The following is a 43015-nucleotide window of genomic DNA, read 5'->3' as shown; positions in this document are numbered from 1 at the left end:
TCCCAACTAGCCAGTAGTTTGAATCATATTTTAATCGAAAGGGGAATCCCTTTCGATTCCATCAAAATGTGAGTTGCTCTAATGGCGGCTGCACTCAGAGGAGCCGATACGATCCAGGCCTCTTGCATTAAAAGCCAATGATTTTTCGTAAAATTTATATAGAACCTGCTGAAATAATTACATTATTCATCACCCATGACCCCATGAGCTTTCACCGGAAACTGCAATATGGAGAAAAATCGCGGCATCATATTCCGGCTTACGCCCGCAATGAGCGCCAAGACGATTACCATGATGCGAGCGTTGATGATTTGAACTTCGGCTGACCTTTAATATTGAATCCTGATTTGCATGGATTTGTTCTGTGTCCCCATCTGGAAGGCTGCATCGTCAAAGCTTGGCGCACCGAAAGTAATGGATGGATTGTTTGAGAACCCCACCCCCTCCTTTGGCTTGCCAAACAGCCCATAAGAGAGCGTATTTTCATTATTTTCCGCATGAAAGACGGCAACGGCATAAGTGCCCGGCGCCACATTATCAAAATGGCACTTGGCGCCGCCGCCCTGAATTGTTGCATTATCGGTTGCAACCTGTTGGCCGGGCTTACCAAAACTCTGCCTGGAGTTGAACAGGCCACAACGAACAACACCCTTGTCATTGCGAAGATTGGTGATGTTGAGATCAAGGCTTGCAGCCATTGCCGCCGATGAAAACAGAACCGTGCTGATGGAAATAACAGCCAGTTTTGTGCGTGAATTGCGCATCATATTCTCCGCCAATAGTCACCTGATGTGTAATGTCACACTTTGTCTGCATAAATTTCAGATTCGGGAACGACCGGCGCTGGAACCTCTCCACCCCGCCCGGCCCGCATGCGCGAGGAAAACATCCGCCCCTTTGCCTCCATCACGGGAGCAAACCGGCGAAAACCAGACTTGTCCGGCATATTGACATAGACGGCCTCCATCTCCCCTTTGCGAAAATAGGCCTCATGCCAGAAACCGGTCCCTTTGGGATCGCGCAGAAACTTCTGCCACCATTCGCGATGCGGTTCGCTGCGTGAAAAACGCTCAAGACTTTCGAAATCACGCCAATATTGCCGCATGCCGATATGAAGCGGGAAAAGTGAGAAGATGATCATCTCATGCGCCAACAGACCATCGGGCTTGGTATCGACAGCCATGTTAATCTTCTTGCCAAAGCCCAACAATGTTGCAAGCCCCGAAAGAATATTCACGCGCATGCCGAGATAGACCACCACCAGATCCGGGTAGTCAGAAAGATCAACTGTCTGACGACTTAATTTCCTGTCCCCCATCATGATTTATCTCTTTTAAGAGTTGATATTAAAGATAATTTATTGATATCGAAATTGAGTCAGCAATCATCGGAATTACATTCCCTGCCTGATGCCTGCACGAGATCCCTGTAACATTACCTCCAATCATAATACATGCCGAATAGTTCTGAAAAGTCGTGTTGCAGGCAGCAGATCAGCAAATTTGAAAAGCGCTCATCAGCACGCAATGAGATCGCGCATTGACGCTACGGCAGAACGATATGCTTTTGGCAGACAAGGCTGGCAATGAGGTAATCCACGCCAAGCAAGCAAATACACAACACTAAAGCCAAGGCAAACCCGCAATGATGCCAGCACGGCTCTCCCGCCAAGCGGAATATCGTGGAGCAGTTCTTCAACCGCATCAGATATTTCCGCGACATCGCACCATACGACGAACATCCCACAAACCACCTCTCACCGACAAACTCACCGTAGCACGCATCAGCTGCCAGAATTCACAATGAGTCTAAGGCTTTATCCCGGCGTTTTCCTCAATATGAGTGGGCTCAATCCTGAAGAACTTGGTGGTGTGAATTTCATGGATTCTGGAGAAATAGGTCCAGCTATTGATTTTATGGCGCACCCGACAGGATTCGAACCTGTGACCTCTGCCTTCGGAGGGATTATTGCTAGCTCCGACGTTCATACGAAGGAGCACGCTATGTCACGCTATCTTACTGAAATTAAAAAAGAATTTGAATTTTCACGCCGTCGTGCCTATCCTCCCATTCGCCACGATTTTCGCCCTGCTGCTTACGCGGTGCTTACGCGAGATAGTGGGTTTGTGACGGAGGAAATCCATGGCTAAGCTGACGAAACGGGTTGTGGACGCCGCTGAAAGCCGTCCCAGTGATTACGTGATCTGGGATGACGAACTACCCGGTTTCGGGCTTCGTGTCTTCGCCTCAGGCAAGCGCAGCTATGTGATCCAGTACCGACAGGGGGGGCGCTCGCGTCGATTTACGATCGGTTTGCATGGTATCTGGACGCCGGAACGTGCCCGCCAAGAAGCCAAAACCCAGCTCGGCAGGGTCGCCCAGGGTGAGGACCCAGCCGAGGAAAAACAGATCGATCACAAGTCACTCTCGATCAAGGAGCTGTGCGATCTTTATCTGGCCGACCTGCAAGCCGGCCTCATTCTTGGGAAAGGCGGACGGCCGAAGAAGCCAGGCACCATCGTGTCGGATGTCGGGAGGATTAATCGACACATCGTGCCGCTCCTCGGCACGCGTCGCGTCAAGGACCTGACCAAAGCGGATATTACCAAGGCTATGAAAGACATTATGGCTGGAAAGACGCGTCTGGTTGCCAAGACAAAGAAGCTGCGCGGCAAGTCAATCGTGAAGGGTGGCGTCGGCACAGCCACCCGGACCATCGGGCTGTTTGGCGGCATCCTGACCTATGCCGTGGAAGCCGGCATCATCGACGTCAATCCAGCGCATGGGGTACGGCGGCCGAAGGACAATATCCGAGCCCGGCGTCTGAGCGAGGCCGAATATCGCATCCTCGGAGAGATGCTAAAGGCCGCCGCCGAAAATGAAACCTATCGCATGACCGCGGAGATCATCCGTCAGATCGCTCTCACCGGATGCCGCCGAACCGAAATGGTCACCTTGGAGTGGGAGGAAGCAGATACTGATTCCAGTTGTCTTCGATTGAAAGACAGTAAGGAAGGGCGCTCTATCCGGCCGATTGGCCTACCAGTAGTCGAATATCTGGAAAACCGTCGTAGGGAGGCGGATGGCGCTTATGTGTTTCCCGGCCGCGATGGCGACGCCGCGTTCGGCAGCTTCCCCAATCACTGGCGAAAAATCTTCGCGGACTCGCCGCTGGCGGACATTACCCCCCACGTCCTCCGCCACAGCTTCGCTAGTGTGGCCAACGACCTTGGATTTACGGAAATTACCATCGCGGCCCTCGTGGGCCACGCGAAAGGATCAGTCACTAGCAATTACATTCATACGCTCGATACTGCCCTCATCATGGCGGCCGATACTATTGCCGGCTACATCCAGGGGCTTCTAGACGGAATCGAGTTTAAGCAGACCGCCTATGCGCTTGACCGCGACTCTCGCAAAGCGGCCCTGGCGCGCTTCCTACAGAAGGCGGCAGGTAATGACGACCGCCCAATGGAGGAGGCTCAGCCGGTCGCTGCATGATCATGACCGCCCGCGCGTTGAGCCAAGCATACAAACAAAAAGCGGATGCCTCCGGTAGATTTTAGCGGAGGCGTCCACGCCCGTCGACGAACATCGCTTGCGTCAGACCGAGTCATCGCAGGCGCCGACGCTCAACCTGCCTTGCGGCCGATAAACAGGCCTTAGCGAACATCAGAACCGCAACGCATCCTCCCGATCTGGAGAATAGAGCCGCCGGCGTCCTCCCCTAGCAAACGGGGAGCAGAAAGGCGGGGTGGCGCCGCCGACACGGGTGGTCGCCCGTAGCTCCACCTCACATCGTCGCGCTGTTCGACCGAGGCATAAAACGCATCCATATCGACATGGATGATCTTGCGGATTTTTTCGTCCGCTTCGCCGGTGTCACTCTGATGCCCGCTCACGCCCGCCATCGTCCGCGGTCACATCGCCAGTGCCCTGGGCCGCTCGACGAGCGTCAACCGTTCGGCCGGCAACGGGCGCTGTAGAGCCTTCGCATCCTGCCAGTCGGCGTTCAGCCATGTCTCGACCTCTTCCGAGCTGGTGAGGATGACTGGCATCGCCTTGGGGTGGATCGGCTTCACAATGTCGTTCGCATCGGTTGTCAGGAATGCGAACAGATCATGTGTGCCGGGGCGCGGTGTCCGGTTCGATCCACGAACGCCGTCCCACCGCGTCCAGATGCCGGCGAAGAAGAACAGCGGCTCGCTATCGTCCAGAGCGAACCAGTAGAGCGGCTTGCGCTTCGTCACCGGATCAGGCGTCTGCCCATATTCCGAGAAGGCCGTCGCCGGGACCACGCATCGATGCTCGATCCCCAGCCATTGCCGCCAATGTCCGATCCATGTCTTGCGGACATTGGTGACGCCGGTATCAGGCGCGTCAGGTGATTTCAGGTGCTCGGCCGGTGTCGGCATGCCCCACGTCAGGGAGGCCAGTTCCCGGCTGCCGTCGCGGTTGCGCACAACTGGCGCCGGACGATCAGGATAGACATCGATCGACGGCTCAAGATTGCCAAGGCTGTCATGCGTTGCGGCCACGAAATCCCGGATCGCCTGCTGGTTCGTCGTCAGATTGTAGAGGTTACACAAGCCAGATCCTCCGGTTTTACTGTGCGCCTACAATAAAGGCTTCGGGAGAGCCTGTCGTTCACATCTTCCCGGACTCAGATTGACTCTCCGCTGCAATGAGAACAAATAAGGAACATAACAGCGAGAATCCCCAGTGACAACCCTCGGAGCACCGCCCGCGCATGAGTACGCGCCCCGTCAACCCGGCCTTTTTGGCGCTGCGTGAGCGTATCGCGCAGCTGGAGGGGAATGGTGCGCGCACGCGGGAGGTGCTGCCCTTCGGCGTTCCGCCGCTGGATCGTAAACTACCAGGCGGCGGACTGGCGCTCGGATGCCTGCATGAGGTTGCGGGCGGCGGGAATGGCGCCGTCGACGGGGCGGCCGCCGCCTGTTTCGTGGCCGGGATCGCGGCCCGCACATCGGGCAAGGTTCTATGGTGCGTGGCGCAGCAGGATTTGTTCGCACCGGGACTGGAACAGGCTGGCCTGTCCCCCGATCGCGTCATCCATGTCGAGGCCGGAGACGACAAATCTGTTCTGGCCTGCATGGAGGAAGGATTGCGGCATGGCGGTCTCGGCGCGGTTGTGGCCGATATCGCCCGGCTGCCGATGACCGCCTCACGGCGGCTGCATCTGGCCGCCAAGGAGAGCGGGACCATAGGCATCGCGCTGCGGCGCTGGCGACGGCAGCCCGAAGCCAGCGATTTCGGGCAGCCCACTGCAGCGATGACGCGGTGGCGGGTCTCGGTGCTGCCGTCGCGGCCCTTGCCGGTTCCGGGCGTCGGACGCGCGCGCTGGCTCATCGAACTGATCCGCGCCCGCGCCGGGGAATCCCTCGATATAGAACTGGAGGCGTGCGATGGCTCGGGTCATCTCGGTCTTCCTGCCGACATGGCCGGTGGACCGGCTTCGGCGGAAGATCGGCGACACAGCACCGCCGGTTGAGGCGCCACTGGTTCTTGTCGGGCGCGACCGCAACCGGCGCATCGTCACGGCGGCGGATTCTGCGGCCCAGGCGCTTGGTCTGCGGGTCGGCATGCCCGTCGCCAAGGCGCAGGCGCTCGTGCCCGGTCTCGTCATCCAACCGGCCGACCCCAAGGCCGACGCGGAGAGCCTGGAACGTCTCGCCCTCTGGATCTTGCAGCGCTTCAGTCCGATTGTCGCGGTCGATCCGCCGGAGGGCATCGTCATCGACTCCACCGGCGCCGACCATCTCCACGGCGGCGAAGCCGCCATGCTGGATGCGCTTATCGGGCGCCTGACCCTTTCGGGTGTCGCAGCCCGTGCCGCCATCGCCGATAGCTGGGGCGCGGCCCATGCGCTGGCGCGCTACCGGGCCGATCCGGTTCTGATCGGAGAAACCGGCAACGCAGAGGCCCTGCTTTCGCCATTGCCCCTTGAAGCGCTGCGCCTCCCGGCTTCGATCTGCGCCGGCCTGCGCGATCTCGGCTTTGCCGCGATCTCCGATCTGATGGCCCAGCCGCGCGCACCGCTCACCCGCAGGTTCGGTCCTGAACTCTGCCGCCGGCTCGATCAGGCGCTCGGCGGCGTCGCTGAGCTGATCACACCGCTGCGTCCCGAGGATATGATCGAAGCCCGTCGCAGCTTTGCTGAACCCATCGGGGCGGCCGAAACGATCGCGCGCTATATCGGCAAGCTCGTCGCCTCCCTCTGCGATACGCTGGAGCAGCGTGGGCTCGGGGCGCGGCGCCTCGATCTGCTCTGTCACCGGGTCGACAACCGCATCGAGACGGTGCGCATCGGGCTTGCCCGTCCAGTGCGCGAGCCAAAACGCCTGACCCGGCTGCTTTGCGACAAGATCGAAACCATCGATCCCGGCCTCGGCATCGAGATCATGTCGCTCGCAGCCACCCTTGTCGAACCGCTGAAAGCGCGGCAGGCGACGACATCGCTGATCGATACGCCCGAACCCGATCTTTCCGGGCTGATCGACGTCCTGGCGAACCGCGTCGGCGCGCGGGCGATCTATCGCTTCGCTCCCGTCGCCAGCGACGTCCCAGAACGATCCGTCTGCCGTATTCCCGCACTTGCGGCGGATACCGGCGCGGGCTGGCCGGATCACTGGCCCCGGCCGTCGCGACTGCTGATGCGGCCTGAGCCGATCGAAACCATGGCGCTTCTGCCCGATCATCCGCCGAACTGGATTTCCTGGCGCGGCGTGCGGCGACGGGTGCGCCGGGCCGATGGACCCGAACGGGTCTTCGGTGAATGGTGGAAGCGTGACGCCGAACTGGCAGCAGTGCGCGATTACTTCCGCATCGAGGACGACGCCGGCGAACGCTTCTGGGTCTTTCGCGCCGGCGATGGCGAGGATGCCGCCACAGGCTCGCATCGCTGGTTCATGCACGGAATCTTTGGATGACGGACGCTCCGGGGAACGGGCCGCGCTATGCCGAATTGCAGGTGACGTCGCAGTTTTCCTTCCTGCGCGGCGCCTCCTCGGCCGACGAGCTGTTCGCGGCCGCCGCCCTCATGGGGATCGAGGCGCTCGCCGTGGTGGACCGCAATTCGGTCGCCGGGATCGTCCGCGCCCATGAGGCCGCCAGAGCCACCGGCGTCCGGCTGATCGTCGGCTGCCGCCTCGACCTGGCCTCCGGGCTGTCGGTGCTCGTCTATCCCACCGATCGGGATGCATGGTCGCGTCTGTGCCGTCTCCTGACCCTCGGCAAGGGCCGCGCCGGAAAAGGGGGATGCCATCTGGAATGGGTCGATCTGGTCGCCTATGGCGAGGGGATGATCGCGGTCCTGGTGCCCGATCTGGCCGATGAGGTCTGCGCCCTGCGGCTGCGACGATTGCGCGAGGCGTTCGGGGATCGCGCCTATCTGGCGCTCACGCTGCGCCGCCGTCCCAACGATCAGATGCGGCTCTGGGAGCTGTCGATGCTGGCGCAGCAGGCGCGGGTGCCGACCGTCGTGACCAATGACGTCCTGTTCCATGAGCCAGGCCGCCGCATGTTGCAGGACGTTGTGACGGCGATCCGCCACAACACCACCATTGACGCCCTGGGCCATCGGCGGGAACGCCATGCCGACCGCTATCTGAAACCGCCCGCCGAGATGCACCGCCTGTTCGCGCGCTGGCCGGACGCGCTCGCGCGGACGCTGGAGATCGCACAGCGCTGCACCTTCAGCCTCGACGAGCTGCGATATCAATATCCGGAGGAACGCGACGATCCGGCCCTGACACCGCAGCAAACGCTGGAGCGCCTGACCTGGGAGGGCGCGGCCAGCCGCTATCCCGAAGGCGTGCCTGACGAAGTGAATGCGGCGCTGCGCCACGAACTGACCCTGATCGGCAAGCTCGACTACGCGCCGTATTTTTTGACCGTTAACAGCATCGTCCGCTTTGCCCGTTCAAAAGGAATCCTCTGTCAGGGGCGCGGGTCGGCTGCAAACTCTGCCGTCTGCTATGTTCTCGGCATCACCGCCATCGACCCCGGCCGCAACGATCTGCTTTTCGAGCGCTTCGTCAGCGAGGAACGCAGGGAGCCGCCCGACATCGATGTCGACTTCGAGCATGAACGCCGCGAAGAGGTCATCCAGTGGGTCTATGAGCATTATGGGCGGGACCATGCCGCGCTGACGGCCACTGTCATCCGCTATCGCTCCAAGGGTGCGCTGCGCGATGTCGGCAAGGCCCTGGGCCTTCCCGAGGATCTGATCCAGACGCTCTCCGGCCAGCTCTGGGCCTGGTCCGAAACCGGCGTCTCGGATCAGCAGATCCGTGAGCTGAACCTCAATCCGGAGGATCGGCGCCTGCGCCTGACCCTTGAACTGGCGGCGCAGCTTCGCGGTGCGCCGCGCCATCTGTCCCAGCATCCCGGCGGCTTCGTTCTCACCCACGACCGCCTCGATGATCTCGTGCCGATCGAGCCCGCCGCCATGGCGGATCGCCAGATCATCGAATGGGACAAGGACGATATCGACGCCCTGCGCTTCATGAAGGTGGATGTGCTGGCGCTCGGCATGCTGACCTGCATGCGCAAGGGGCTCGATCTGATCGCCGCGCATAAAGGCATCGACCTCGATCTGGCGACGATCCCGGCGGAAGACCCGCGCACCTACGCCATGATCCGCAAGGCCGACACGCTCGGCACCTTCCAGATCGAATCCCGCGCGCAGATGTCGATGCTGCCGCGGCTGAAGCCTCGTACCTATTACGATCTCGTCGTTCAGGTCGCCATCGTCCGCCCCGGTCCCATCCAAGGCGACATGGTCCATCCCTATCTGCGTCGCCGCGAAGGGCTGGAGCCGGTCGACTACCCGACGCCGGAACTGGAGAAGGTGCTGGGCAAGACGCTCGGCGTGCCGCTGTTTCAGGAGCAGGCCATGCGCGTCGCCATCGAATGCGCGGGCTTCACGCCCGGCGAAGCAGACATGCTGCGCAAGAGCATGGCCACCTTCAAGTTCACCGGCGGCGTCTCGAAATTCCGCGACAAGCTGATCGAGGGCATGGTCGGAAATGGCTATGAACAGGCGTTCGCCGAGCGAACCTTCAAGCAGCTCGAAGGCTTCGGGTCTTACGGATTTCCCGAAAGCCACGCTGCCTCATTCGCGCTGATCGCCTATGCCTCGGCCTGGCTGAAATGCTGGCACCCCGATGCCTTCTGCGCCGCTCTTCTGAACGCTCAGCCCATGGGCTTCTACGCCCCGGCCCAGATCGTCCGGGACGCGCGCGACCATGGCGTCGAAATCCACCCGGTCTGCGTCAACGCCTCGCGATGGGATTGCACGCTGGAGCCGACCGACGACGAGACCCGCTTCGCCGTCCGCCTCGGGCTGTGCATGGTGAAGGGGCTGGCGAACGCACATGCCGCAGCCATCGTCGCGGCTAGGGCCGATGAGCCCTTCACCTCCGTCGATGATCTCTGGCGCCGCTGCGGCGTACCCGTCGCCGCGCTGACGCGGATCGCCGAAGCAGACGGGTTCCGCCCGGCCTTCGGTCTCGCCCGCCGCGAAGCGCTCTGGGCCATCAAGGGCCTGCGCGACGAGGAACTGCCCCTGTTCGCGGCCGCGTCAGCGCGCGAAGGCGGGACCGTCCCGGAGGCCGACGAGCCAGCGGTCGCGCTGCGCCCCATGGCGGCAGGGCGCGAGGTGGTGGAAGACTATAGCCATACCGGCCTGTCCCTGCGCCGCCACCCGGTCTCCTTCCTGCGCGCCGATCTCGCGAGACGCCGGATCGTCTCCTGTGCCGAGGCCATGGGAACGCGCGACGGACGATGGCTGGAAGCCGCCGGGATCGTGCTCGTTCGCCAGCGCCCCGGCTCGGCCAAGGGGGTGATGTTCATCACGCTGGAAGATGAAACCGGCATCGCCAATCTCGTCGTCTGGACCAAGATCTTCGAGCGATATCGCCGGATCATCCTGTCCTCGGGCATGATCACCGTGAAGGGCCGCATCCAGCGCGAAGGCGAGGTCGTGCATCTCGTCGCACATCGGATCACCGATCTGTCTGCGGAACTGGCGAGCATAGGGCAGCGCGACGGGGCGTTTCCCTTGCCGCACGGTCGCGGCGACGAGTTCCACCACGGCTCGCCGGCGCCCGATCCGCGCAGTCAGCCGCCAAAGGTGTCGAGACCGCGCGACATGTACGTGCGCGACCTGCACATCGACGCGATCAGAGTGAAGACGCGTGATTTCAGGTGAGAGCAAATCGCAAGGCACTGCGATGAGCCCTCCGATTACGTGTCTGTTGGCGACCCCTTTGTCGCCATTCGGCGCGCTCCCGTCGTCGCCCAGAACCCGCCAATCGTTCGATTTCCCACGGACGGAAGTGATGGCTGCAAACTGACTGATGAAAATTGACATCACGTCGGCGTCGCAGAATCCTGCATCAAACTCCTACCCTTGAGCAGTCGATGGAGTCGGAATGCCTGTTTTAGGTTCTTGGGATACGCAGTAATAGTACATAGCAAAGAATAGTGCTTGGGGGAGGCTGAACGTGCCGTCGGCGTGGAACATCACAATAGTTGAGACGCTCGGGCTGCTTGACGGCGAGTTTGGAGAATTCGCGCTGGGCCTCGCAAACGATTCCTATGCGATCTGGCTCGGCGCAGGTATTTCCTTGTCCAAGGTGCCGGGTCTTGTCGGCGTCACCGAGGGTGTTCTTGAGCACCTGCGAGCCAAGGTCGATCCCGCAAATGACAACTGTCGGTTCAAACGCAGCCTCGACCGCATTATCGCTCTGGTGAATCTCAGCACGGACGATTACAAGGAAGTCGACTACGCCAAGCCGGTGGCGCAGTGGCGCGACAGGGAGCGTATCGCGAAGAGCCTCACTGGCGTGTATGCAAGGATGCTCGACCAGCACCCACAGGGAGAGCCGGCCGACTATCTCGTATGGGACGGCATCGGTGTCGTCGCCCGATACGCTGATCCTGCGATAAGCCCCGGCCCGGAGCATCTCGGCCTCGCGGGGCTGATCGTGGAAGGCGTCGTTTCGGACGCGGCAAGCGCCAACTGGGATGGCCTGCTGGAGAAGGCGGTCGCCTTGCTCGCCGGCGGGACTCCGGGCGTGATGCAAGTCCGGGTGCTTCCCGACGATGTGAAAGACAATACGGCGCGTGCCCGACTGTACAAATTTCACGGTTGCGCTGTCCTAGCGGGACAGGACGAGGCTCACTACCGGGATCGGCTCGTCGGGCGCGCCTCGCAGATCCATGGCTGGGCGGAGAAGGCAGAGAACAAGGTCATAGCCGCAAAACTCATCGATCTGGCCGTTTCGAAATCGACGCTGATGCTCGGCCTGTCGACGCAGGACACGAACATCCAGAGCATCTTCGTCGTCGCGCAAGCCAATCTGCCGTCTCATTTTCCCACCCACCCGCCGTCCGTGATATTGTCGGAGCAGGATGTGGGGGCAGATCAATTGTCGCTACTGCAGAACTTCTACAAGCTGGACTACGGCGGGAAGGCCGCGGAGATCGAGAAGGCCTCGTTGCTCAGGAGCTACGGTCAATCGCTTCTGCCGGCCCTGTGGCTGCACGTGTTCACGGCTAAGCTGGAAGCGCTTGTCGCGCTCGGCGCGCCCGGACTTTCTGACGCGGCACGCGAGCAATTGAAAGCCGACCTTCGGAGCCTGCGCGACGCCGCAGCGACAGGCGTGCCGTTGCAAGAGAATGGGGCATTCATGTTGAAGGCGCTGGCCTGGGCCGGGCGGGCCATAAGCTTGTTCCGGGATGGGAAGGAACTCGAAGCTGCGAGCGGTGTCTACACGCCTTTGTCGATCAACAGTGTTGCAAAGACCTTAGCGGATCCGACGGTTGCGAGTTCCGGCCTTGCCCAATTGGCTCTCGCGATTGCGTTGATCGGTCGCGGCAAGGCGGCGGGCCACTGGATGCTCAGCCTCAGCGATTCAGCGGATGCTAAGGCGGGCGCCGTCAAGGTGACCGGCCCGGTCCGTTCTGCGGAAATCTTCTTTGCGGCCAACGCCCAAGCAGCGGCCAGGCTGATCGCTGCCGGGCATGCGTCCGAGGATGACGAAGCAATCATCTTGCACAGTCATGACGTGCCCCCAAGGTCCGCGCGTCATCCGACGGCTCCTCCCGGCCGCACGCTGAGGCGGGGACGCCGCGAGTTCAGCCTGGCGGCTCTGGCGCAGGACGAGACGGACCTTGCCCGGCTCATGCAGCGCTTCCAGGGAGAGATGGCGATATGACGGAAACAACGCCTGTCGAGCGCGTGGCTGAACTCCTTAAGAAGGCAGAGTTCAGAAGGATTCCGATTCCGCTTTCAATTGGCGGATTGCAGATCGATGCCGCAGCAGCATTCGTCGGCCAGCCACCACGCCCGGATCTGGTGGTTGTCGGCGACACGCTCGATCAGACACCGGCGCGGTTGCAACAGACTGTCGAGGGTGTCGGGCGCGCACTGGACATGATGGGGTCCAAGCGACCGCTGACGCTTGTTGTGGTGGGTCCGCGACCTGAATCATCCGCACTGACACGGCTATCCCGACATGCTCGCGTACTACCGGTAGGTGACGCATCCGATCAGCCCAACCTGGAAAACTGGCTGGCGGTGCTGCTGCCGTTGAAGCTTCCGGAACTAAAGGAAAGCCGCGCTGATGCTGCGTTCGACAAGTTGCTTCAAGGCGCCAGGGATCCAATTGAACGCGAGTTGATCGAGCTTGCTCACGCTGGAGCGACAGCGGTCTCCGACCGGCTGGCCGCACTCGTGGACGAACCCTTCGTTGAGGCCGACGACGCCGGAGCTCTGCAGTGAGCGGCCGGATCACGTCATTGACCGTTCGCAATTTCCGCAGCATACGCGGTGACATCAGCATCTCGCTCGACGCACCCACCGTTCTTATCCATGGCCCGAACGGAACCGGGAAGACGAGTCTCCTGTCAGCCATAGAACTTGGGCTGACGGGGGCGGTTACGTCGCTCGCGCGCTTCGACCCCAACTATCTGGAATATCTTCCGCACAAGCTGTCCCCGGACTCGAGCGCGCATGTTGCGATCCAAGCGGACGAGAAATTGTACGAGGGGTCGGGAGGCAAGCTTACAGCTAGCGGGTCCACCATTCAAGGAGAGGGCAAGCTCTCCGAGGAGCAGGCCCGATTCTACACCGAGCGCTGCTATCTCGCGCAGGCCACTCTAGGTCGCCTGCTTGAGATCTACGAACATCAGGACGCCCGCAACACCGATTCCCCGCTGACGCGGTTCGTTAAGGAAATGCTCGGCCTGGACGCGCTGGATGCCTTGATCGACGGATTGCACGTTTCCGGTGATGTCAGACGGTTCCGGGAGCCGTCCCCACTCTTTTGGACCGCGCGCTCCGACGCGCCCGAACTGGATCAGGCCGTCGAAACCGCGGCGGCTCGGGCCGAAACGGCACGGCGCGAGCGAGACCAGATCGAGGTTAATTTGCGGGAGCTCTCCAAATCGATAATCAAAGCTGACCAAGCCATCATTCCCGACCGCTTGCGCCTAGAGCTTGAACGGCACGCCAGCGAGCACGAGGAGAAGCTTGGCCGGCTTGCCAAAATTAGACGCGACCTCAATGCCGCTGCGACGCAGGTTGCGGCAGCGGCAAACACGGAGGCCGGCAGCGCCCGTGCTGTCGCGGAAGAAGCGAGTGCCACAGCTCGGGAGGCACTCGCCCGCTGGCAGGCTGGGTCAGGCGCTCGCCTGGAAACACTTCTGACCACCATCCAGGAAGCGTTCCCCGAGATTCCTGCCTCCTCGTCGGATCCGACAGCAGCGCATGCTGCCGCAACACGGGCGGTGCAAGGTGCCAGAACCAGACTCCGCCGAACAGTCGACGCAGATGACGTAGCAACAAAGACGCTCGGAGAGATCACAACGTCCGTGAACCAAGGCCAGGGTCGGGTCGATGCCATCGAGCGGGAACTGGCGGCCGAAGGTGGCGCGAACCGTGAACTTGCCGAGGCGCTGAGCGCGATCTCCAATCACATCAGCGACGATCACTGTCCCGTCTGCGGCCGTGACTATGGCGAGCTCGGCGACGGGCCGCTCGCTGCCCATGTTTCGGAGGAGATCGGCCGCCTTGTCACCGCGGCCGGACGCGTCGAGGCGCTCGTAAGTGATCGCTCGAACACGCTCGCGGCTTTGACGGATGCTCGAAGGAAGCAAACTGAACTTCAGGGCACGGTGCTCTCGCTGAACGAGCGAGAAAGCGTGATCTTTGAGCTTGCTCAGCGGGACGAATGGCTCAACAGCCTGCAAGAACTGGAGTTGGAGGCTGCTGTCGGTTCGCGCCTGATCCGCGACGCTACCCAGTCGGCACAGGCCCTTGCCGCTCTGAACAACCAAACAACATCGATCTCTGGTCTCCGCGAGGAACTCCAAGCCAACGCAGCGCAGCTTGGGATCAAACCTCAGCCGGCCGACGTGCCGCTTGGGGCAGTTATCCAGTCGATGTCGTCGGAGCTCGATCGCCAGGAGGCTAATGAAAGCGCTGCCAAGGCCAATCTGGAACGAGCACTCACGACCTTGCGCACGTTTGCAGCGGCCCAGCAGTCACTTGAGGATGCCACGAAGGAACTCGACGTCCTGAAAGAAAGGCAAGCCAAGTCGGCAACCCGCCGCCAAGAGGCCGATAGACGGATAGCAGTCGCCCGGGATTTGCTGACGCGCGCGCAGACCGTGCGCGGAAACCATGTCCGAGACATCTTCAATGATGAGTTGAATGCCGTCTGGCGCCAACTCTTCATTCGGCTCGCTCCCGACGAGAACTTCGTTCCCGCTTTCGCCCTCCCTGAGGTCGCCGGAAAACCAGTTGAGGCCGTTTTGGAAACGCATTACCGATCCGGCGGAAAGGGAGGCAATCCTCGCGCGATGCTGAGCGCGGGCAACCTGAATACCGCGGCGTTGACGCTGTTCCTGTCCCTGCATCTTTCGGTGCGCCCGAAATTGCCTTGGCTAGTGATCGACGACCCGGTCCAGAGCATGGATGACGTCCACATAGCACAATTCGCGGCCCTGCTCCGCACGCTGAAGCAACATGGGCGCCAGGTCATCATTGCGGTTCACGATCGGCAGCTCTTCGACTATCTGAGCCTCGAGCTCAGCCCCACGTTCAACGGGGATCGCCTCATCACCGTGGAGCTAGGACGCAACGCAGATGGCTTTACGACGGCTCCTTGGGCGCTGACAACATTTGAGCCGGACAGGGCTGTCGCCGCATGACCTGTCAAGGCCCAAGAAATTCTGCGTAGGTTCCATCTAGCGTATGCTTCCGAGTTCACACAGGTTCAAACTGAACGACGAGTTCGGCACATACAGTTAACATGCGGCGGCCACCTGAATGGCCGCTTTCCCAGCTTCGCCGCCCAGAAGCGGTCGGGCAGGAATCCACCCCTTACTTGTTATTTGATGTCGTGGGGAAAGCCTTCCCCCTGGTCGGCAGTGGCGTTGCCGACGCACCCCCATCAGCGGGGAGATCCCCGCAACGCCCCCTGAGAGTGAGAGTGCGGACGGGTTTTCCGTGACGGGTTGAGGGCTGGAAGAGAGGCTTCCGGCGCCCGTCGCGGAGTAATCCCGATGGCCAGACATGATCGCGGCTCGCGCACTAGCGCTAATCGCACGAACCTCTATGATGACATCACCAGCAAGATCATCACCGAGCTGGAGCAAGGCCGGCTGCCATGGGTGCAGCCCTGGGGGAAATCGCCCAATACCGCACCGCTCGGCCTGCCGAAAAATGCCAGCACGGGCCGGACCTATTCGGGCATCAACATTCTCATTCTCTGGGGCGCGGTCATCCAGCATGGCTTCCCCGGCCAGAGCTGGCTGACCTTTCGCCAGGCGTTGTCGCTTGGCGGCAACGTCATGAAGGGCGAACGCGGCACCACCGTCGTCTATGCCGACCGCTTCACGCCCGAGGACGAGAAGCGCCGCGCCCGCGAAACCGGCGACGACGCGCAGTCCATCCCGTTCCTGAAGCGGTTCACCGTCTTCAACGCGGCGCAATGCGAGGGCCTGCCTGACGACATCGCCACCGTTGCGCCGCCACCGCCGCCGGGCCTGATCGAGCCGAAGGTCGAGGCGCTGATCCGCGCCACCGGCATCGACTTCCGCATCGGCGGTGATCGCGCCTTCTACGCTCCGTCCCAGGACTTCGTGATGGTCCCGCCGCCGCAGGCGTATTTCGAGCCAATTAACTGGCACCGGACGGCCTTGCACGAGATCGGTCACGCCAGCGGCCATCACAGCCGTCTCAACCGGGATCTCACCGGCTCCTTCGGCTCGAAGAAATACGCCTTCGAGGAAATGATCGCCGAGCAGATTTCGGCCTTCAGTTGCGCCGCTCTCGGCATCGTGCCGACCGTGCGACACGCCGATTATATCGGTGCCTGGCTGGAGGTCATGCGCGAGGATTCCCGTGCCATCGTCCGCGCCGCCTCGCAGGCGAGCAAGGGGGCGGACTGGATAATCTCGTTCCTGCCGGAGGCGGACCGTAGCCTTGCAGCCGAAGACGAACGGGAGGCCGCGTGATGAACCCGCTGGCCTTTCCCGGATTCGCCCCCGATCCCGCGCAATCGGCCGACATCGGGCTGCGCGTCCTCAGCCTTGGCGCCGGCGTCCAGTCCACCACACTGGCCTTGATGGCCGCCCATGGCGAGATCGGTCCCATGCCCGATTGCGCGATCTTCGCCGACACCGGCTGGGAGCCGAAACCCGTCTATGAGCATCTGGCCTGGCTGGGATCGCCCAACGTCCTGCCGTTTCCGATCCACATCGTCTCGGCCGGCGATCTGCGTGCCGATCTGATCGCCGGCGCGCGCGGCGCACGATGGGCTTCGATTCCGGCCTTCACCCGCAACGTGACACCGGCCGGAACCGAGCTTCCCGTCTATGATGAGGACGAAAACGGCGATCTGGTCGTCGTCGGCTCCCGCATCCTGCCGACGGATCAAGTCGGTGTCGGCATGATCCGGCGCCAATGCACCGGCGATTACAAGATCGTTCCGATCCGCCGGAAGGTGCGCGAGCTGCTGGGCATCACCCGGCGGCGCTCGCCCGAATCGCCCGTGGCCGAACAATGGATCGGAATCAGCCTCGATGAGGCGCTGCGCATGAAGCCTTCGTTCGAGACCTGGCAGATCAACCGCTGGCCCCTGATCGAGCGGGGCATGACCCGCCGCGATTGCCTGCGCTGGCTGGAACGGCACGGCTATCCGCTACCCCCCAAGAGCGCCTGCGTCGGCTGCCCGTTCCATTCCGACGATCATTGGCGGCACATGCGCGACCATGATCCGGAAGCATGGGCCGATGCCGTGTCGGTCGATGTCACCATCCGCACCGGATTCTACGGCATTCGCGGCGAGGTCTATCTGCACCGATCTGCCGTGCCGTTGGACCAGGCCGATCTTTCGACGGCGGCCGATCACGGTCAGCTCGATCTCTGGCCGAACGAGTGTGAAGGCATGTGCGGTGTGTAATCCGCCGGAAACCCACAAAACCGTAAAGCCGGATTTCCGGCTTTACGCCTCCTCGGTTCTGCGGCCCTGCCTTCTAAGAGTAAGAGGGCGGGGCTTCGCTTCGTGACGGGTTTGAGGTCGAGAGAGAGGCTCTCGGCGCTCGTCGCGGAGACTACCACGATGGCTACCGCCGTTCAGAAGATCACCCTGTCGCCCTCGCGTGACATCCCCTTCAACAAGCTGATCCTCAGCCAGTCGAACGTCCGGCGCATCAAGGCCGGCGTCTCGATCGAGGAACTGTCGCAGGACATCGCCCGGCGCGGTCTGCTTCAGGGTCTTAATGTTCGCCCCGTCATCGATGCCGATGGCGTTGAGACCGGCATGTTCGAGATTCCCGCCGGCGGTCGCCGCTACCGTGCGCTGGAATTGCTGGTGAAGGCCAAGCGTCTCACCAGAACCGCGCCGGTCCCCTGCATCGTGCGCGAGGCCGGTTGCAGCATTCTCGCCGAAGACGACAGCCTGGCAGAGAATATTCAGCGCGCGCCGCTCCACCCCCTCGACCAGTATCGCGCCTTCCAGGACATGCGCACCAAGGGCATGTCCGAGGAAGAGATCGCGGCGGCCTTCTTCGTCTCGGTTAACGTGGTCAAGCAGCGCCTGCGCCTGGCGTCCGTCGCGCCCTCGCTGCTCGACCTCTACGCCGAAGACGCCGTGACGCTCGAACAGCTCATGGCCTTCACCGTCAATCCCGATCACGCCCGGCAGGAACAGGTCTGGGACGCGATCAAGGATAGCTGGTCGAAGGAACCGCATCAGATCCGCCGTATGCTGACCGAGACGACGGTGCGCGCTAGCGACAAGCGGGCGCAGTTCGTCGGCGTCGATGCCTATGAGGCCGCCGGCGGCATCGTGCTCAACGACCTGTTCCAGTCCGACGATGGTGGCTGGTTGCAGGATGTCGCGCTGCTCGACCAGCTCACCGACGACAAGCTTAAGGCGGAAGCTGAGGCCATCGCCGCCGAAGGGTGGAAATGGGTCGATGCGCGGGTTGAGGTTCCTTATGGCTATGGTCATGGCCTGCGCCGGTTGATCGGCACGACCACGCCCTTGACCGACGAGGAACAGGCCAGTTTCGATGCGCTGACGGCGGAATATGAGGCGCTGGAAGCCGAATATGCCGAAGCCGAGGAATATCCCGACGACGTGGACGAGCGGGTCGGAGAAATCGAAACCGCGCTCGCCGCCTTCGAGGATCGCCCGGTCATCTACGATCCGGCCGAGATCGCCCAGGCCGGTGTGTTCATCAGCATCGACCGCGAAGGTCGCCTGTCGGTGGATCGCGGCTATGTCCGTCCCGAAGACGAAAAGCCCGTGACCGTGGATGCCGACGGCGATTCCGAAGGCGCCGATCCCGATGGCGCATCGTCTTCTGCGCCGCCGGCTCAGCGTGCGGTCATCACCGTGGGCGGCCAGCCGGCCGAACCGGATGAGGAGGATGACGTCATCAAGCCCTTGCCGGAACGGCTGGTTGCGGAACTGACCGCGCACCGGACCTTGGCGCTGCGCGATGCGCTGGCGAACAATCCCCATGTCGCCATGACGGCGTTGCTGCATCGGCTCGTGATGGAGCGCTACCACTATTCCGCGCCGGGCGGCTGCCTGGAAGTCGGCGTGCGTCATCACTTCTTCTCGTCGCAGGGCACGGACCTGAAGGACAGCCCTTCGGCCAAGGCCATCGAAACGCGCTATGAGGACTGGAAGGCGGACCTGCCGACCGATGACGATGCGCTTTGGGACTGGATCGCCGCGCTTGACGATGCCAGCCGCATGGCGCTGCTCGCCCATTGCGTCGCCTACGGGGTCAATGCTCTCTACGAGAAGCCCAATCCCTTCAGCGGCAACGGCATCTCGCAGCACGGGCTGGAACGCCGGCTCGCACAGGCCGACCGGCTGGCGCGCGCGACCGGCCTCGATATGGTCGAAACTGCGGGATGGCGGCCAACGGTCGAGAACTATCTCGGCCGCGTCACCAAGCCTCGCATTCTTGAGGCGGTGCGCGAAGGGGCCGGCGAACGGGCAGCGTCCCTGATCGAGCATCTGAAGAAGGGCGACATGGCCAGGGAGGCCGAACGCCTTCTGGCCGATACTGGCTGGCTGCCAGAGCCGCTGCGCCTGTTCGAGCCGGAACAGACCGCCGACGATGCGGACACGCAGGACGACATCGAGGCGCTGCCGGACTTTCTCGCCGGTGACGACGAGGATGAAGTCCATGCCGACAATGACGCGGCCCATCTGATCGCCGCCGAATGACCTGAGGTCGGCGCCGATGTCGTCGAAGGTCGCGCCGCCGCCTGATCCGCAGCGGGCGCCCACAATCGCGATCATACCCCTCGGCCCGGTCTTCCGCAGGAGGCCGGGCCTTTCATTGTTTCAGGAGGCTTTCATGCCCTTCACTATCGACGAAATCTTCGCTCAGGATCGGGAAAACCATCCAAACGAGCGCACGCTGCCCTGGATCGAGACCCGCGACGGCATCACCGCCGTCGTGGAACCCAAACCCCATTGGGCCGAAGATATGCGCGTTTTCCGGCTCGATACCCGTGAACATTGCCGTTACGCCGAATGGACCGCCCATGGCGGCCGAGCGCGCTTTTATGGTCATATCGACACGTCGGGCGACGATCTGATGATGAAGGCGCGCGCCATGATCGCCCGCGAAATCGCCGACGGGCTTTGGAGCTGAGGACCGGGCCGCCGGACGCCCCGCCGTGGGAATGAGGTTCCTCGCCAAGGCGGGTCCACATCCAGCATCACCATGAAGCTTGTCGTCCAGTGTCCAGGCAAGCGGTAGCCATCCCGGCCAGAAGGGAACACGATCCTGATGCCAGCATGGTGGCAAGGCTGGCGCGTCAGAGCATCTGCGACGGGTATCCGGCATCCTGTCAGAGGCAAAGCACCACCCCCGCTTCCATTCGCTAACCTTGGTCCGATCCGTCTCTTTGACAATCAACCCGTGAAGGGTCGGCTTGACGCTTCGCGTGCCGCCCTCGGGGATTCGGAGAAAGTCCGAACGCCCTCGGGTGATTGCAGATCCGGTCAGACACTTCGGGCGCCTGTCGCGCGGGGGATGGTCCCCCCGCCTCCAAAGACAGGAGCCGGACCCATGTCCTATGCAGATGCCACCGCCTTCGCCGCCAGCCTCGCCGCCACGCTGATGGTCTCGATCGTCGTGTTCCAGGCCGGAGACGGCACCCACGCCGCTTGCCCCGCCGCCGAGTTCGACGGCGACGACGACATGGTGAAGCTGGAACTGGACCCGTGGGAATAAGGCGCGAAAGCGCCTCATCCCCGACGGCCCGGATCGCGCACGACGCGGCCGGGCCTTCAGCCTTGCGATGGTCATCCATCGCCGGCGGCGGAGCCGGGCCTGGCCCGGTCATAGAGGAAGAGTGCGGGCCGTTCGGCCGTGACGGGTTGAGGGCCGGAGAGAGGCTTTCCGGCGCCCGTCATGGAGTGATCCCGATGACATTTGCCCGTTCCGAAAGCTTCCGGTCTATCGGTCAGATTCTCGCTGCTGATGTTCTGCCCGCGCTTTATCGGATGCAAAGGCTGCCGCTGCGCATCTCCTGCCTCGGGACGATCAGCTACGACGGCGCTACCGAGACCGATTGCGTCGACCGCAGCATTCCGATCGGCGAAGCCGCCTCGCCTGAAGACGCCGTGGCGCTTGCGGCCACCCGCATCGCGCGCGGCGACATCCGGGCCGCCCCGGAGGATACGCTGCGCTTCCGCCCCCGGATGATCGTCATTCAGGACAGTGCCTCCGGCCTGGTCCTCGCCGGTGAAGTCTGCGCCGGGATCATCCTCTGGCAGCAGCCCGTCAACAACAAGACCGAAGCCACACGGATCGTCGTCGAGACCAGCCGCCTTCGCGGCAAGGCCTTCGCCGCCACCGGACGGGGCGATCACACGGCCGCCCGCGATCTGCGGTTTCAGGCCTCCCGGCTTGAAGCGCGGCTGGTCGATCCCGCCTGGCGCGAGATCGCCTCCGAGCTGCTCCGGCTGCCTCAGGCCGCGTGATTCCGCCTTCCGAACAACCATTCGACCGGACGCGCCCATAGCGCGATGCCCAACGGCTCGTGACGCACTTCCGCCTCTGACGCCAGCGGCGTCGCTCTTCTCCCAATCTCGCCCGGCCTCGCGCCGGGTTTTCTCGTTTCAGGAGCCTGACATGGCCGACTATTTCACCCATTTCTCCTGCCTGCTCGATGTCGGCACGCCGGATAACGCCACCCGTGCGCTCGATCTCTACAACGCCCTGTCCGAGGCGAACGCCGCCGAAGATCCGCCTTCGGACGGCTTCCTTCTCTCGATCCAGCCCGAACATGGCGGCACACAGCTCTGGATGCGCGATGACGTCACCGGCGATCCCGAGCATGTCATCCAATTCGTCAAACGTTGCGCCACCGCATTCGGCCTCACCGGACTTTGGGGTTTTCAATACGCCAACACCTGCTCGAGGCCCCGGCTGGATGGCTTCGGGGGCGGCGCGCATGTGCTCGATCTTGCCACCGGCGAAACGGTCGCCTGGACCTATACCGACGGCTGGCTCGCCGAGGTGCTGGATGGAGGTGATCCCGATGCCTGAGATCATCGAAACCACAGTCTTTCGCCTCGAAGAGCTTTCCGACTCCGCCAAGGACAACGCGCGCGCCTGGTATCGGGAGGGCGCCTTCGATTACGACTGGCATGACGGCGTCTATGAAGATTTTCAGCAGATCGCGGAAATCCTCGGCATCAGCTTCAAAACCAGCACCGTCCGCCTGATGGGCGGCGGTGCGCGGCAGCAGCCCCGCATCTGGTTCCGGGGCTTCTGGAGCCAAGGCGACGGTGCCTGCTTTGAAGCCTATTATTCCTATCGGAAGAATGCTTCGGCCAGGATCCGGTCCTACGCGCCGCAGGACGCCGAGCTTCACAGTATCGCCGATGCGCTTCAGGCGGTGCAGCGGCGCAATTTCTACCAGCTTCGCGCCGAGGCCAGCCATCGCGGCCACTATTACCACGAATACTGTATGTCGATCTCGGTCGAGCGTGACGGCCCGACCTGGCAGGACATGACTGAGGATGCCGAAGAGATCGTGGCCGAGGCGCTGCGCGATCTGGCCCGCTGGCTCTACCGGCAGCTTGAGCGGGAATACGACTATCTTTCCTCGGACGAGGCCGTGGACGAGGCCATCGCCGCCAATGAATACACCTTCACCGAGACCGGGGGCCGCTTCGGCTGATCCAGACAAGCGCCCCTTCGGGGTCGCTTTTGTCATGCCAACCATACCCGCCTCTTGAGAGGAAGAGGGAAGCCGGGACGGGTTTGAGCTGGTGCGGTCGAGAGAGAGCGCTGCGCAGCTCGATCCTGTCCCGCTCTCCCGAGGTTCTTTCCATGAACATGATTTCCGTATCCGCAGCGGCATCGGCCGCCGCGCCGCTTCCGCTCGCCCCCGACCTCGACACATCCGCCTCGGTTTTCACCGCCGCGGGGCTCCTGCTCCCTCATCTCGAACGCGGCCAGCGCGTCGATGCAGCGACGCTGCGCGCAGCGATGGAAAGCGCCTTCGGCGCATCCGACGCGACCGGCGCCTGGAATTGGAAAACGGCATACGAGGCTTGCGAGGCCGCGACCGTCCTTTTCCTGCGCAAATACGGATCGGCGCTTTTCCGTAAAGCTGCGTCTCCGGCTGCACGGCTTTCCGCTTTGACGAAAATCGCCAGCCTCCTTCCGACGCACACGCGCCGTTCCGAGGAAGCCCAGACCTTCCAGCAATTCTCGACCCCGATCCCGCTCGGCCTGATCGCGGCGAACGCAGCCGCCATCACCCCGGCAGACCGCGTGCTGGAGCCTTCGGCCGGCACCGGACTGCTCGCCATTCTGGCCGAGATCGCTGGCGGCTCCCTGATGCTCAACGAGTTCGCCGACATGCGCGCCGGTCTTCTCTCTTCCCTCTTTCCGGCCGTTTCCGTCACGCGTTTCGACGCGGCCCAGATCGACGACCATCTCGATCCAGCCGTGACGCCGAGCGTGGTGCTGATGAACCCGCCGTTCTCGGTGATGGCGAATGTCGACGGCCGCGTCGCCGGCGCCGCATTCCGTCATATCGCCTCGGCGCTGGCGCGTCTCGCTCCCGGCGGTCGCCTCGTCACCATCACCGGCGCCAGCTTCGCGCCCGACAGTCCGGCCTGGTCTTCGGCCTTCACCCGTCTGCAGGAACGCGGCCGCATCGTGTTCTCCGCCGCGATCGACGGCTCGGTCTATGCCAAACATGGCACGACGATCGACACGCGCCTGACCGTCATCGACAAGCTGCCCGCTGATGATCCATCGTCGTTGCCGGCTTCACTCGGCGTCGCCGCAGACACCACCACGCTGATGGGCTGGCTTGACGAGCATCTGCCCGCACGTCTCCCCGTAGACCCGTCCTTCGCGGTCCCTGTCGCAGCCGCATCCACACCCCGCAGCGTGCGCGGCTATCTGAACCGTGCCGCCAGATCCGCCCCGACCGCCCCCATGGCCGAGCCGGAAGGCCTTCCGCTCGCCTATGAGACGATCGACTGGCAGGCGGGCGAAGCCGGACGCCTCTCGGACTCGATCTATGAGGAATACGGGCTTCAGGCGATCCGGCTTTCCGGTTCTCAGGCGCATCCGACCAAGCTGGTGCAGTCGGCGGCCATGGCCAGCGTCGCGCCGCCGAAGCCGAGCTATCGGCCGCAGCTACCCGCCAATGTCCACGAACTGCTGTCGGACGCCCAGCTTGAGACCGTGATCTATGCCGGCGAAGCCCATTCCGACTATCTCGCCGGATCATGGACCGTCGACGACACTTTCGATGTCGTCACCGCCGCGCGCGAGGATGCGAAGAACGCCGTCCGCTTCCGCCGCGGTTTCATGATCGGTGACGGCACCGGCGTCGGCAAGGGCCGTCAGTCCGCCGCGATCATTCTCGACAACTGGCTTCAGGGCCGCCGCAGGGCGGTATGGATCTCGAAGTCGGACAAGCTGCTCGAGGATGCCCAGCGCGACTGGTCGGCGCTCGGCATGGAACGCCTGCTGGTCACGCCGCTGTCGCGCTTCCCGCAGGGCAAGCCGGTCGCACTCCCGGAAGGCGTCCTATTTTCGACCTATGCCACGCTACGCTCCGACGACCGCGGAGAGAAGGTTTCGCGCGTCAGGCAGATCGTCGAATGGTTGGGCTCCGATTTCGACGGAGTGATCATTTTCGACGAGGCGCATTCGATGCAGAACGCCGCTGGCGGCAAGGGAGAACGCGGTGATGTCGCCGCTTCGCAGCAGGGCCGTGCCGGCCTGCGCCTTCAGCATGCGCTGCCGAATGCCCGCGTCGTCTATGTCTCGGCTACCGGCGCCACCACGGTCCACAATCTCGCCTATGCCCAGCGGCTCGGGCTGTGGGGCGGCGAGGATTTTCCGTTCTCTACACGCGCCGAATTCGTCGAGGCGATCGAGGCCGGCGGTGTCGCCGCCATGGAGGTGCTCGCCCGCGATCTCCGCGCGCTCGGTCTTTACACCGCCCGCTCGCTCTCCTTCGATGGCGTCGAATATGAGCTGGTCGAGCACACGCTGACGCCCGAACAGACCCGCATCTACGACGCCTATGCCGGCGCCTTCGCCGTCATCCATAACAATCTCGACGCGGCCATGGAGGCGGCCAACGTCACCGGTTCCTCCGGCACGCTGAACAAGCAGGCGAAGTCCGCCGCGCGTTCCGCCTTCGAGTCGGCCAAACAGCGCTTCTTCGGCCATCTGCTGACCAGCATGAAGACCCCGACCTTGATCCGCTCGATCTCGGCTGATCTCGACGCGGGCCATGCCGCCGTCATCCAGATCGTCTCGACAGGCGAAGCGCTGATGGAACGCCGGCTTGCCGAGCTTCCGACCGAGGAGTGGAACGACGTCCGCGTTGACATCACGCCCAGGGAGTACGTCCTCGACTATCTCGCCCATTCCTTCCCGGTGCAACTCTATGAACCCTTCACCGATAGCGAGGGCAACCTATCATCACGCCCCGTCTATCGTGACGGCCAGCCCGTCGAAAGCCGGGAGGCCGTTGCCCGCCGCAATGCGCTGATCGAAAAACTCGCCAGCCTGCCGCCCGTGCCGGGGGCGCTGGACCAGATCATCCAGCATTTCGGGACCGATACCGTGGCCGAGGTTACCGGCCGCTCGCGCCGGATTATCCGCAAAACGAGTCAGGGCGGTGTCGATCGGCTCGTGGTCGAGAACCGTGCGGCGGCCGCCAATCTCGCCGAAACGCAAGCCTTCATGGACGATCAGAAGCGCATCCTGATCTTCTCGGACGCCGGCGGCACCGGTCGCAGCTACCACGCCGAACTGTCGGCGCGGAACACGCGGCTGCGCGTCCACTATCTGCTCGAACCCGGCTGGAAGGCGGACGCCGCCATTCAGGGGCTCGGCCGCACGCACCGGACGAACCAGGCGCAGCCGCCTTTGTTCCGCCCGATCGCGACAGATGTGAAGGCCGAGAAACGCTTCCTCTCGACCATCGCCCGCCGCCTCGACACGCTGGGCGCGATCACGCGCGGCCAGCGCCAGACCGGCGGCCAAGGGCTGTTCCGGCCCGAGGACAATCTGGAATCCCACTACGCCCGCGACGCGCTGCGCCAGCTCTATCTTCTGCTAGTGCGCGGCAAGGTCGAAGGCTGCTCGCTGGACCGTTTCGAAGCCGCCACCGGCCTGAAGCTGATGGATTCCACCGGCATCAAGGACGATCTGCCGCCGATCACCACCTTCCTCAATCGGCTGCTGGCGCTCACCATAGAGCTTCAGGGCATCCTCTTCACCGCTTTCGAGCAATTGCTGAATGCGAAGATCGAAGGCGCAATCGCCAGCGGCACCTATGATGTCGGGCTTGAGACACTCACGGCAGAGCGCTTCACCGTCACCGACCGACAGACCATCTACACGCATCCAGGCACCGGCGCGCAAACGCAGTTGCTCACCATCCTCCAGCGCGAACGCAACCGTCCGGTCACACTCGACGCGGCTTTGGAGCAGCTCGACGATCCCCGCGCGAAGCTCCTGATCAACGAGCGTTCGGGGCGCGCCGCCGTTCAGATCCCGACCACCAGCGTTATGCTCGACGATGGCGAGATCGAGCGCCGGGTCCGCCTGATCCGGCCAATGGAGGCGCACAATGTCCCGGTGAAGATGATGGGCGAGACCCACTGGGTCGACGCGGAACACGATGCCTTCGCGGAAGTCTGGAGCGCTGAGATCGCGGACGTTCCGGAATATTCCGACAGTACCATCCACATCGTCACCGGCCTGTTGTTGCCGATCTGGAAACGGTTGCCGAACGACTCCACCCGCGTCTATCGGCTTCAGACCGATGAGGGCGAGCGGATCGTCGGCCGCAAGGTCTCGCCGGCCTGGGCCGCCAACGCGACCACGACCGGGACATCTTCGCTCGCTCCGGACGATGCCTTCACGGCACTGCTCGACGGCCGGACGATCCTCGATCTTGCCGAGGGGCTTCAGCTTCGCCGCAGCCGCGTCATGGGCGTGAACCGTATCGAGCTGACGGGCTTCGACGACACGATGCGTGAGCGTCTCACGGCCTATGGCCTCTTCCACGAGATCATCTCCTGGAAGCTGCGCATGTTCGTGCCCGTCGACGACAACGGCCCGATTGTCCTCACAAAGTTGCTCGACCGGTTTCCGGTCCAGCGCATCGGTGAGCGGGAGGCTGCGTAATGGCGCGTCACGATGCCTCCGAACTGGCAATCCGTCTCGGCAGGCAGGCCGAGGCGGTGTGCCGCCATTACCTGTCGTCCGGCCATCGCGCCGGACGCTACTGGGTGGTCGGCGATGTCCGCAACACCAAGGGGCGCTCGATGTTCGTCCGCCTCGTCGGCCCGGAAACCGGCAAGGGCGCTGCCGGTAAGTTCACCGATGCGGCAACGGGCGAACATGGCGATCTTCTCGACGTCATCCGTGAGACGCTCGGCCTGGTAGACTTCAAGGACGTGGCCGAAGAAGCACGGCGCTTCCTCTCTCTCCCGCATCCCGAACCGCAGGAGCGACCACGGAACGCTCATATCCATCCCGCAGCATCTGGATCGCCGGAAGCGTCGCGGCGGCTCTTCGCCATGTCGCAGCCGATCGCCGGCACGCTTGCAGCGACGTATTTCCGCAATCGCGGCATTACGGCTTTGCACGGAACGGCAAGCCTGCGCTTTCATCCCCGGTGCTATTATCGGCCCGACGAGCACTCGCCGACCGAGACCTGGCCGGCGATCGTCGCAGCCGTCACCGATCTCGCCGGGCGACAGACCGGCGCGCACCGCACCTGGCTCGCCCCCGATGGCACGGACAAGGCCCCGGTCGAGACCCCGCGCCGGGCGATGGGTGACCTTCTCGGCCACGCCGTCCGCTTCGGGATCGCCGGTGAGGTGCTCGCAGCCGGCGAAGGGATCGAGACCGTGCTGTCCCCCCGCATGGTTCTGCCCCACATGCCGATGCTGGCGGCGCTCTCTGCGGCGCACCTCGCTGCCATCCTGTTCCCGACGTCGCTGCGGAGACTCTATGTCCTGCGTGATCGCGACCCGGCCGGGGATGGCGCGCGAGACAGTCTGATCGCCAGAGCAGAAAGCGTCGGGATCGAGGCTATCGAATTGTCGCCAATGCGTGGGGACTTCAACGAAGATCTGCGCGGAGCCGGCGCCGATGCCCTGTGGGCGTCCTTGAAAGACCAGCTTCGTCCAGAGGATGTCGCCCGGTTCATGGATGGCTGAGGAGATCGGCGGGGAATGAGGTTGCGGCAAGCCCATCTTCACCTGCCGTCTTCGGACATCGCCAAGATGCTGCCTGTCGAAGAGGCCACGCCCACGGCCTTCTTCAGAGGGCGATCGGCCCACAAACGCGCCAGGCAGGCAATGGCCGTGTCCGGCTAATTTCCGCCGGCGAGGACGAGCCTCGCCTTTGCAGCGCGAAGCAAATTAGCCGGACCCGGCCATCAAGGCCCTCGCGCAAGCGCGAGAACTGCCAGCCCGTCCCGCCCGTGGGCTTTCGACGCCTGCGAAGGCCGCGATGGGCGCGGCTCCAGTCGAAGGAAGCACCCGATGTTGCACGAAGACGAAGATGCAGGTTTCGAGCCGGTCCATACCTCATCCCCCACCGATCATGTTCTCACCGAACTCCAGCTCTATGGCTGGCGCCCGTTTCAGGACGAAGCCGATCCGAGGCCGCTTCCCGAAGGCAATGCCGTCGCCGGCGCCGTCGCAGATATCTTCGACGCCTTGATCGTCACGCTTGGCGACACCCGCCTCGAACCCGACCTCGACGAATTGCTCTGGTCGACCGTCAATCTCTTCCACCGCGCCACCAGCCGGGTGGAACGCGAACTCGACGACAATGAGCAGGCGCAGCGCCGCCTCCAGCGGGAACAGGATGGTAGCGAGGTGAAGTCCGTCGATCTGGAGCGCGTGACGGCAGAGGGCCAGACCCTGATCGAACGGCGCAACAGCATGGAACTCTTTCGCGATGTCGCCGCCGAGCAGTTCGAGCGCCACACCGGCACGCCCTGGCGTCCGCGCAGCGGGTCGATGGTCAACCACCGCAATCTGACCGCCGCGATGATCGACTCCAGAGACTTCCTTGCCGCAAAGCGCCGGGCGGAGTCCGAGGTGATGCTGCCCGCAGGCCCCAAGGTCGCCTTCACTGGCGGGCTCGACTTCAACGATCACCGCCTGATCTGGGCCAGGCTCGACCAGATACACGCCAAGCACCCGGACATGGTGCTGTTGCACGGCGGTTCGCCCAAGGGCGCCGAACTGATCGCCGCGAAATGGGCGGATAACCGCAAGGTGCCGCAGGTCGCCTTCAAGCCCGACTGGACGAAGCACGGCAAGGCCGCGCCCTTCAAGCGTAACGACCAGATGTTGGATGTGCTGCCGGTCGGTGTCCTCGTCTACCCCGGCACGGGGATCCAGGAGAACCTTGCGGACAAGGCCCGCAAGCTCGGCATCCCCGTCATGAAGTTCGACGGCGGCGCTTAAAGCGCCGCCAATACTTGACGCGCGCGCTCCTCGGCACAACAATCCGATTGAGCAGAACCGGCGAAACAGCATAGTCGCAGGCAAAGCATTTCCATCGGCAGCCTGTCGTGATCCCAATCATTCACGCGGAGGCTCCAATGACCCTGATCTTACTCGCAATCTCCTTATCAATCGCGCTGTGCGTGATCGCTTTCAATTTCGCGATCTATGCCTTGCCCTTCATGGTCGGAATCACAACGTTTCAATACGTCTACGCTACCGATGCCGGCTTCATGATGTCGGGCCTTGCCGCCATCGGCGCCGCTCTGCTTTCGGTTGGATTTGTCATCGCGGTTCTCGGCTTTGCGAAGAACCCTTTCTTCCGTCTTTTCGCGCTCGCTGTCTTCGCCGTGCCCGCCTGCATCGCAGGCTATGCGCTGGTTCACGGCGTCGCCAAGAACGCAATCGACTCGATTATCCTCTTGAACATGCTGTGCGGCGCCAGCGGCCTGATCGTCGCCATCGCGGCAATGATCAACCTCAACGCGCTCGGCACGGCCGTCTTTTCGCGCTGACCAAAGCGCTTGCCATCAGGGGCTGATCCATGATCAGCAGGCTGCCAAATCGCTCACCCCGGCGGTTTCCGCTGCCTTATACCGCTCCTGGCTGGGCGGCTTGCGCCGCCGGACTTCCGACACTCCGATCAGTGTAGCACTTCGATCATCGTCATTGTCCTCGCCCGGCATCTGCCGCGCTTTTCCGACCCTTCACAGGAGCGCCTCACTCAACGATGGGTCTCAGCCGTGCATTTCGTCAGCCCAACTCAATCAGTCGGTTTCGCAATGGCAGCGGCTGGATTGGCCGTCGACCATCATGTGTTCTTCGCAATCTGTCCCGATGTCTCGGTCGATGAGTGACGCTGGTTATACTCGGTGTCCTGCACCCGGCAGGCCTTCGCGCTAGACGGTCCGGCCACGAACTGAGGGGCGGGCGCAGGATATTCGGCTGAATGATGAGTGTGACGATACCGCAGGGAGGCACTAGGTATTCTGGAGGAGCCCGTCCTTGCCTATGATGAGGAAGGTTCTGCTGGCAGTCCCCGTCCTGTGGCTTCTCTGAAGAGACCAATCCCTCCTCCTGACTGATTCCCTAATCCCGTACGGTTTCTGACCGCAACCCGCGCGGCTCCGGACCGTGTTGTCGCTGAAGCGACTGCCCGCCCCACTCCGGGCCTTACGGGTCAAGCTGACGCGAGCGTCAGTGCAGGCATCTCCCGACGGTCTTCGCCGGGCATCATCGGAGGGACGGTCCCTCCGGATGAAGCAACGGAGAACTACCATGCAGAACATCGTCATCCTCGCAGGTAACATCGGCCAGGAACCGGAAACCCGCACCACCCAGGGCGGCACCAGCATCACCCACTTCACGCTGGCAACCTCGCGCCCGCGCTACTCGGAAGGCCGCGTCGTCCGCGACGAAAATGGCTACCGGGTGCAGGACACCGAATGGCACCGCATCACCTGCTTCAACGGCCTCGGCAAGACGGTCCAGGAGCACTGCGAAAAGGGCATGAAGGTTCTGGTCCGCGGCCGCATTCACTACACGAAATGGACCGATCAGCAGGGCGTTGACCGCTACGGCTGCGAGATCATCGCCGAGACGGTGGACTTCCTGAGCCGGGCCAAGCAGACCCAGAACGACGACGGCAAGTTCATCGACGACGATGACATCCCGTTCTGAGCGGGATCGTTGAACGCCCGGCGGCGCAAGCCGCCGGGCCCTTTCATGTTCGCGTTCGATGGCGGCCGCAAAGGCCGCCAAGCTATAAAGCGACCGAATCAGTCGGAGCTTGTAAGCCGCATCGAGCGGCTACAAACACCGATTATGGCTCGCATTCTTGGCCAACTACGACTTCTCTATTCGGTCCGTGCCGAGCGCACGAGCCTCATCAGTCCTCCAATCGTCAATTACATACTATAGTTGATAAACTTAAAGTGTGTAAATTGCCATCGCTTTGCGCATGGACATGCGCAAACTGGTCGGCCGGAACTTCGCCCGCCTGCGTCGGGAGAAGGGCCTGACGCAGGAAGAGGTCGAAGCTCGTTCCGGTTTCAGCCAACAGTACCTCAGCAGTCTTGAACGCGGTCGGAGGAATCCGACCGTGATCACGCTCTACGAACTCGCCCAAGCCCTCGAGGTCAGTCATGTCGAACTGGTTGCACCCGACGACGAGACTTGATGAGCACTCCCGCGAGGATCATGCTTCTCTTCGTGGTCGGCACTCGACCGCCACAGGATGGGATCAGAGGAAGCCGGCGGGACAATCTATTATGCGACATCGCCTTGGCAGACCTTGGCGGTCAAGTCGTATTTGCGCACTCGCCGTTCCCCGTCCCCTCGCGGGGAGATGCTTCGGTCAGGTGATCCCCGGCCGAACTCGTGTCATAGGGAGGCAGGCTGTCGCCGTTCTCCCCATTCGAACTCTGTTCCGTCGATCCACATGCGATGCAGGATCACGGCGATTTTCCGCGCTAAGGCGATGATCGCCTTCTTGTGACCGCGCCGTCGCGCCACCTGCATTGCCCAAGCCTTCAACGCCGACCATCTCTTCACACGAGTCAGCAGCACTTGTGCGCCCTCGTAGAGCAGGCTGCGCATCATGGCGTCGCCCCACCGGGAGATTCTGCCGCTTCGATCGACCTCACCAGATTGCTGCTTGCGCGGCGTCAGGCCAAAATGGGCACCGACGGTCCGAGATCGCATAAAGCGCGTGGGAACATCCACCGTGGCCCGGAAGGTCAGCGCGACGAGAGGCCCCACACCTGGCACAGTCATGAACCGTCGGGTCAATTCATCCTGTCGCGCCAATTTGACCAGCAGATCATCCAATCTGCCAAACTGCTCCCGCAATCCACGCCTCGCCGCCAGAAGCGTATCCGTGACGACGTGCAGATCCGTGTCAGCGGTCAACTCGCGCACGCGCGGCTCGAAATCGCGAGCCGTGACCTTACCCAGATGATAGCCGAAGTCGCGGATCAGCCCGCGAATTTCATTCTCGACATCCTGGAGTTTGTTACGCAGCAACTGCCGGGCAGTGAGGATTGCGCGCAGACGCCGACTGGTCGGCGTTTTGACATGAACTTCCTTGAACAGCCCGACCCGCATCATCTGCGCGATACCTCGCGCATCGTGACGGTCGGTTTTGTTCATCTGCGCCGCCAAGGCGGCTTTCATATGCCGGGTTTCAACGCAGATAACAGGAAGGCCTGCTTCGGCGAGCGTGCCGAAGATGTGCTGCGATAGCATTCCAGCCTCCAGGCCAACGCGATAAACGATAAAGGGCAGTGCCAGAATGTGCTGTGCAATTTCCTCCGGCTCGGAAGTAAGCTTTGCTTCGTGAACAACCTGGCCGCTATGATCTACCACGCACAGATTCACGGTGCGCGCCGAGACATCCAGGCCAATGTAGTGATTTTCGGTCATACCGAATCCCTCCAGAATCAAGGACCGGTACTTCTCTTAGCCAAAAATTCGTGGGCTTTGTAAACTACGACTATTTCAGTCGTTCTTTGCGAGAGAGCATCGCAACGCGGGGTCTTCGCACGAAAACTACCATTGTGAACTTGATCGCTACGAAGCCTTCAGCATTTTTTCTGTTGGCAGATCATGTTGCGTGGTTTGACGGATACGGTAGCAAGAGCACAAAATAGGAACATCAGCTCGTCGATTCGGAAACTACGGCGTGCATCATCCCTAGAGCCGACAGGGGGCAAAGTGGGCATCGCGGACGACTTCAGGACTTTCCTCGAGAACATCAAAGTAGATAACTCAGCAACCATCTCGCTTCGCTATGGCGAGATCACCTCCGCGCTGAACAAGCAATTTCGAGATACCGAGTCGAAAACTGCCAACAGCCTTCAGGTCGGCTCCTATGGTCGCTGGACGGCGATCAAGGGCATTTCCGATCTGGACATGATCTACATTGTCCCGGCCTCTGAGTGGGATACCTACAAGGATGGCGGACAGTACGAGCTCCTTCGCGACACCAAGGATGCGATCAAGGCGCGCTATCCATCGACAACGGTGAAGGTCGATCGGCTAGTTGTGCGGGTCCTCTATAAGGATTTCCATATTGAGGTTATGCCCGCTTTTCGGGAGGCGGATGGAAGCTACAAATATCCCGACACCGCGAACGGAGGATCATGGAAGATCACAAAGCCCCAAGCCGAACTCGATGAGATGCGGGCGGCTAATGAGCGGAAGAATCGGAATCTCCGGCGCTTGTGTAAGATGGCTCGCGCTTGGAAGAACAAGCACGGCGTGGCTATGGGCGGCCTTCTGATTGATACACTCGCCTACAACTTTCTTGAATCGACCGATGAGTACGACGAGAAAAGTTACCTCTACTACGATTATATGTGTCGAGATTTCTTCAAGTTCCTGGCTGACCAACCCAAACAGTCGGAATACGCCGCCCTCGGCAGCCGACAGCGCGTACGGGTAAAGAAGAGGTTCGAGCGGAAGGCAAAGAAGGCCCACGAACTCTGCCTGAAGGCTATCGAGGCGAGCGGCCAGGCGAATGAGCGCCAGAAGTGGCGTGACGTGTTCGGCAATGGCTATCCCGCTCCCGCATCCAAGTCGGAAACAGAAGCCACGCTCGCCAAAGCAGCGTTTCGTAACACCGAGGAATTTGTTGAGGATCGGTTTCCGTTGGATGTCCGGTACGAGATGCGGATCGACTGCGAGGTTACACAGAACGGCTTCCGGGCCACACGCTTGCTCGACCTTCTCGAGCGGCACGGCATCCTTCTGCGCAAGAAAAAACTTCGATTCTTCGTCGCGGACGGCGCCGATCTCCCCGATGACGTCGACATCTATTGGAAAGTGTTGAATCGAGGAGACGAGGCTGAGCGGCGCGACATGATCCGCGGCCAAATTATCCGTGACGATGGCAATTGGGAACAGCGTGAAAGCACCGACTTCCGGGGAAACCACCTTGTGGAATGCTATGCGGTCCTGAATGGTGTTGTCGTCGCGCGAGATGACATCCTCGTTCCCATTAGCGCACAGAGCGCTGAAGTAGGCGACCATGCAGCTTGACTATGACATCACCCTTGAGGATCAAATCCGCGAGTGCTTCGGTCGGGTGGTCTATACTCACAAGACGCACGAGAGGATGGCCGACAACTGCGCTAAAAAACTCAATCGGTTTAAGGTTGGACAGATCGTCCTCACCGCAGCGACGAGCACGGGCGCTGTTGGTGTAGTTGTAACGAATGAGACGTGGCTCGAGGTCGCAACGGTTCTGGTGTCATTCCTGACGCTCTTCGTGACAACCTACCTCAAGAACTTCGATTTGGGCGCGACCGCGCAGAAACACCGCGATGCCGCGGCGAAACTGTGGAACGTCCGCGAGTGTTACCTTTCGCTCCTCACGGATCTGCCGGCTCTTGACCGGCAGGCGGCCGTTGAGCGTCGTGACGAGTTGCAGACTATGCTCGCCGCACTCTATCAATCTGCGCCACAAACGGATGGCAAAGCCTACGTTGAGGCTCAGAAGCGTCTTCAGAAAATGGAAGACATGACGTTCAGTGCTGACGAGATAGATTGTTTTCTACCGCTATCACTAAAACGTTCAGGCGGACGACCGAAGACCGATGAAGGAACATGAGCGCGTGCCCCTTTCACGCTCACCGGCTATCTGACATTGGGGTTTTATGGCGACTAGATGATTAGCTCCGCATGGTGCCGGTGAAACTCCTAAATGTTTCAACCAGGCTCGAAGTTGCTGTGCAGGAGCGCTCGAATACCCCATCTATTATAGACGTAGTTCTGGCGTGACTGTTGGTGCCGGTGGGAGGTGATCATGCATGATCACCGCCCGACAAACACGGGCCGCGCGCGCATTGCTGGGTTGGACGCAGGAAATGCTCGCTGACAAGGCCAAGGTGTCGCTGACCGCGCTCAAGCGCATGGAGTCGGCCGCTGGGCTTCGGGTGTACGAAACCACCAGCGATCAGGTGCGCCGAGCGCTTGAGGCGGAAGGCGTCGCTTTCATCAGATCGGGCCGTAACGAGGGAGTCATGCTTGTCGATGTGCACGAAGCTGCGAAGCGCTAAAAATTCGGGTAGTTTCGACGATCACGCCGCCTCTTGCTTGTCATCTTCGCGCTGTAGTGGTGCTTGAGAGCACCAATTGCCATCCAGAGAGTGTCGCGTGTCTTTATTATGACTACAATTGATTTCCTCGACGAAGCCCCCTCCATGCTGTCGCTCACTGAGTATGACCGCCAGCACATCAAGCTTTATGCTCGGTTGCTTGATGCAGAGGCTGATGGGGCGGACTGGCAGGAAGCGGTCCAGGTTCTGTTCGGTATCTGTCCTAGGACGGAACCTGAACGTGCCCAGCGCGTCCACGATAGCCACCTGGCCCGAGCACATTGGATGACGGAGTATGGCTACCGCCAACTCAGGCGTGGCCGACCTCACTAGCTGGCGTGTTACCTCAAGTGCAACGCCTGTTGCGCCTCGAAACCTTCCCAAAAAAGCGAAACCCCGGAATCAATTCACCTGTACGCGTATTCGCTGCACGGGGAGGATCAATATGACGCCCGACACAAAAGAATGGCGATCATCATCTACTTATGACTACTGGGACGATGCCGATGTGGACGCGCTCGCCTGGGAATGCTTGCGGCGCAATCAAAAATACCAACGTGACTATGCCGACATTGCCAAGGCACCCATGAGCGCCGATACCGAAACCGAAGCGATCGGTACTCGCTGGGGCCTTCGATTTCCCCGCCCGGCCAAGCCTTAGCGCCCTCGAGCAACCGGTTTTCTGGGTGCCCGAAACTGACACCAGCGTCCTGCATGTCGGCCCTGCGCCGAAGCTGCCGCAAACCGGTCCGGTTGTTCTCGGCGATCTTGATGTTGAGCTCCGGCAAGCCTCGGCTGAAGGCCTCCATATCTCCGTGTTCACCGAAAGCGGCCGTCTGCATCTGATCGCTTTGACGGGACTCGGACCAGGTCAGCCGATTGCTGCCGTCATACCAATCGATGCCCAAAGTCTCGATCGCATCCAGGCCCTAACGCGTCTATGGAGGCAACTGCACGGTCTGCCCGTCCCGAAGGATACCCGTATAACCGCACAACAACGTCGCCGTCTCAAGAATATGCTGCGCGCCGCCGACGGGCGTATGCAGAACGCAGATTATCGCGATATCGCCGAAGCCATTTTCGGCGTCGAGCGCGTCGCGAGCGATCCTTGGAAAAGCTCCGCGCTGCGCGACGCCGTGCTCGATCTCGTCAAGGACGGCTTCGCCATGATCGACGGCGGCTATCGCAAGCTTCTTCGCCACCGCCGACGTTCATAACCTGCCATACGATTCGGGGTGTGCGATTTTAGCCACCCTAAGTTCGCACTCCCTCCAGCCGATTCTTCTTCGCCATCGTGGCTTTCGTCCGCCGCTGATCACCAGCGGCTCCCGCGAAAACCACGGAGGCCCCCATGACCACCAATATTGCGACCCTGCCGCCGCGCTTCCTGCGCACCAAGGAAGCCGCCGACTTCCTCAGCCTATCGGCGCGCACCCTCGAAAAACACCGCACCTATGGCACCGGACCGGCCTATCGCAAGCTCGGTGGTCGCGTGGTCTACGCGATCGACGAACTCGAAGCCTGGGCCGAGCGCGGCGCCGTCACCTCGACGTCCGATCCGCGGGGCAGCGTGCTGCCGGCAAAGCGCCACGACCCCGCACCGGCAGCCCATGCCGGTCGTCACGCCCGCTGATCCGCGCGGCTTCCACAATGACGGTGCAGCGTCGCCCATCGCAGGAGCGCGGACAACTCGATCTGTTCCACGCGATCCCCGGCGACTTCGCGCCCCGCGACGCGCAGGACCTCATGGCCTATCCGTTTTTCTCCCTTTCCAAATCCCATCGCACCGCGCCGATTGACTTCGTCGCGGGCGACGTAACCATCCGTGTAGAGGCCGTTCCCGATCACGGCATGGCCACGATCTGGGACGCTGACATCCTGATCTGGGCCGCAAGCCAGATCGTGGAGGCCCGCGACAAGGGCTTGCGCACATCACGCCTGATGGCCGCCACGCCCTACGAAATCCTCAATTTCATTGGCCGCGGGGTGTCGATGCGCGATTACCAGCGTTTGAAGTCCGCGCTCGACCGGCTTCAGTCCACGACCGTCGCCACCTCGATCCGGCAGGCAGCCGAAGGGCGACGCCACCGCTTCTCCTGGATCAACGAATGGCAGGAGCGCACCGACCGCCAGGGCCGGCCTGCCGGCATTGAGCTGATCGTCCCGGACTGGTTCTACCGCGCGGTCCTCGACGATGCGCTCGTGCTGACCATCGACCGGGACTATTTCGGTCTCACCGGCGGCCTTGATCGCTGGCTCTACCGCATCGTGCGCAAGCATGGCGGCAAGCAGCGCAATGGCTGGCGCTTCGATTTCCGGCATCTGCATCAGAAATCCGGCAGCCTGTCGCCCTTCAAGCGCTTTGCCTTCGAGCTGCGCGACATCATCCGCCGCCAGCCGCTGCCCGGCTACACCCTGTTTCTGGAGGTCGAAGTCGGCGGTCGTCTGCTGCTCGCATTCGAGCCATCCGCCCCCTGTGGAAAACCTGTGGACGGCCTCGTGCTATCGGGAACCCAACCTATCGTGCTATCGGGAACCGCAGGCTCGTGCTATCAGGAACCCAAGCAGGGTATAAGTCTTCGAAAACTAAGACGAAATCGCGCCCTTAACTTAGAGTCTAACAAAGAATCTAACCTTGAAGAGCGCGCGCGCGATGTGGAAAACATCGCCGACAGGTCAAAACAGGCCGAAAAATCACAACCGCGAAAGACTACACCTGATCCGTCTTTCCGTAAATCCGCTTTTACGGACCGCTCTTCTTCCCGTCCTCCGCAACTCTCCTTTGGCGACAAGCCCGGAGGTGCGGAATGATTATCGCGCTCCTCAATCAAAAGGGCGGTGTCGGCAAGACGACGCTGGCGCTGCATCTCGCCGGTCAATGGGCGCTTGAAGGCAAACGCGTCACCCTGATCGATGCAGACCCGCAAGGCTCGGCTCTCGACTGGTCGCAGCAGCGCAGCCGCGAGGGCTTGCCACGCCTGTTCGGCGTCGTCGGCCTGGCGCGCGACACGCTGCACCGCGAAGCGCCCGAGCTCGCGCGTGACGCCGATCACGTTGTCATCGACGGCCCGCCGCGCGTTGCAGGGCTCATGCGATCGGCGCTGCTAGCCGCCGATCTCCTTGTGATCCCCGTGCAACCGTCGCCGCTCGACGGCTGGGCCTCGGCCGAAATGCTGGCGCTGCTCGCCGAGGCGCGCATCTATCGCCCCCAGCTCGTCGCCCGCTTCGTCCTCAACCGCTGCGGCGCGCGCACCATCATCGCCCGTGAGACGGCTGAGACGCTGGCCGAGCACGACCCACCCTTGCTGTCTGCGACCATCGGCCAGCGCGTCGCCTTCGCCGACATGGCGCAGTCCGGCCGTCTGGTGTTCGAGGCCGACCTCGACAGCGCAGCCGCGCGCGAGGTCGCCGCGCTCGCCGCGGAAGTGGGGAGGCTCGCGCCATGACCCTCCCAGCTCCCGCAATCCTGGCAGGCGATTGCCGCCGCCTCATGCCGTCGCATGGGCCGTTCGACATGATCTTCGCCGATCCGCCCTACGGCGACACCTCGCTCGTCTGGGACCGCCGTGTCGAGGGCTGGCTGCCGCTCGCCAGGGCGGCCTTGCGGCCATCGGGCTCGATGTGGGTGTTCGGCTCGCTGCGCTGCTTCATGGCGACCGCCGCGACGTTCGACGACGCCGGCTGGAAATACGCGCAGGAGATCGTCTGGGAGAAGCAGAACGGCTCCGGCTTCCACGCCCACCGCTTCAAACGCGTCCATGAACTGGTGGTCCAGTTCTACCGCAGCGATGCGCCATGGGGCGCCGTCTACAACGTCGTACAGACGACGCCCGATGCGACCGCGCGGACCGTGCGCCGCAAGAAACGTCCGCCCCATACCGGCCATATCAATGCCGGGCACTATGTCAGCGAGGATGGCGGGCCGCGCCTGATGCGGTCGGTCATCTACGCCCGCAACGCCCATGGCCGCGCCATCCATCCGACCGAGAAGCCGTCCGGCCTGATCGAGATCCTCGTCCGCACGAGCTGCCCGCCCGGCGGTCTCGTCGGCGACTGGTTCGCGGGATCGGGGGCGGCCGGCGAAGCCTGCCGTTTCTCCGGTCACCGCTACATCGGCTGCGAAATCGATCCGGTCATGGCGCGCAAGGCCGCCGACCGGCTTGCCGCGCTGCTCCCGTTTTCCGGGGGAGACGCCCAATGACGAAACCGCCTCACAAGCGCGGCTTCGTCGCCCGCCCGACCGATGCAGATGACTGGATCAAGGCCGCCGAACAGCCACCGTCCATTCCGTCATCCGGCGCGGGTTTCACCGCCCGGCTGACGATCGACGTCACGCCGGACCTGCGCGGCCGCATCAAGATCGCCGCCTTCCAGCGCGGCGTCACCGTCGCCGAGATGCTGCGCGACCTGCTCGCGCGCGAATTCCCCCAAAACTCAGGAGACCCTTCATGACCGGCATCGCGGCACCCCGCATGCGCGGCGGCCCGATGCCGTCGATCGCGCCATCCGACCGTCTCACCCATGTCGAACTGACCTGGGTGGAGAAGCAGATCGAATATTGGATCAGGTTCGGCGACCACGCACAGGAAACCATCCTCGACCGTCGCCGCCGTGTCCTGTCCTTCCGGCCGGGCACGGTCTTCGCCTTCGTCCGCTGGGCGTCCAACGACTTCGGCACGATCATCTCGCGCATCGATATCGTGCGCGCGGTCCAGCCCGGCGAAGCCTATCAGACGCTCCCCTTCGTGCGTCCCGGCGGCGACATCCTGCTCAAGATCGAGAGCTGGCCGAAGGTCGAACGCGTGCTCCAGCTCATCGACGTCATCGAGGCGATGACGCTCGATCCGGCCGCCGCCGCGCCCGACTACTGGCGACACGTTCACAACCGTCTCACCGCCGGCCACGAGCCGCGCAGCTACACGCGCGCGCAGCATGAGGCGTGGCTGAAGCGCCGGAGGATCGCGCCGTGATCGATCTCAAATGGGCCATGGCCACCCTCGTTGCGGCAAATATCATCGCGATCTCGTCGTGGATCGAAACGCCGACCAAGCTCATCTGGAACGCGTCGGCCAGCACACCGATCGGCCTTTACTCTGTCGAGCCGGTTGGTCGCCTGGAAGTGACCGATCTGGTCGCGGTCGATGCGCCGGAACCGATCGCCGCCTTCCTCTCCGATGGCGGATATCTGCCGCGCGAAGCGCCGCTGCTGAAGCGCGTACTTGGTCTTCCCGGACAGACTGTTTGCCGCTCCGACCTCCTGATCACGGTCGACAACGTGGAGATGGGAATGGCGCTCGAGCGCGACCGCTCCGGCCGTCCGCTGCCTGACTGGCAAGGCTGCCGCGTGATCGCCAAGGGCGATGTCTTCCTGATGAACTGGGACGTCCCCGACAGTCTCGACGGGCGCTATTTCGGCCCGATCCCAGTCAGTTCGGTCATCGGCCGCGCGGTTCCCCTGTGGACCGACGAGGACGGCGAAGGCCGCTTCGAATGGCGGGCGCCAACGCGGTGAGCGCCCTGCCTTCGGCGGGCGCACCGCACCGCCGCATCCCTCTGCACCGCATCAAGAAAGGAACCCGAAATGCCACAAATCGGTGAGTTCACCCGCGAGGAATCCGGCTTCACCGGCCGCATTCACACACTCACACTCTTTCGCGAAATCTGCATCGTTCCCGTCGAACCTTCGGACGTCGACAACGCGCCCAGCTACCGCATCCACCACGGCGCGGACGAGAACGCCCCGGAGATCGGCGCGGCCTGGACCGAATCCAGCGAGAAGGCCGGAGAATATCTGTCGCTGCTGATCGACGATCCCAGCTTCCCGCAGCCGGTCCGCGCCCGCCTGTTCCAGAACGGCGCGGATGCGACGTCATGGTCTCTGCACTGGAGCCGCCCGCAAAAGCGCGGCGAACGGGAATAGGTCATGCGGATCGCTCACACGAACCCCGCATCACCGATGTCAGCCGGGCGGCCTCGCGCTGCCCGGCGCATCATCCTCCTTCTCCTTTCCGGCCTGACCTTCACCGCCGCGCTACCGTTCGCCGTGCTGGCGCAAAGCGCGCCATCGGCCGAGCAACCGTCTCGCGATCCCCACGCCGCCTTCGTGACGGAAGCCTCGCAACGCTTTGGCATTCCCGAACACTGGATCAGGTCGGTGCGCCGCGTCGAAAGCGCCGACGATATCCGCGCCGTCTCGTCGGCCGGCGCTATGGGCCTGATGCAGATCATGCCCGATACCTGGGCCGAGCTGCGCATCCGCCACCGCCTTGGCAGTGACCCCTTCGATCCGCGCGACAACATTCTGGCGGGCACGGCTTATCTGCGTGAGATGTACGACCGCTACGGCTCGCCGGGCTTCCTCGCGGCCTATAACGCCGGTCCCGGAAGCTACGAGGAATACCTCGGGGGCCGTCCCCTCCCGGCCGAGACCCGCGCCTATGTCGCCACGCTCGCACCGATGATCGGCATTGGAAACGTGACGCCCGGCCAACCGGGAAGCACCGTCGTCGCTGCCGTCGATCCGAATGCCTGGCGTCGTGCGCCGCTCTTCGTGGCTCCATCCGCGCGCAGTCTGGATGCTGGTCAACCGACATCCGCCGTGCAGTCCGACGACACTTCGACCGCGGATTTGCAGCGCGATGAAACCGCCGTTGCTCCGCAATCGGGCGGTCTGTTCATCGCCCGTGCCGGTGAAGGCGACCAGCCATGAGGGTGTTCGCAGCATGGCGCGGCATGGCGTGGTCTGGAGAGTGCTGTGCGGGAAGGAGGGAGGAACAGGGAGCAACGACAGCAGGACGGCGAGATAAAAGGGCATCGCCAAATTCGCACAAGCCATTGATATGGCGTGGATTTTGGCGTGCCGGTCGGTCGGGTCGCGTGCCGCGATTGTTGTATTTTGCTGCGATTTCAATGGTGTTTCCGGCACTGTACCCGTTTGCCCCTTCGGAAAGGGCAGTTCGATGAGCGAGGGCGACAGAGAATTCCGCATCCGTCCTGGCCGCATCAAATCCACCCGCGCGCCCAAGCCCAAGAGCTTCATCAACCAGGTGCTGCGGGCTTCGAAGAGGGCCGGGCATAGCTCCGGCGAGGTGCGAACCGCCAAGCGCAGCGGCGGCAACCGTGGTCACTCGACCTTCGGCCGCGGCCGCGTCAGCTTCAGCCGCTCGCGCATCTTCAGCGCCTCGCGCCGAGTCGTCGTCAAGGCGCGCGTGGTGCGTCATCAGGGCAAGTCGTTTCGCTCGGCGCCGCTCTCGGCCCATCTCTCTTATCTCAAACGCGAAGGCGTCAGCCGGGATGGAGAGAAGGGTGTGATGTTCG

At 62.6% G+C, this 43015-nt stretch carries 44 protein-coding genes (1 of these 44 running past the window's edge); 39 read left to right on the top strand and 5 right to left on the bottom strand.

The window, feature by feature from the left end; genetic code table 11:
- Positions 1 to 137: 137 nt before the first annotated feature.
- Complete coding sequence (locus ACFO1V_RS01700; RefSeq protein WP_374831951.1) at positions 138 to 326, top strand: hypothetical protein; 189 nt, start codon at positions 138 to 140, stop codon at positions 324 to 326.
- Between the two features lie 3 nt (positions 327 to 329).
- On the opposite strand, the gene ACFO1V_RS01695 is transcribed toward ACFO1V_RS01700, so the two are convergent.
- Both ACFO1V_RS01695 and ACFO1V_RS01690 read right to left on the bottom strand, forming a co-directional pair.
- Entirely contained in the window at positions 330 to 764 is a 435-nt protein-coding gene (locus tag ACFO1V_RS01695; RefSeq protein WP_374831953.1) for a DUF2141 domain-containing protein, read from the bottom strand.
- Between the two features lie 35 nt (positions 765 to 799).
- Complete coding sequence (locus ACFO1V_RS01690) at positions 800 to 1321, bottom strand: monooxygenase family protein (protein WP_374831955.1); 522 nt, start codon at positions 1319 to 1321, stop codon at positions 800 to 802.
- Between the two features lie 481 nt (positions 1322 to 1802).
- Between ACFO1V_RS01690 and ACFO1V_RS01685 the strand changes: the two genes are divergently transcribed.
- Positions 1803 to 2150: a hypothetical protein gene (locus ACFO1V_RS01685; RefSeq protein WP_374831957.1), complete on the top strand. Its 348-nt coding sequence runs from the start codon at positions 1803 to 1805 to the stop codon at positions 2148 to 2150.
- Positions 2143 to 3501, top strand: a complete 1359-nt coding sequence (locus ACFO1V_RS01680; protein ID WP_374831959.1) for a tyrosine-type recombinase/integrase — start codon at positions 2143 to 2145, stop codon at positions 3499 to 3501. The genes ACFO1V_RS01685 and ACFO1V_RS01680 overlap by 8 nt, the downstream gene beginning before the upstream one ends.
- Before the next feature lie 161 nt (positions 3502 to 3662).
- On the opposite strand, the gene ACFO1V_RS01675 is transcribed toward ACFO1V_RS01680, so the two are convergent.
- Positions 3663 to 3911 (bottom strand): hypothetical protein, encoded by a 249-nt coding sequence (locus ACFO1V_RS01675; protein ID WP_374832102.1) that lies wholly within the window; start codon positions 3909 to 3911, stop codon positions 3663 to 3665.
- Positions 3912 to 3920: 9 nt separating this feature from the next.
- On the bottom strand, positions 3921 to 4589 hold the full coding sequence (locus ACFO1V_RS01670) for an SOS response-associated peptidase (RefSeq protein ID WP_374831961.1): 669 nt from the start codon (positions 4587 to 4589) through the stop codon (positions 3921 to 3923).
- Positions 4590 to 4750: 161 nt separating this feature from the next.
- Between ACFO1V_RS01670 and ACFO1V_RS01665 the strand changes: the two genes are divergently transcribed.
- From ACFO1V_RS01665 to ACFO1V_RS01570, 20 genes are all read left to right on the top strand, one after another.
- The gene (locus tag ACFO1V_RS01665) at positions 4751 to 5512 is read left to right on the top strand and encodes an ImuA family protein (protein WP_374831963.1); all 762 of its coding nucleotides are present in this window, start codon (positions 4751 to 4753) and stop codon (positions 5510 to 5512) included.
- Entirely contained in the window at positions 5427 to 6950 is a 1524-nt protein-coding gene (locus ACFO1V_RS01660; protein WP_374831965.1) for a Y-family DNA polymerase, read from the top strand. The genes ACFO1V_RS01665 and ACFO1V_RS01660 overlap by 86 nt, the downstream gene beginning before the upstream one ends.
- Entirely contained in the window at positions 6947 to 10234 is a 3288-nt protein-coding gene (locus tag ACFO1V_RS01655) for an error-prone DNA polymerase (protein ID WP_374831967.1), read from the top strand. Before ACFO1V_RS01660 ends, ACFO1V_RS01655 begins: the two co-directional genes overlap by 4 nt.
- A 295-nt stretch (positions 10235 to 10529) precedes the next feature.
- The gene (locus ACFO1V_RS01650) at positions 10530 to 12245 is read left to right on the top strand and encodes an SIR2 family protein (protein WP_374831969.1); all 1716 of its coding nucleotides are present in this window, start codon (positions 10530 to 10532) and stop codon (positions 12243 to 12245) included.
- Positions 12242 to 12811: a hypothetical protein gene (locus ACFO1V_RS01645; RefSeq protein ID WP_374831971.1), complete on the top strand. Its 570-nt coding sequence runs from the start codon at positions 12242 to 12244 to the stop codon at positions 12809 to 12811. The genes ACFO1V_RS01650 and ACFO1V_RS01645 overlap by 4 nt, the downstream gene beginning before the upstream one ends.
- Positions 12808 to 15243 carry an AAA family ATPase gene (locus ACFO1V_RS01640; protein ID WP_374831973.1) on the top strand — a complete coding sequence of 812 codons (2436 nt, stop codon included), beginning with the start codon at positions 12808 to 12810 and terminating at the stop codon, positions 15241 to 15243. Before ACFO1V_RS01645 ends, ACFO1V_RS01640 begins: the two co-directional genes overlap by 4 nt.
- A gap of 354 nt (positions 15244 to 15597) precedes the next feature.
- Entirely contained in the window at positions 15598 to 16551 is a 954-nt protein-coding gene (locus ACFO1V_RS01635) for an ArdC family protein (protein WP_374831975.1), read from the top strand.
- Complete coding sequence (locus ACFO1V_RS01630) at positions 16551 to 17498, top strand: hypothetical protein (RefSeq protein WP_374831977.1); 948 nt, start codon at positions 16551 to 16553, stop codon at positions 17496 to 17498. The genes ACFO1V_RS01635 and ACFO1V_RS01630 overlap by 1 nt, the downstream gene beginning before the upstream one ends.
- Positions 17499 to 17657: 159 nt before the next feature.
- A complete protein-coding gene (locus ACFO1V_RS01625; RefSeq protein ID WP_374831979.1) occupies positions 17658 to 19787 on the top strand; it encodes a ParB/RepB/Spo0J family partition protein in 2130 nt (709 codons plus the stop codon).
- Between the two features lie 16 nt (positions 19788 to 19803).
- A complete protein-coding gene (locus ACFO1V_RS01620) occupies positions 19804 to 20220 on the top strand; it encodes a hypothetical protein (protein WP_445438786.1) in 417 nt (138 codons plus the stop codon).
- Between the two features lie 420 nt (positions 20221 to 20640).
- Entirely contained in the window at positions 20641 to 20805 is a 165-nt protein-coding gene (locus ACFO1V_RS01615) for a hypothetical protein (protein ID WP_009450567.1), read from the top strand.
- A 194-nt stretch (positions 20806 to 20999) separates the two neighbouring features.
- On the top strand, positions 21000 to 21557 hold the full coding sequence (locus tag ACFO1V_RS01610; protein ID WP_374831981.1) for a hypothetical protein: 558 nt from the start codon (positions 21000 to 21002) through the stop codon (positions 21555 to 21557).
- A gap of 151 nt (positions 21558 to 21708) precedes the next feature.
- Positions 21709 to 22125 (top strand): hypothetical protein, encoded by a 417-nt coding sequence (locus ACFO1V_RS01605; protein ID WP_374831983.1) that lies wholly within the window; start codon positions 21709 to 21711, stop codon positions 22123 to 22125.
- A complete protein-coding gene (locus ACFO1V_RS01600; RefSeq protein WP_374831985.1) occupies positions 22118 to 22762 on the top strand; it encodes an antitoxin of toxin-antitoxin stability system in 645 nt (214 codons plus the stop codon). The genes ACFO1V_RS01605 and ACFO1V_RS01600 overlap by 8 nt, the downstream gene beginning before the upstream one ends.
- 152 nt (positions 22763 to 22914) lie before the next feature.
- Positions 22915 to 27258: a strawberry notch-like NTP hydrolase domain-containing protein gene (locus ACFO1V_RS01595; protein WP_374831987.1), complete on the top strand. Its 4344-nt coding sequence runs from the start codon at positions 22915 to 22917 to the stop codon at positions 27256 to 27258.
- Positions 27258 to 28298, top strand: a complete 1041-nt coding sequence (locus tag ACFO1V_RS01590) for a DUF7146 domain-containing protein (RefSeq protein WP_374831989.1) — start codon at positions 27258 to 27260, stop codon at positions 28296 to 28298. The genes ACFO1V_RS01595 and ACFO1V_RS01590 overlap by 1 nt, the downstream gene beginning before the upstream one ends.
- 327 nt (positions 28299 to 28625) lie before the next feature.
- The gene (locus ACFO1V_RS01585) at positions 28626 to 29561 is read left to right on the top strand and encodes a DUF2493 domain-containing protein (RefSeq protein ID WP_374831991.1); all 936 of its coding nucleotides are present in this window, start codon (positions 28626 to 28628) and stop codon (positions 29559 to 29561) included.
- Between the two features lie 137 nt (positions 29562 to 29698).
- Positions 29699 to 30115, top strand: a complete 417-nt coding sequence (locus ACFO1V_RS01580; RefSeq protein WP_374831993.1) for a hypothetical protein — start codon at positions 29699 to 29701, stop codon at positions 30113 to 30115.
- A gap of 763 nt (positions 30116 to 30878) precedes the next feature.
- Positions 30879 to 31280: a single-stranded DNA-binding protein gene (locus tag ACFO1V_RS01575; protein WP_374831995.1), complete on the top strand. Its 402-nt coding sequence runs from the start codon at positions 30879 to 30881 to the stop codon at positions 31278 to 31280.
- Between the two features lie 280 nt (positions 31281 to 31560).
- Positions 31561 to 31779 (top strand): helix-turn-helix domain-containing protein, encoded by a 219-nt coding sequence (locus ACFO1V_RS01570; protein WP_152367876.1) that lies wholly within the window; start codon positions 31561 to 31563, stop codon positions 31777 to 31779.
- A gap of 203 nt (positions 31780 to 31982) precedes the next feature.
- Here the strand turns inward: ACFO1V_RS01570 and ACFO1V_RS01565 are convergent, their stop codons facing one another.
- A complete protein-coding gene (locus ACFO1V_RS01565; protein ID WP_152367877.1) occupies positions 31983 to 33023 on the bottom strand; it encodes an IS110 family RNA-guided transposase in 1041 nt (346 codons plus the stop codon).
- 291 nt (positions 33024 to 33314) lie between these two features.
- Here ACFO1V_RS01565 and ACFO1V_RS01560 point away from each other — a divergent pair, with 291 nt between their 5' ends.
- The 16 genes from ACFO1V_RS01560 to ACFO1V_RS01485 form a co-directional block, all read left to right on the top strand.
- Complete coding sequence (locus ACFO1V_RS01560; RefSeq protein ID WP_183318930.1) at positions 33315 to 34640, top strand: SMODS domain-containing nucleotidyltransferase; 1326 nt, start codon at positions 33315 to 33317, stop codon at positions 34638 to 34640.
- On the top strand, positions 34630 to 35211 hold the full coding sequence (locus ACFO1V_RS01555; RefSeq protein ID WP_183318932.1) for an SLATT domain-containing protein: 582 nt from the start codon (positions 34630 to 34632) through the stop codon (positions 35209 to 35211). Before ACFO1V_RS01560 ends, ACFO1V_RS01555 begins: the two co-directional genes overlap by 11 nt.
- 199 nt (positions 35212 to 35410) lie before the next feature.
- Positions 35411 to 35659 carry a helix-turn-helix domain-containing protein gene (locus tag ACFO1V_RS01550; protein WP_374831998.1) on the top strand — a complete coding sequence of 83 codons (249 nt, stop codon included), beginning with the start codon at positions 35411 to 35413 and terminating at the stop codon, positions 35657 to 35659.
- Positions 35660 to 35767: 108 nt separating this feature from the next.
- On the top strand, positions 35768 to 36031 hold the full coding sequence (locus tag ACFO1V_RS01545) for a DUF2285 domain-containing protein (protein WP_445438787.1): 264 nt from the start codon (positions 35768 to 35770) through the stop codon (positions 36029 to 36031).
- A 112-nt stretch (positions 36032 to 36143) separates the two neighbouring features.
- Positions 36144 to 36359, top strand: a complete 216-nt coding sequence (locus ACFO1V_RS01540; RefSeq protein WP_374832000.1) for a transcriptional regulator domain-containing protein — start codon at positions 36144 to 36146, stop codon at positions 36357 to 36359.
- A 25-nt stretch (positions 36360 to 36384) separates the two neighbouring features.
- Complete coding sequence (locus tag ACFO1V_RS01535; protein ID WP_374832002.1) at positions 36385 to 36915, top strand: DUF2285 domain-containing protein; 531 nt, start codon at positions 36385 to 36387, stop codon at positions 36913 to 36915.
- 134 nt (positions 36916 to 37049) lie between these two features.
- Entirely contained in the window at positions 37050 to 37331 is a 282-nt protein-coding gene (locus ACFO1V_RS01530) for a helix-turn-helix transcriptional regulator (RefSeq protein ID WP_374832004.1), read from the top strand.
- Positions 37332 to 37348: 17 nt separating this feature from the next.
- Positions 37349 to 38509 (top strand): replication initiator protein A, encoded by a 1161-nt coding sequence (locus ACFO1V_RS01525; protein ID WP_374832006.1) that lies wholly within the window; start codon positions 37349 to 37351, stop codon positions 38507 to 38509.
- The gene (gene parA, locus ACFO1V_RS01520) at positions 38506 to 39144 is read left to right on the top strand and encodes a ParA family partition ATPase (protein ID WP_374832008.1); all 639 of its coding nucleotides are present in this window, start codon (positions 38506 to 38508) and stop codon (positions 39142 to 39144) included. The genes ACFO1V_RS01525 and parA overlap by 4 nt, the downstream gene beginning before the upstream one ends.
- On the top strand, positions 39141 to 39899 hold the full coding sequence (locus ACFO1V_RS01515) for a DNA-methyltransferase (protein ID WP_374832010.1): 759 nt from the start codon (positions 39141 to 39143) through the stop codon (positions 39897 to 39899). The genes parA and ACFO1V_RS01515 overlap by 4 nt, the downstream gene beginning before the upstream one ends.
- Positions 39896 to 40150 carry a ribbon-helix-helix protein gene (locus tag ACFO1V_RS01510; protein WP_374832012.1) on the top strand — a complete coding sequence of 85 codons (255 nt, stop codon included), beginning with the start codon at positions 39896 to 39898 and terminating at the stop codon, positions 40148 to 40150. Before ACFO1V_RS01515 ends, ACFO1V_RS01510 begins: the two co-directional genes overlap by 4 nt.
- A complete protein-coding gene (locus ACFO1V_RS01505; protein WP_374832014.1) occupies positions 40147 to 40668 on the top strand; it encodes a DUF2840 domain-containing protein in 522 nt (173 codons plus the stop codon). Before ACFO1V_RS01510 ends, ACFO1V_RS01505 begins: the two co-directional genes overlap by 4 nt.
- Positions 40669 to 40685: 17 nt before the next feature.
- A complete protein-coding gene (locus ACFO1V_RS01500; RefSeq protein ID WP_374832100.1) occupies positions 40686 to 41210 on the top strand; it encodes a S26 family signal peptidase in 525 nt (174 codons plus the stop codon).
- A 69-nt stretch (positions 41211 to 41279) separates the two neighbouring features.
- The gene (locus tag ACFO1V_RS01495; protein ID WP_374832016.1) at positions 41280 to 41618 is read left to right on the top strand and encodes a DUF736 domain-containing protein; all 339 of its coding nucleotides are present in this window, start codon (positions 41280 to 41282) and stop codon (positions 41616 to 41618) included.
- A 3-nt stretch (positions 41619 to 41621) separates the two neighbouring features.
- Positions 41622 to 42407: a lytic transglycosylase domain-containing protein gene (locus ACFO1V_RS01490; protein ID WP_374832018.1), complete on the top strand. Its 786-nt coding sequence runs from the start codon at positions 41622 to 41624 to the stop codon at positions 42405 to 42407.
- A 250-nt stretch (positions 42408 to 42657) separates the two neighbouring features.
- Positions 42658 to 43015 carry the start of a relaxase/mobilization nuclease domain-containing protein gene (locus tag ACFO1V_RS01485; protein ID WP_374832020.1) on the top strand. Its footprint extends 1409 nt past the window's final position, so 358 of the gene's 1767 nt are visible here — the first part of the coding sequence; it begins with the start codon at positions 42658 to 42660; its stop codon lies off the right edge, out of view.

The sequence above is a fragment of the Daeguia caeni genome (assembly GCF_042653845.1).
Lineage (GTDB): Bacteria > Pseudomonadota > Alphaproteobacteria > Rhizobiales > Rhizobiaceae > Brucella > Brucella caeni.
This window is presented reverse-complemented; position numbering and strand designations above follow the sequence as displayed.

Bases quoted from the DNA above. Each gene is read 5' to 3' on its own strand.
- ACFO1V_RS01555 (WP_183318932.1), top strand. From the start codon at position 34,630: ATGCAGCTTGACTATGACATCACCCTTGAGGATCAAATCCGCGAGTGC.
- ACFO1V_RS01605 (WP_374831983.1), top strand. From the start codon at position 21,709: ATGGCCGACTATTTCACCCATTTCTCCTGCCTGCTCGATGTCGGCACG.
- ACFO1V_RS01570 (WP_152367876.1), top strand. From the start codon at position 31,561: ATGGACATGCGCAAACTGGTCGGCCGGAACTTCGCCCGCCTGCGTCGG.
- ACFO1V_RS01575 (WP_374831995.1), top strand. From the start codon at position 30,879: ATGCAGAACATCGTCATCCTCGCAGGTAACATCGGCCAGGAACCGGAA.
- ACFO1V_RS01700 (WP_374831951.1), top strand. From the start codon at position 138: ATGATTTTTCGTAAAATTTATATAGAACCTGCTGAAATAATTACATTA.
- ACFO1V_RS01690 (WP_374831955.1), bottom strand. From the start codon at position 1,321: ATGATGGGGGACAGGAAATTAAGTCGTCAGACAGTTGATCTTTCTGAC.
- ACFO1V_RS01530 (WP_374832004.1), top strand. From the start codon at position 37,050: ATGACCACCAATATTGCGACCCTGCCGCCGCGCTTCCTGCGCACCAAG.
- ACFO1V_RS01610 (WP_374831981.1), top strand. From the start codon at position 21,000: ATGACATTTGCCCGTTCCGAAAGCTTCCGGTCTATCGGTCAGATTCTC.
- ACFO1V_RS01630 (WP_374831977.1), top strand. From the start codon at position 16,551: ATGAACCCGCTGGCCTTTCCCGGATTCGCCCCCGATCCCGCGCAATCG.
- ACFO1V_RS01600 (WP_374831985.1), top strand. From the start codon at position 22,118: ATGCCTGAGATCATCGAAACCACAGTCTTTCGCCTCGAAGAGCTTTCC.
- ACFO1V_RS01685 (WP_374831957.1), top strand. From the start codon at position 1,803: ATGAGTCTAAGGCTTTATCCCGGCGTTTTCCTCAATATGAGTGGGCTC.
- ACFO1V_RS01490 (WP_374832018.1), top strand. From the start codon at position 41,622: ATGCGGATCGCTCACACGAACCCCGCATCACCGATGTCAGCCGGGCGG.
- ACFO1V_RS01525 (WP_374832006.1), top strand. From the start codon at position 37,349: ATGACGGTGCAGCGTCGCCCATCGCAGGAGCGCGGACAACTCGATCTG.
- ACFO1V_RS01565 (WP_152367877.1), bottom strand. From the start codon at position 33,023: ATGACCGAAAATCACTACATTGGCCTGGATGTCTCGGCGCGCACCGTG.
- ACFO1V_RS01675 (WP_374832102.1), bottom strand. From the start codon at position 3,911: ATGGCGGGCGTGAGCGGGCATCAGAGTGACACCGGCGAAGCGGACGAA.
- ACFO1V_RS01545 (WP_445438787.1), top strand. From the start codon at position 35,768: ATGACTACAATTGATTTCCTCGACGAAGCCCCCTCCATGCTGTCGCTC.
- ACFO1V_RS01625 (WP_374831979.1), top strand. From the start codon at position 17,658: ATGGCTACCGCCGTTCAGAAGATCACCCTGTCGCCCTCGCGTGACATC.
- ACFO1V_RS01500 (WP_374832100.1), top strand. From the start codon at position 40,686: ATGGCCACCCTCGTTGCGGCAAATATCATCGCGATCTCGTCGTGGATC.
- ACFO1V_RS01585 (WP_374831991.1), top strand. From the start codon at position 28,626: ATGTTGCACGAAGACGAAGATGCAGGTTTCGAGCCGGTCCATACCTCA.
- ACFO1V_RS01620 (WP_445438786.1), top strand. From the start codon at position 19,804: ATGTCGTCGAAGGTCGCGCCGCCGCCTGATCCGCAGCGGGCGCCCACA.
- ACFO1V_RS01590 (WP_374831989.1), top strand. From the start codon at position 27,258: ATGGCGCGTCACGATGCCTCCGAACTGGCAATCCGTCTCGGCAGGCAG.
- ACFO1V_RS01680 (WP_374831959.1), top strand. From the start codon at position 2,143: ATGGCTAAGCTGACGAAACGGGTTGTGGACGCCGCTGAAAGCCGTCCC.
- ACFO1V_RS01645 (WP_374831971.1), top strand. From the start codon at position 12,242: ATGACGGAAACAACGCCTGTCGAGCGCGTGGCTGAACTCCTTAAGAAG.
- ACFO1V_RS01540 (WP_374832000.1), top strand. From the start codon at position 36,144: ATGACGCCCGACACAAAAGAATGGCGATCATCATCTACTTATGACTAC.
- ACFO1V_RS01665 (WP_374831963.1), top strand. From the start codon at position 4,751: ATGAGTACGCGCCCCGTCAACCCGGCCTTTTTGGCGCTGCGTGAGCGT.
- ACFO1V_RS01510 (WP_374832012.1), top strand. From the start codon at position 39,896: ATGACGAAACCGCCTCACAAGCGCGGCTTCGTCGCCCGCCCGACCGAT.
- ACFO1V_RS01595 (WP_374831987.1), top strand. From the start codon at position 22,915: ATGAACATGATTTCCGTATCCGCAGCGGCATCGGCCGCCGCGCCGCTT.
- ACFO1V_RS01635 (WP_374831975.1), top strand. From the start codon at position 15,598: ATGGCCAGACATGATCGCGGCTCGCGCACTAGCGCTAATCGCACGAAC.
- ACFO1V_RS01495 (WP_374832016.1), top strand. From the start codon at position 41,280: ATGCCACAAATCGGTGAGTTCACCCGCGAGGAATCCGGCTTCACCGGC.
- ACFO1V_RS01615 (WP_009450567.1), top strand. From the start codon at position 20,641: ATGTCCTATGCAGATGCCACCGCCTTCGCCGCCAGCCTCGCCGCCACG.
- ACFO1V_RS01695 (WP_374831953.1), bottom strand. From the start codon at position 764: ATGCGCAATTCACGCACAAAACTGGCTGTTATTTCCATCAGCACGGTT.
- ACFO1V_RS01580 (WP_374831993.1), top strand. From the start codon at position 29,699: ATGACCCTGATCTTACTCGCAATCTCCTTATCAATCGCGCTGTGCGTG.
- ACFO1V_RS01660 (WP_374831965.1), top strand. From the start codon at position 5,427: ATGGCTCGGGTCATCTCGGTCTTCCTGCCGACATGGCCGGTGGACCGG.
- parA (WP_374832008.1), top strand. From the start codon at position 38,506: ATGATTATCGCGCTCCTCAATCAAAAGGGCGGTGTCGGCAAGACGACG.
- ACFO1V_RS01515 (WP_374832010.1), top strand. From the start codon at position 39,141: ATGACCCTCCCAGCTCCCGCAATCCTGGCAGGCGATTGCCGCCGCCTC.
- ACFO1V_RS01655 (WP_374831967.1), top strand. From the start codon at position 6,947: ATGACGGACGCTCCGGGGAACGGGCCGCGCTATGCCGAATTGCAGGTG.
- ACFO1V_RS01550 (WP_374831998.1), top strand. From the start codon at position 35,411: ATGATCACCGCCCGACAAACACGGGCCGCGCGCGCATTGCTGGGTTGG.
- ACFO1V_RS01505 (WP_374832014.1), top strand. From the start codon at position 40,147: ATGACCGGCATCGCGGCACCCCGCATGCGCGGCGGCCCGATGCCGTCG.